Raw genomic sequence first — 57,671 nt, forward strand, 5'->3', positions numbered from 1 at the left:
TCGCTATTTCGGTGGTTGTTAAGGTCTCGGCAGCCTGTGATTGCCACTGTGTGGCTAGTGCCAAGTCTTCAATAACCTGTTGTGGATGATCAATCAAAATTGCACCTTCGCGTATGAGTTGATGGCAACCTTGATGCGACTCACTATAAATATGGCCTGGAATGGCAAAAATAGATTTGCCTTGTTCGGCAGCGCGTTGAGCCGTGATCAGTGAACCACTTTTTAATGCCGCTTCCGCCACGATGACACCAAGGCTGAGCCCACTGACGATACGATTTCGATGTGGAAAATGGTGTTGCAATGGGGGAGTGTGCGGTAGAAACTCACTGATTACGGTTCCTCCATGTTGGATGATCTCTTGTCTTAAACTCTGATGTGCGGTCGGATAAGTTTGATCTAAACCTGTGCCCATCACGGCAATGGTTCTGTGGTGTTGTATGGCAGCGCGATGTGCCGCTTCATCAATTCCTTGTGCTAAACCGCTATTGATATAAAACCCTTGCTCACTCAGATAATAAGCAAAATCATAGGCAATTTGTCGACCTTGGGGACTAGGTTTGCGGCTACCCACAATCGCAATTTGGGGTTGCATCAAGGCTTGGGCATTACCTTGCCCAAATAGAATCGGCGGCTTGTCGCTATAAGGTAAAAGCTGTTGTGGATAGTTTAGGTCTTCAGGAATCAGTACAAAGTCACTGTATTGTTCAATATCCTTAAGACATTTTTCAAAGCTAAGCTGTCCACTTGGGCTATGAAATTCCTCAAAGCGCTTTAAATGATTTTTATGCAGTCCTAATTTTTGCCATGTGGTGATTTGATTAGGCTTAAGGGCGTAGTGTAGGGCAGGATAGTGCTGCTGAATTTTATAGAAACTATGAAGTGAGTGTTGCACCACAAACCACAGGCGAATGTAATCTAAATGCAAGTCAGTTAATGAGTTGAGCATAATGAGACCTTTGAATATGTCTTCTTTTTATGGTTTAAAATTATCAGTGATATCGTTGTTGGATAATAAAAAATGAGGCTGAATACAGCCTCATTTTTTATGGATTTGGTCTTAGTCATCCATCAGTGGTGGCTGAATCGTTGCACCCACTTTGATTGGTAATTCGCTCTCAAGTACATAAGCATAGCTTAAGTTATCAAACGTTTTGAATACCATGATGTTGCCAATACGTTGTCCTGGAAGTTGAACACGTTCTTTGGTTTTCGGATCAGTCACGATTTCACCTTTTTGGTTCACGCTAAAGACTTGACCAGATTGAACGCCTTGCAAGCTACCACGGTCGATCGTCACCACACTGTGAACCGCTGCAGTACCAATCGAGCCCATGACACGAACAATACTACCGCCAGCAGTGACATTTTCAGCATTGGTTGGATAGAACAGCGTTGGCAGCATTGGGTCATATTCAGGAAGAACACGATCGCCACGACGAACTTCGGCATTATAAGTATCGGTCAGTTCTAAAGTGGTAATGTCATTTTCACCACGAACGGCAACACCTGAAGCGACTTGAGTCAGTTCTAAACCTGCGTTGTATTTTTTGCCGTTTGCATCGGTAAAGATGTACGGTTCGCCTTCACGGTAAACAGCATAACGTTGACCGACTTGCATACCTTGGCCGCGTGCATAAACTGTTTGGCCTTTGGCAGCTAATACACGTTGATCAGCTGTACCTAAAATGTAAGGTGTGCCTTCAACAGAATCAGCGGCAACAATCATGCTGCGCTCAAGCCATTGCTTAATATATTCTAATGGGATAACCGGAATCGCACTGTTGAGGGATTCAACACGAACTTGTGGTTGAAGTTTAGTGCCACCTGTATAGCGACGAATAATACCTTCACAGCCATCACCTTCATCCTTACCGATGATTGGGCGGCCATTGTAGGTACACATTAATAGGCGGTCACCTGGGAAAATCCAGTGCGGATTTTTCACGTGTTTATTGCTCGCCCAGATTTCAGGCCAGCGCACAGGATTTTTTAAGAAACGCTTGGAAATATCCCACAACGTATCGCCTTTTTTCACCACATAAACTTGAGGCGCACCTGCCTTCAATGACGGTGGATTGACGTTACGAGCAGGGGCAGCTTCTGCAACACTGACCATTCCCATCCCCACACTTACACAGACTGTAAGTGCCAATAATTGTTTTTTAAACCCCAAGGCACTAAAAGTTGGCATGCCCTTCAAAACCTTTTTCATTATCATAATTCCTAAAATTATGTATGTAACTGCGTTATAATAACGATATTACACACAATTTTTTGATGAAGCATTCCTTCATTTTGTTTTTTGATCAATGGCATAAGTGAGGACGTCGTATGGCCTTATTACCTATTTTAAGTTTCCCCGATCCCCGTCTTCGTACCATTGCAAAACCAGTCGAAGAAGTTACTGATGAAATTCGTCAGTTAGCAGCCGACATGTTTGAAACTATGTATGAAGCACCGGGAATTGGCCTGGCAGCAACACAGGTAGATCACCATATTCAGCTGATAGTCATGGATTTATCTGAAGAAAAAGATCAACCCATGGTGTTTATTAACCCCAAAATTACGCCATTGACGCAAGAGACGCAGCCCTATGAAGAAGGCTGTTTATCAGTGCCTCAAATATACGATAAAGTTGAGCGCCCGTCACGTGTAAAAATTCAGGCAATTAACCTTGAAGGTCAATCATTTGAAGTGGAAGCGGACGGACTTCTCGCAGTTTGTATCCAACATGAAATGGATCACTTAAATGGTAAGTTATTCGTCGACTATCTATCGCCTTTGAAACGTCAACGTGCACGTGACAAAGTGGAAAAATTGGTTCGCCAACGTCAAAAAGATAAAGTCGCAGTTAAACGTTAATTGATCGCGGTTAAAAAATACCTGAGACAAGCCCAATTTCGATTGGGCTTTGTTATACTTGGGTCAGACAAATGTTAGGGTTTGCCTGTATTGTTTCGTAGTGGAGTGCTGCTGTCCTTTGCAGCGGTTTTTTTGCAGATTGCTGTTTTTTTACAGCCATTGTTGCCCAAGCAATATCAAGTTGCTCCGGTCTGCGAAACCATTACGCGTGCACTTTTACTTCCCAATGTTCATGCTGAACATACCGCACATTCACACCATTCATCTTCCGCTCACGCTGAGAAAGTTCAAGTCGATCATACTGCCCATGAACATGATACCAGTCATCAATGTCAGTATTGTACGGTCTATGGCAATTTGGTTTTGCCCCCTGAACTTGATGTGAAAGAAGTGCTTGATCGAATTCAAGTTCGTTTAATTGCTTTTCAAAAAGCTTTCAAGCATGTCTGGTTTGTTCTTCAACAACTCTTTTTACTTCCGCAAGGTCGAGCCCCGCCACTCGCTGCATAAATCCGACGTTTTTTAAACTTGGGTCTTTGAGGACTCAGGTACGCCTTTATTTATGTATTTTGTGAGATAAACATGGCTCAGCCTAAATTTTTTCTACAGCCTCTTGCGGCTGCAATTTGTGTTGCCTGCTATTCAACTTCTGTGATGGCTGACGAGATGTCCGTAGAGATGACGGAAACCAATGCGGTACAGACTTTGGCACCGATTGTGGTGACATCACATCAGGGGAATGATGCCAATGGCCTGATTGTTCGTGCCAATCCCAAACAGCCGATTCAACCGATACCTGCCAGTGATGGGGCTGATTATTTAAAAAGTATTGTGGGGTTTAGTGCTATTAAAAATGGGGGAACCAATGCAGACCCAACCTTCCGTGGCATGTTTGGTTCACGCATTAAAATTTTGACCGATGGTACTGAAAATTTAGGGGCGTGTCCGAGTCGTATGGATGCACCGACGTCTTATATTTCCCCTGAAAGTTATGACCGAATTTCAGTGATTAAAGGGCCTCAAACGGTTCAATATGCCAATACCGGTTCTGCTGCAACAGTCTTGTTTGAACGCAAACCTGAACAGTTCGATGCTGATAAAAACTACCGTGGTCAAGCCAGTGTGATGATCGGTTCTTATGGTCGTTTAGATCATAATGTTGAAGCGGCGGTGGGGGATGAACATAAATATGTCCGCCTAAATGCCAGCCGTTCTGTTGCAGATAGCTACCAAGACGGAGATGGTAATACTGTGCCGTCAGACTGGGAGCGCTGGAATACAGATTTGGCACTCGGTTGGACGCCAAACCAAGATACATGGGTAGAACTTACTGGAGGTAAAGCCGATGGTGAGGCGGTATACGCAGGCCGTTCAATGGATGGTTCGCAATTTGCCCGTGAAAGCTTAGGCCTTCGTGTCGAGAAAAAGAATGTCACAGAGGTGATTAAAAAAATCGAAGCACAGGTCAACTATAGTTATAACGACCATATCATGGACAACTTTAGTTTGCGTGAGCCACCTTTAGCTGAAATGACCCATCATGGTATGACTATGCTGATGCCGAATCCAATGGCGATGCAGGTTACACGCCGTACATTAAATGCACGTATGGCGGTAACCCATGAATGGGATAAGCTGCAGTTCATTACTGGACTGGATACGCAGAATAATAAACATGCCGGCAGCATGACGTCGAAAATGATGCCTTCGATGAATAAGCCCTTAACGCAAGATATGGCATTTCAGTCCTATGGCGGTTTTGGAGAAGTCAGTTATCAATTGAGTGACAACAATAAGTTGGTTTCAGGACTTCGTCTCGATCAAGTGCAAGTGAAAGATGAGCGTGCCGCTTCGAAAGCGAGTGGCTATAACACGGAGCTGAATGAAACATTGCCAAGTGCGTTTATTCGTTTTGAAAATAAACACCCTGAACATGACAATGGTAAAACCTATATCGGTCTAGGCTATGTGGAACGCATGCCAGATTATTGGGAATTATTTAGCCCTAAACATGGCAATGCGGGCACAACAAACACCTTTAATGGCGTCGAAACTGAAAAAACCTTGCAGTTAGATGTGGGCTATCAACATGAACATGGCGCATTCAGTTCATGGGCATCTGCCTATGCGGGGCTGATTCAGGACTTTATTTTGATGAGTTATCATGACCATCCAAATACAGGTGAGCATGATCATGGTTCAACCTTTAGCGCGGGTGCGAAAAATGTCGATGCCACCATTGCGGGAGCTGAAGCGGGGATTGGCTATCAATTTAGCGATCATATTCAAGCCGATGTTAGCGCAATGTATGCGTGGGGTAAAAACACCACAGATGGCAAGCCATTACCACAAATCTCACCTTTAGAAGCGCGTATCAACTTACGTTATATCCAAGATAATTATACTTTGGGAGCATTTTGGCGTGTGGTTGATGGGCAAAATCGTATCAGTGCGTACCAAGGCAATATCGTGGGTTATGACCTGAAAGAAAGTGCAGGTTTTGGCACACTGTCATTAAATGGTACTTATCATATTGATGAGGGTGTAGATGTATCTGTGGGTGTGGATAATCTCCTGAATAAAACCTATACCGAGCATCTGAATAAATTGGGTGATACAGGGACAGGTTTAGCGACCGATCAACAGTTTAATAATATTGGTCGCAATTATTGGGCACGCATATCGATGAAATTCTAAGTCCTGACATTTGTCATCCAAAAAGCAGAGCGATCGCTCTGCTTTTTTATTGGTGCATACTGGCCAGTTGTTTGGCCTTACTTTGATATAGTGCTAAACCGAGTTTTTGAATCGCACGGCCTTTTTGCTGTAATTTTTGATTTAAACTTGGGACATGCTTAGCACCTGAATACAGGACAAGATTTCTAGCCAATAAATAATAAGCAAACCATGCCGCAGACTGGGGTTTGAGCCCTAATTTATGCATACGTTTTTTGCCAATAAAAAATTGTGTCAGCTCCAGATGTTGTCGATAAGCCAGTTTTTGCTGAAGTGGTCGAAGGTATTTGTATTGCCTTTCAAACGGTTCCTTAGAGAGACTGGCACCGAGAGCCATACTGCTTGCATCGGATTGGGGGTGTACAAATTGCATCCAATACAGCAGTTTCCAACCGTCAGATTCTTTTTCAATTAACCATTTTTCATCAATACCCATCAACCAGCCGACATAGCGCCAAAAATGCAAAAAGCTTTCAGTTTCTTGTTTTGATGGGAAACTCCCTAAAGCGCGAATGCCCAAAAGCACCACACTGCTAAAGGCAAGATTGGTCATCGCCAAGTCAAATTGATTGATCGGCACCCCCCACGTTGCAAAATCCCAGTCTTTACCTTTTTGGAGTTGATGGCGTACCAAAGCATGAATAAAACGCACATAAATCGTCGATGTAAATCCCGCATGCAAACGCTCGAGTCCGCATTCTTCAGTGATATCTACCCACCATTTTGTGGTCTCAGCCAGACGTGTACCGGCTTGTTTATTTAAAGCACCGGTCAGCATGAGCGGCTGATTGAAACCGGGGAAGAGATAACCCACCATGAGTGAAAGATCTCGCAAAATAAAGCCATTGTTAATCCCGAGTCGATGGGTGAATTCAAGGGCTTGCTGGATTTTTTCTGGTTTTAACCACGGCGGTATTTGTTCAACATGCTTAAAAAAATGTTCGAGTTCGGGAATAGAAAAGGGAAGTTGCTCTACACCTTTAAATAAAGCAATTTCAAAATATTCACGATGCTGTTTAGGGTTCTGCATCATCCACGTGAGCACTTTTTCCATCTGTGGATCACCACATTGCAGGGCTTTATTGAGGGCAAGATATTGAGGGTAATTCGGCTGTGCAGCTTGACCCGTCAAATGAGACAGCAGAAAACTCAGCAGATTAGATTGCTGCGTGGCCTGAAATGAAGACAGCCGGTATTGAAGTGAGTGGTCATGTTTTGATCTTCAATGTTATTGTTTCATACCACACTAATATGAATATTTATTCGCATTCAATTCGCATAACACTATCGCATTGGAGAGCAATAGAATGAGAAAAAGACCACAACAACAACGCGCGAAAATGATCGTGGAAAACATTTTGCAAGCTGCGCAGTTGTGTATTGCAGAACAAGGTTTACTGGAGCTGACGACGCCCAAAATTGCGGAAAAATCTGGCGTGAGCGTTGGGTCAATTTATCAATATACTGAAAATAAAGAACAAATCGTAGAAGAGTTGCTGCTCAGAAAATCAGAACAATTGGGGTTGGCACTAAAAAATATAGTCGTGGAGCAAGAGCAGCACAGTATTTATGAGGTGATCCCACTTTGTATTCAGTTTGGCTTTGATATGTTGAAAGCTGATCGTGGCTTCTTTATTGAGATCTTAAAACATTGGCATCAATACAGTCATTCAGATGCCTCTCAGGTTTTGGAAAAGCATTTTTTTGAAGTCGGGATGTATTTATTTAATCGCTATTATTCACATTGGAACTTTGAAACGCTGAAACATCGCTCTTTTGTGATCATTAATAGTACCTTATTTACCATGATGCGCTATGTGAGCAATAATAGTTTTTTAATTACAGAACAACGACTTAAAGTAGAATTATCAAAGATGATTTTGGCGTATTTAGATAGTGAATAACACTGAAAAAATTAAGTTTGTCTATCAAATAATCTATTTAATTCAGATCCAAGATATGTGAAGATGGATCAAAAATAAATCAATAACTTAATATAATAAATCAGGAACATCATGATGGTTTCTTTGAGCTTGCAGCAACTGTCCAAATCTTTTGCGGGAAAATGTATATTTTCAAATTTAAATTTAGAGTTAAGCGAATTCGGAATTGTCGCTGTTGTTGCTGAGAATGGAGTAGGGAAGTCCACCTTACTTGCGATGATTGCTGGGATGTTGGATTTTGATGCAGGCAATATTTTGATTAATGATCAACAATATGCCCCTCATAACAATGAATACAAGAAACTTGTGGCCTATGTGCCAGATAAAAGCCCTATTTATGATTTTTTACAAGGGCAGGAGTTTCTGAATTTAATGTGTGATATTCGAGGGATAGCGCATGAGCAGTATCAAATCTTCATTGAAAAATTTAAATTAGAACACTATTTAGCCACGCCGTTTGCTGACATGTCTTTTGGTACAACCAAAAAGTTTTTATTGGTTGCAGCCTTAATGACTTCGGCACCTTTACTGATTTTAGATGAACCGAGTAATGGCTTAGATCAAAACGCCTTGGCTGAATTAACAAGCATACTTTTACAGCAGAGCCAATCAAAATTGATTCTATTGTCTTGCCATGATCCTGTATTTAGAGACAGTCTTGCAGCAAAAATCATCGAGCTAGATCGGTTAAAGTCCAATGAGCAGGCGGCATGATTAGACAAAGACATGTTGGGCAGCGAACAATCATAAAAACGCTTTTGAAATATCGATGGACATACTATGTCAAGACCACAGCAGACGCAGTTGCACGGCAAAAGCATTTACTTATTTTAATCACATTAATTCTCGGGCCAATGCTATTCGGACTGCTCTTATCTTTAGTGCAGCCCATTATTGATTTGGTTTATTGCAAATCATTAATCACGAATCTGTTTCTTTGGACAGGCTTTCTTGCCTTAAATGTATTTTGGTGTGCGATACAGCGTAAAGCTTTGAGCGGTGGAGAAGGGTATCGCTATCTAGCGCTATTGCCCATCACGCTCAAAAGTCGCTTTGCAGTGGAAATCAAATTTTTAGGCAGTTTAAGCTTTTTGATGTTATTGCCATTTGTTTTGGCGCTTCTATATGTTTGGGTTGAGTATGAACTCTTAGCTTCCATTGGCATCAGTGTATTGATGCTACTTTGGATCTTTAATTTATTAATCATACAAATGCTGCTTTTACAACAGAATCAATATTGGGTTTTAGTCTGTCTTTTGACATATTTGCCCATTTTGAGTCTAGCGATATTGGACGCTCAACTCGTTGCGGTGTTGTTATCTACTTTCATCTGTATAGCGGCAATAAAATTTTGGCTGGTCGGCAGAAAATTAAAACCAATAAAGCTGCAAGTACCTAGCGTATTTCTGATACAGAAATATAGCCCACTCTGGCTCAATCAAAATAAACTAATTATTCGTCAGGCATTTCATAAAAGATTTCTTACCCATCGTATTGTCAGTATCGGTATTTCGGTTACTGCGGTCGTGATTTTGTATTGGTTCGCCACACAGGTGGATACTTGGAACATCATGAGCCTTGATTTCACTGCTTCACAATTATTCCAATTAATGTGTGCCGTCTATATTGCACTGAGTTTATTCAATCTAGGCGTGATCAAAATGGACTTAAAATCAAATTTTGAATATGCAGAGCGATTCTGGATCATTCAAGGGTTCACACGATGGCAGCTCAGAAAATACGAATACTGTGTTTTATTGATAATTGGCTTGTTGATGAGTGTACCAGTATTGCTGTGGCTACTGCTGAAAGGTGGATTTGTAGATGTGCTATTGATGGCGACATTATTTGGTATCGCCATTCCATTTATTCAGTGGTTGTATAGAAAGCCTGAAGAAGTGCACGGTGTTATGCCAATTTTAATGTTTATCTTATGGGTGCCTGTGGCGTATTGCATGCTTTCTGTACGCTAAAAACACTTTTTTAAGTAAAAAACACGGATTTAGTAGAATAAATAAACAAACGTAATGAAAAACTAAAAATAAATGGAAAAGGGTGTTGCGTTGGATCAGAAATGCTGTAGAATGCACATCCATCGGCGGTGATGAAGATTAAAACTTCTGATAAAACAATGACTTGGTTGAATTGATTAAGTTGGGTTTTAGAAAGAAAGTTTAAAAATAATTTGAATTACTGGTTGACTCTTTAGAAATAAAGAGTAATATAGCCGACCTAGCTTGCTGGTGACGAACCAACAAGAAGATCATTAAGAGATTATGAAGAACAACTTGTGTGGATTTTTACTGATTGATCGATCGAAATTATTTTCATTGATTGATGGTAGAAATTACTCGAAGTTTATTTGAGCAAATTTTTGTCAGTAATTGATGAGCCAAGATTGGTACACTATATGTACTATTGATTTTAAACTGAAGAGTTTGATCATGGCTCAGATTGAACGCTGGCGGCAGGCTTAACACATGCAAGTCGAGCGGGAATAGGTAGCTTTCTACCGATTTCTAGCGGCGGACGGGTGAGTAATGCTTAGGAATCTGCCTATTAGTGGGGGACAACATTTCGAAAGGGATGCTAATACCGCATACGTCCTACGGGAGAAAGCAGGGGATCTTCGGACCTTGCGCTAATAGATGAGCCTAAGTCGGATTAGCTAGTTGGTGGGGTAAAGGCCTACCAAGGCGACGATCTGTAGCGGGTCTGAGAGGATGATCCGCCACACTGGGACTGAGACACGGCCCAGACTCCTACGGGAGGCAGCAGTGGGGAATATTGGACAATGGGGGGAACCCTGATCCAGCCATGCCGCGTGTGTGAAGAAGGCCTTTTGGTTGTAAAGCACTTTAAGCGAGGAGGAGGCTACTTTGGTTAATACCCAGAGATAGTGGACGTTACTCGCAGAATAAGCACCGGCTAACTCTGTGCCAGCAGCCGCGGTAATACAGAGGGTGCGAGCGTTAATCGGATTTACTGGGCGTAAAGCGTGCGTAGGCGGCTTTTTAAGTCGGATGTGAAATCCCCGAGCTTAACTTGGGAATTGCATTCGATACTGGGAAGCTAGAGTATGGGAGAGGATGGTAGAATTCCAGGTGTAGCGGTGAAATGCGTAGAGATCTGGAGGAATACCGATGGCGAAGGCAGCCATCTGGCCTAATACTGACGCTGAGGCACGAAAGCATGGGGAGCAAACAGGATTAGATACCCTGGTAGTCCATGCCGTAAACGATGTCTACTAGCCGTTGGGGCCTTTGAGGCTTTAGTGGCGCAGCTAACGCGATAAGTAGACCGCCTGGGGAGTACGGTCGCAAGACTAAAACTCAAATGAATTGACGGGGGCCCGCACAAGCGGTGGAGCATGTGGTTTAATTCGATGCAACGCGAAGAACCTTACCTGGTCTTGACATAGTAAGAACTTTCCAGAGATGGATTGGTGCCTTCGGGAACTTACATACAGGTGCTGCATGGCTGTCGTCAGCTCGTGTCGTGAGATGTTGGGTTAAGTCCCGCAACGAGCGCAACCCTTTTCCTTATTTGCCAGCGGGTTAAGCCGGGAACTTTAAGGATACTGCCAGTGACAAACTGGAGGAAGGCGGGGACGACGTCAAGTCATCATGGCCCTTACGACCAGGGCTACACACGTGCTACAATGGTCGGTACAAAGGGTTGCTACTCCGCGAGGAGATGCTAATCTCAAAAAGCCGATCGTAGTCCGGATTGGAGTCTGCAACTCGACTCCATGAAGTCGGAATCGCTAGTAATCGCGGATCAGAATGCCGCGGTGAATACGTTCCCGGGCCTTGTACACACCGCCCGTCACACCATGGGAGTTTGTTGCACCAGAAGTAGGTAGTCTAACCGTAAGGAGGACGCTTACCACGGTGTGGCCGATGACTGGGGTGAAGTCGTAACAAGGTAGCCGTAGGGGAACCTGCGGCTGGATCACCTCCTTAACGAAAGATTGATGATTGGTAAGAATCCACAACAAGTTGTTCTTCATGACGATGTATCTGAGGGTCTGTAGCTCAGTTGGTTAGAGCACACGCTTGATAAGCGTGGGGTCACAAGTTCAAGTCTTGTCAGACCCACCATTCTGACTAACGAAGTATTTGAATAAAATACGGAAGCAAACAGAGAATCAGAAACATTGACTTATTGATAAGCTGGGGACTTAGCTTAGTTGGTAGAGCGCCTGCTTTGCACGCAGGAGGTCAGGAGTTCGACTCTCCTAGTCTCCACCATACATTCCTTCGGAATGTATAAAGAACGAAGCTAAAATAAACAATCAAATGATTGTTAGCTTAGTCCTTAAGCGATCAAGTGTTTAGGTTATAGAGCTTAGCAACAAAGTAGCGTATGATTCGCTTCATTGTTATTAAGCTCTGTGATTTATCACAGTTTCCTGACCTGACGAAGGCTGGAAAAATCATTAACAGAATATATTTGAGTTGAAATAATTTGTTCATACTCGTTTGATTTAACCTAACAAGCAATTGTGAAAGTTGAATGAAATGAGTTACTAGCGAAATTAACTGAATCAAGCGTTTTGGTATATGAATCTAATTGAAGCTGTACAGTGATTAAATTCACGAAGCTCTAAACTGTAATGTTGGTTGATCTACTTGTAGGATCAAACGACTGTTTGGGGTTGTATAGTCAAGTAATTAAGTGCATGTGGTGGATGCCTTGGCAGTCAGAGGCGATGAAAGACGTAATAGCCTGCGATAAGCTCCGGGGAGGCGGCAAATATCCTGTGATCCGGAGATTTCTGAATGGGGAAACCCACCCGCTATAAGGCGGGTATCATAAACTGAATACATAGGTTTATGAGGCGAACGAGGGGAAGTGAAACATCTCAGTACCCTTAGGAAAAGAAATCAATTGAGATTCCCTCAGTAGCGGCGAGCGAACGGGGAAAAGCCCATTAAGTTATCTAAGCTTTAGTGGAACGCTCTGGGAAGTGCGACCATAGTAGGTGATAGTCCTGTACACGAAAGGGCTTAGATAATGATGTCGAGTAGGGCGAGGCACGTGAAACCTTGTCTGAATATGGGGGGACCATCCTCCAAGGCTAAATACTCCTGACTGACCGATAGTGAACCAGTACCGTGAGGGAAAGGCGAAAAGAACCCCTGTGAGGGGAGTGAAATAGATCCTGAAACCGCATGCATACAAGCAGTGGGAGCCAACTTGTTTGGTGACTGCGTACCTTTTGTATAATGGGTCAGCGACTTACATTCAGTAGCAAGGTTAACCGATTAGGGGAGCCGTAGAGAAATCGAGTCTTAATAGGGCGTTTAGTTGCTGGGTGTAGACCCGAAACCGGGTGATCTATCCATGAGCAGGTTGAAGGTTGGGTAACACTAACTGGAGGACCGAACCCACTGTCGTTGAAAAGCCAGGGGATGACTTGTGGATAGGGGTGAAAGGCTAATCAAACTCGGTGATAGCTGGTTCTCCCCGAAAGCTATTTAGGTAGCGCCTCGGACGAATACCATTGGGGGTAGAGCACTGTTTCGGCTAGGGGGTCATCCCGACTTACCAAACCGATGCAAACTCCGAATACCAATGAGTACTATCCGGGAGACAGACTGCGGGTGCTAACGTCCGTAGTCAAGAGGAAAACAATCCAGACCGCCAGCTAAGGCCCCAAAATTATAGTTAAGTGGGAAACGATGTGGGAAGGCATAGACAGCTAGGAGGTTGGCTTAGAAGCAGCCACCCTTTAAAGAAAGCGTAATAGCTCACTAGTCGAGTCGGCCTGCGCGGAAGATGTAACGGGGCTAAAACTATATGCCGAAGCTGCGGATTTACACATAAGTGTAAGTGGTAGGGGAGCGTTCTGTAAGCCGATGAAGGTGGATTGAGAAGTCTGCTGGAGGTATCAGAAGTGCGAATGCTGACGTGAGTAACGACAAAACGGGTGAAAAACCCGTTCGCTGAAAGACCAAGGGTTCCAGTCCAACGTTAATCGGGGCTGGGTGAGTCGACCCCTAAGGCGAGGCCGAGAGGCGTAGTCGATGGGAAATTGGTTAATATTCCAATACTTCAGTGTAATGCGATGAGAGGACGGAGAAGGTTAAGTCAGCCTGGCGTTGGTTGTCCAGGTGAAAGGAAGTAGGCATGTATCTTAGGCAAATCCGGGGTACTCTATGCTGAGATCTGACAGCAAGCTGTACTTGTACAGTGAAGTGGCTGATACCATACTTCCAGGAAAAGTCTCTAAGCTTCAGTTACACTGGAATCGTACCCGAAACCGACACAGGTGGTCAGGTCGAGTAGACCAAAGCGCTTGAGAGAACTCTGCTGAAGGAACTAGGCAAAATGGTACCGTAACTTCGGGAGAAGGTACGCTGCTTTTGGTGATGGAACTTGCTTCCTGAGCTGAGAGCAGCCACAGAAACCAGGCCCCTGCAACTGTTTATTAAAAACATAGCACTCTGCAAACACGAAAGTGGACGTATAGGGTGTGATGCCTGCCCGGTGCTGGAAGGTTAATTGATGGGGTTAGCGTAAGCGAAGCTCTTGATCGAAGCCCCAGTAAACGGCGGCCGTAACTATAACGGTCCTAAGGTAGCGAAATTCCTTGTCGGGTAAGTTCCGACCTGCACGAATGGCATAATGATGGGGGCGCTGTCTCCAGCAGAGGCTCAGTGAAATCGAAATCGCCGTGAAGATGCGGTGTACCCGCGGCTAGACGGAAAGACCCCGTGAACCTTTACTGCAGCTTGACATTGAACTTTGATCTTACTTGTGTAGGATAGGTGGGAGGCTTTGAAACCGAGACGCTAGTTTCGGTGGAGCCAATCTTGAAATACCACCCTGGTAATATTGAGGTTCTAACTCTGCTCCATAATCTGGAGCGAGGACCATGTCTGGTGGGTAGTTTGACTGGGGCGGTCTCCTCCTAAAGAGTAACGGAGGAGTACGAAGGTGCGCTCAGCGTGGTCGGAAATCACGCGTAGAGTATAAAGGCAAAAGCGCGCTTAACTGCGAGACCCACAAGTCGAGCAGGTACGAAAGTAGGTCTTAGTGATCCGGTGGTTCTGTATGGAAGGGCCATCGCTCAACGGATAAAAGGTACTCTGGGGATAACAGGCTGATACCGCCCAAGAGTTCATATCGACGGCGGTGTTTGGCACCTCGATGTCGGCTCATCTCATCCTGGGGCTGAAGCAGGTCCCAAGGGTATGGCTGTTCGCCATTTAAAGAGGTACGCGAGCTGGGTTTAGAACGTCGTGAGACAGTTCGGTCCCTATCTACCGTGGGCGCTGGAAATTTGAGAGGATCTGCTCCTAGTACGAGAGGACCAGAGTGGACGAACCTCTGGTGTACCGGTTGTGACGCCAGTCGCATCGCCGGGTAGCTATGTTCGGAAGGGATAACCGCTGAAAGCATCTAAGCGGGAAGCCTACCTCAAGATAAGATTTCCCTTGGACTTTATGTCCACTAAAGAGCCGTTGAAGACTACGACGTTGATAGGTTGGATGTGGAAGTGCGGTGACGCATGAAGCTGACCAATACTAATTGCTCGTGAGGCTTGACTATACAACACCCAAACAGTTGTATGTAAAGCATCAATTGATTCACATATAATCAATCAAACTTGATTTAGTTGAAAAGCTAGATAAAATGAACACCTTAAATTAACTCAAGTACTTCTGTTAATAACTCATTTGGTAGAAAACTTAGCACGAAGAGCACTGCTCTGAGATTAGACTAAGCAAGTATCCATAACAGTTGTGCTGGCGACAATAGCAAGAGTGAACCACCTGATCCCTTCCCGAACTCAGAAGTGAAACCTCTTAGCGCTGATGGTAGTGTGGGGTTACCCATGTGAGAGTAAGTCATCGCCAGCTCATTATTCGAAACACCCCCTTCAAAGCGAAGGGGGTGTTTTTTTATGCAGGGGGAAAAGGGGCGAAGAAAACAAAGAATTCTTCATTCATTTTTATGTGATTTTTAAATTAAAGGCTGAAAGGCGTATACTATCCGTGTCATTGATGGAAAGCTCATGTCTGATTTAGCTTCAAACGCTCATTATATTGAATACGGCACACGACCATTTCTTGCCATTTTATTTTCTTTATTTTTAGCAGGCTTCGCAATTTTTTCATCGTTGTATTGTGTACAACCGATGATGCCAATTTTTGCGGATTTCTTTCATGTCAGTCCGACACATAGCAGTTTCCCTTTATCTTTTTCTACTATTGCTTTAGCAATAGGACTACTTTTCACCGGTTTGATTTCAGATCGATTCGGCCGTAAGCCTGTAATGGTCACCGCTTTATTTTTGGCGGCGTCACTTTCAATTATCAGTTCCATATTTCCACTTTGGGAAATATTTTTATTGAATCGCGTGCTGATCGGATTAAGTGTTAGCGGTGTAGCTGCTGTTGCAATGACTTATATTGGAGAGGAAATTGCGCAAAAAGATATAGGCTTTGCAATGGGCCTGTATATTTCAGGGACCGCAATTGGCGGAATGGGGGGGCGTCTCATTGCTGGGGTATTGATTGATTATATTAGTTGGCAAAATGCCATGATGATTATCGGTATCATTAACCTATGTATAGCCACAGCATTCTTTTTATTACTTCCAGCATCTCAACATTTTCAAGCTTATCCCATTCGTTTCAACCGATTTTATGAATCCTTCGTTAAAAATTTAGTAGATCCTAAGCTGAGAATCTTATTCCTTCAAGGTTTTATCCTCATGGGATGTTTTGTCTCTATATTTAATTATATGAGCTACCACCTATTAGAAGAACCTTATCAACTTTCTCAAACTTGGATTGGGCTAATTTCCATAGCTTATTTGGCAGGAATATATAGTTCACCTCGGGCTGCAAGTTGGGGGAAACGCTTTGGGCGTGAAAAAGTTTTACCTGCAATGCTGATCATGATGTTGTTGGGGCTGTTGATTATACTCATTCCGGCATTTTGGTCAGTCATTTTGGGGCTGATTGTATTCACTTTCGCTTTTTTTGCAGCGCATTCCACTGCGAGTAGTTGGGTTTCGGTTCAATCCCTGCAGTACCGTGCCGTAGGTTCATCGCTGTATTTATTTTGCTACTATTTAGGTTCTAGTATCTTGGGTAGTAGTAGTGGTTTGGTTTGGGAAATGTCTGGTTGGATGGGGTTGACGAGCTTTATTGCTGTTATTTTGATGATCGGTTTATTTTTAACAATAAAATTGAATAAATTAAAATAGAAATATGTGAATAAGCTATTATTTAATATTCGTTTTACATCTATTTTTTAATATAAATAACACTGTAAAAATGGCGGAATTTACTATTTTTATGATTATACAACTTTGGTCTAATATTTTTTTTAAAAGGTTCCTCATAATAATGAAACGCATCACAATATAATAAATAAAATATTTTTGGTTATCATTTTTAAAATTTCATATATTTTTAAATAATTGATATTAAATGTTTATTTGTATTTTTTGAATGTTTTTGCATTTAATTTTGGTTAGAATTATATATAGATCATCATTGGTTTTAAACTGAAGGTGATTATGAAAAATATAACTATTTTAATGATGGCTTTGGTTTTTATCTTAATCTCAGCTTGTACAAGTACCACGAATTTAGGGACAGCAGGCGCAGAGCGAAAACAGTTTTTTATCGTTCCTCAAAAGTTATTAACTAAACAGGCGAATAGAACCTATCAACAATTTATTCATCAAGCGAAAGACAAGCAACTTTTGATCATAGATCCGAAATTGGATCAAGTTTTAAATAAACTCAAGCAAAATGCGGAGTTTTACCGTCATGGTTCGAGTCAATGGGATTGGCAAGTCAGTGGGAATCTCAATAAAGATTTAAATGCACATGGTTTTCCAAGTGGGAAAATTGTCATTAACACGGGTTTGTATTGGAGTTTAAAGCTGACTGAAGATGAATTGGCATTTGTGATGGCGCATGAAATGGCACATGCATTGCGTGATCATCATCGTGAGAAGATTTCCCTGCTGTTTGCAAGTCAGGTGGCGATGATTTCTTCAACTGCGGGTATCGGTGCGCTTGCAACGGCTGCCAGTAGTGTGAGTGGGCAAGCGGTTTTTCTGCCTAAAGTTTCAAAATTTGAACTAGAAGCTGATGTCCTTGCACTTGATCTGATGTCGAAAGCGGGCTTTGATCCAAATGCAGCATTGAGTTTTTGGCAAAAATATCAGCAGGAAACGACACGCCGTCAAATGCTTGATGTAAAACCATTGATGACTCAAGACAGTATAGATAAGCGTAAGATTTATATTGAAAAATATTTACCTGAAATGCACATTCAATTTCAACAGGCGCAGGCTTTAATGTTGAATAAAATGCGATAACTCATGGCACATTCTAGGTTGATTTAAACTAAAGCAAAGTTACAAGTGATTTATTTAAATCTTGTTTTATAGTCGTGCTACAGCACGATTACATCTGATGTCTATATAAAACAATTCAATGATTCTGTAGCTATTGTATAAATTATAATCAAGCATGATGAATGGAATTCATGGTAAAATGATCGGCTTTCATCTTCTTTGATCTTTTTTCAGATCATTCCATCTGCCAGCCGAGAATTGCTAGCCATGTCTACTGCTTATACTATGCAGACTGCGCCAAAAGCGTTGTTTGATTACGACAAATATTGGGCGTCTTGTTTTGACCCTGCGCCATTTTTGCCGATGTCACGCGAAGAAATGGATCAACTCGGTTGGGACAGCTGCGACTTTATTTTGGTTTGTGGCGATGCGTATATCGATCATCCATCATTCTGTTCAGGGATCATCGGCCGTACCCTTGAAGCGCAAGGCTTCCGTGTCGGGATTATTGCTCAGCCAGACTGGACCAATGTAGAAGCGTTCCGTGTATTGGGTAAACCGAATATTGCTTGGGGCGTGACTGCCGGCAACATGGATTCGATGATCAACCGTTATACAGCTGACCGTAAAATCCGTTCAGATGATGCCTATTCTCCGGATAATCAACCGAATAAACGTCCAGACCGTGCAGCAACGGTATATTGCCAACGTGTGCGTGAAGCTTATCCAGATGTGCCTGTATTATTGGGCGGTATTGAAGCCTCGCTGCGCCGTATTGCACATTATGATTATTGGTCAGACAAAGTCCGCCGTTCAGTATTGATGGACTCGAAAGCCGACCTGTTGATGTATGGTAATGGTGAACGTTCAATCACGGAAATCATGCATCGTTTGGCCCGCGGTGAAAAAATCCAAGAGATTACGGATGTTCGCGGTACTGCATTTATTGTGAATAAAAATAACCGAGCTTCAAAAGCGAAGTTTGTTGAAATCGCATCGAATGATGTCGATGCGATTGGCCGTGTCGATCCGATCATTAACCCGTACGTGATGACTGAAGACCTTGAAGGCTGTGAAATCGAAAAAGGCAAAGACAGTGTTACGCAATATCAAGGCTTCCAAAAAGAAGCGGTAGCAAATCCGATTGTTCGTGAAGGTGATAACTTAGACGCCGATACGCAAATCGTGCAGCTGCAGCCTGCATCAAAAGCCATTAAGCATAAATTGCCGCCGCGTGAATTGGCTGTGATTCGTTTACCTGCCTATGAGGATGTGGCGAATGATCCCGTATTGTATGCACATGCCAACCGTATTTTGCATTTGGAAACCAATCCGGGCAATGCGCGCGCGATGGTGCAAAAGCATGGTGAACGTGATGTTTGGCTGAATGCGCCGCCGATTCCCTTGACTACAGAAGAAATGGATTATGTGTTTGACTTGCCGTATGCACGTCTGCCACATCCTGCGTATGGTGAAGCGCGTTTTCCTGCCTTTGACATGATTAAGTTCTCTGTGAACATTATGCGCGGCTGTTTTGGCGGCTGTACCTTCTGCTCAATCACAGAGCATGAAGGGCGTATCATCCAAAACCGTTCTGAAGAATCGATTTTACGTGAAGTTGAAAAAATTCGTGATACCGCACCGGGCTTTACTGGAATTATCTCGGATTTAGGTGGTCCAACGGCCAATATGTACCGTTTGGCATGTAAAGATCCTGAGATTGAAAAGAACTGTCGTAAGCCTTCGTGTGTATTCCCGGGTGTATGTCAAAACTTACATACCGATCATGCGCCTTTAACCCAGTTATACCGTAAAGCGCGTTCATTGCCGGGGATTAAAAAGATTCTCATCGGTTCTGGTTTACGCTATGACCTTGCGGTGTTAAACCCAGAATATGTCAAAGAATTGGTGACACATCACGTCGGCGGTTACTTGAAGATTGCGCCTGAACATACCGAAAAAGGTCCATTATCGAAGATGATGAAACCGGGGATCGGGACCTATGACCGTTTCAAACAAATGTTTGATCGTTTCAGTAAGGAAGCAGGGAAAGAGCAGTATCTCATTCCTTACTTTATTGCAGCGCATCCGGGTACGACGGACTATGACATGATGAACTTGGCGATTTGGCTGAAGAAGAATGGTTTCCGTGCCGATCAGGTGCAAACCTTCTATCCATCACCAATGGCGACTGCAACCACCATGTATTACACCGGTAAAAACCCGCTGGCTAAAGTGGCGCGTTATACCGAAAATGTCGATATCGTGAAAGGTGAAAAACGCCGCCGTTTACATAAAGCCTTCTTGCGCTACCATGATCCAAACAACTGGCCATTGCTGCGTGAAGCGCTCAAAGAAATGGGCCGTCAGGATCTGATTGGCAACTCAAAACAGCATTTGATTCCGACGTATCAACCGGCTGGCAGTGCTGAGGGTCAATACCAATCTGCACGTAAAAAGAACTCAAGCATTGCGGGTGATTCACAAAAACGTACAGGCGAACAAGGTAATCGGACTAAGGCTGCTCAATCGCGTCCTTCAAATACCAAGAAGCGTCCTGAGCGCGGTCAAATCTTGACGCAGCATACTGGTCTGCCGCCGCGTGAAACGGGTGATGCGAAAAAACCTTTTGGCGGTCCGAAACCCAAAGGAAAATCGAAGTCTAAATCACGCGCTTAAAATGGATAGATAAAAAAAGACACTTCGGTGTCTTTTTTTATGGGTGTTATGCTCGGCAGCATAAGACAATTTGCATTTTTATATGCTGTTACAAGCTCAATGCCATATGTGTGTCGGTTATCTCACTGAAATACGAGCAAAATTTGACAGCTTATCGGAATAGTCTGACAGTGAGAGGAAATGCACTTGCTGTCGTTTTAGCGAATGATCTAAAGTATCTGTATATAGCAATGGATGCTATTACTCTGAACGAAGTGGCATGTGATGTTTGACGCTTTAAGTTTGCAACTTTTTGTCAGTTTAAATACGTATTGTGTGAAAGTTAGAGTTATTTTTTTTAATAGGAAATTAAAAAAATAATACTGGTTGTATACTTCGTCTTCAAAAGAAGTATGTCAAAAACCAAAAATATAAGAAATATAAAGGATTATGAGATGACTATATACATAGTAATAGGGAGTATTTTACTCTTCTGTGTGCTCATAATGGCTTGGAAAAGTTTAGAAGGTGATTCTAAGCAACAAGATAGCGCATTGAAACAACGTGCTATTTTCAACATTAATGAGCAATTAACCTACACGCGTTTAAAAGAAATTTTGCCTAAGCATACGATCCTTGCGCACGTGTCTTTTGATGCACTGTTGACCACGAAATACTATCGTACGCGGAATAAGTATCGAAATATGGTGGCGGACTTTGTCGTCCTAGATGGACAGCATCAGATCTTGGCGATCGTCGCTTTAGATGATCCAATGGTGCTAAAACGGATGCAGCAGTCGCAATATCAAGATGCTTTGCTCGCTTTGGCAGGCTATCGGGTCATTCGTTATGATGATGTGCCTGAGTACGTTCAATTACGCGAAGATTTCTTGAATGAGCAGCGTGTACAAGCGCCATTTGTGCCGGTTAATGATCTGAAAAAATATCATTTATATTCAGATTTGGAACGTAAAAAGATCAAAATTATTGGATCTTAGGGATTCAAAGAGCAAAATCTTTTACAAAAAAAAGCATGTCTTTAGACATGCTTTTTTTGTAATTCAGGCTTAATGGTTATTCAGGCTTAATGGCTACGACCGTTAATTCTACCCGTACACGCGGGTCGTATAATTTGGCTTCAACACAAGTTCTGGGTAATGCTTCAATGTCTGACACCCACGCATCCCATACCTCATTGAATGCGGCATAATCCTGTTCAATATCTTTAAGATAAATGGTCACTGACATAATGTGGCTTTTATTTGTACCGGCATCTGCAAGAAATTGATCAATGATCTCAAATGTTTGCTGTGTTTGTCCTTTAATGTCTAAATCAAGGTCTGTTGCCAATTGACCTGCCAAATGAACCAATTGACCAGAAATAGCGATTTCGGAAAAGCGTTTTGAAACATGCAGGCGTTGGATGGTCATGCGGAATATCCTGAAAGCAAAAAGAGCACTTAATCTTGAGTTTTAGGCATCGTAGCTGCAACTAAGGCCGTCAATAAACAGCCGACAGCAAGGTAGATTGCCACATAATGCCATGAACCATCACCCCAAATCACCAAAGCTGCTGCAATCATTGGGGTAAAGCCACCACCGATAATACTGGCCACTTGATAGCCGACACCTGCGCCACTGTAGCGATAGGCGGTACCAAACAAGGAGGTAAAAATCGGTTGGTGTACACTCACCACCATATCATGGGCAATATTGGCAAGGAAAATTGCACCGACAATAATCAGCCAAGTATTTTGAGCATCAAGGGCCATGAAGAAGGGAAAGGCCGATAGCGCACCAATTAAGCCACCCAATACACACATCTTACGATGATCAAATCGATCTGCTAACCACGCAAAGAAGGGAATGCTGAAGCAGCTAATTGCACCAACCATTAAAGTGATATTCAGGAAGAACTGTTTGTCCATGCCCAATTGAGCGGTGGAATAATTCAGTGCAAAGTTCGTCACCAAATACATGGTGAGTAACTCGGTCAGGCGCAGCGCAATAATGTAGAAAAAGGCTTTTGGGTGTTGGCTAATCGCTTGCAGAATCGGTAATTTTTGCGGCGTTTGTCGAGCTTTGACCACATGGTCGACGAATTCTTGAGATTCGTCTTGATCACGTCGAATCCACATCGCGATAGCCAGCAACACAATACTGGCAATAAAGGGAATTCGCCATGCCCAATCAGCAAAAGCATCTTCACCCAAAGTGGCAATAATCAACGACACAGCGCCTGTTGCAAGAACAAGTCCGACGCCATAGCCAATTTGTACACCACTGCTGTAAAAGGCTTTTTTGCCTTTCGGGGCATTTTCTACAGCCATCAGGGCAGCGCCGCCCCATTCTCCACCGACCGCAAAACCTTGTATTGCCCGAAGTGTCACGAGCAGGATCGGGGCCCACCAACCGATGGCCGCAAAATTGGGTAATAAACCAATGCCGACCGTCGAAATCCCCATCAGGATGACGGTGAGCACCAACATTTTCTTACGACCCAGCTTGTCACCAAAATGTCCAAACACAATGCCGCCTAAGGGGCGGAACAAGAAGCCAACGCCAAAGGTCGCTAAAGCAGCAAGTGTGCCCATATTGTTGCCAATACTGGGGAAAAACTGATCTTTGAAAATGAGTGCGGCAACAATGCCATAAAGTAAAAAGTCGTACCAATCGACTACGGCACCAATGAAGCTACTTAATGCGGCTTTACGCGCGCGTTGTTCTTGATTTTGTGAAATATTTTGAGGATTTGGAGCGGATTTTGCAGAAGGCATACAGCGGCGTATTCCATGATTGACAACAGAGTTGCCCTGTAATATTCGGATTTGATCGTCACGCCAATCACAGGACAGCATGCTGAAAGTAAAGGTGATTTTCAGCATCTCAGCGCATACACGGATAATGTAGTGCGCTGATAGAGTACTCTAATTTTAGGCTTTGTGAATAGCAAATTGCTTTAATTTTGTTCTTCTGCCTAAATCTTAAGCAAATACGATCTTCTTGAAGTTTTTAGAGCAGCGAAAGTTGTGTTTCTTGGTTTTGCGCACTTAATTGATAGACCCCTACGCCAATCAGACGAAATCGATCGTCCTCAGAAATATGCATTTCATGCAGTAATTGCTGCAACACTTGCGCAAGGTCTTCACGATGATTCAGTGACGTTTTAAAACTTTTACTGTGCTGTAGCACTTGGAAATTCTTCAGTTTTAATTTGGCCGATACACCGCGCGCGCTTAACTGCTTTTTTTCTAAACTAGACCAAACTTGGTCAATCAGTTTGGGCCAATAGGGCTGACATTGGTTCAGGGTGAGATCATCATCAAAAGTGGTTTCTTTGGAAATCTGCTGACGCTCGCGGCTAGATTGGACCGGTCGTTCATCAATCCCTTGTGCATACAGATAGAGTTGTCGGCCATATTTACCGAAATGATGAATCAGAACGGCTTCTTCAATTTGTTGTAAATCACCCAATGTATTGAGTTGCATGGCTTTTAATTTTTCTTGAGTCACTTTTCCCACACCGGGTATTTTTTTCAGTGCCAAGTCATGGATGAAATGCAAAACTTGAGACGGTTTGATAATACAAATGCCATTGGGTTTGTTCCAATCAGAAGCAACTTTAGCCAAAAATTTATTGGGCGCGACACCTGCGGAGGCAGTTAAACCAGTGCTTTGTAAAATCTCTGCCTGAATTCGCATAGCGACTTCAGTGGCACTCGGAATATGTTGTAAATTTTCTGTGACGTCCAAATAAGCTTCGTCTAAAGATAGCGGCTCAATCAGAGATGTATAGCGTTGAAAAATGGCATGAATTTGCGCCGAAACAGCACGATATTTTTCAAAATTAGGTTCGATCACCACGACCTGTGGGCAGAGTTTACGGGCCTGTGCCATCGACATTGCTGAGCGTAAACCAAACTCACGTGCAGGATAGGATGCGGCACAGATGACTGCACGGGGGTGATGTGAAGACACAACAACAGGAAGCTGCTTGAGTTCTGGACGTTCCCGCAGCTCTACTGATGCAAAGAATGCATCCATGTCGATATGTATGATTTTCCTCATGCCTAATTAGATCAGTGCCTGAAAATTGAATGTCAGTATCGCACAGTCAATCCAACGCTTTCCTGAATTTTTTAACTCGAACGACACAGGTTGACTGATTAAAACCACCTTGGTGTTTTGAGCTGCTGCCGACTGTATCAATAGATTTAGACTTTGAGGGGTGTCATCGGCAAAACGGGGCAAAAATTCGAGCTCTGGATTCAGTGGTTTGAAAAAATTATCCCAATGAATTGGAATCACGGTGCTGGGTTGAAGGGTCGCTAAGGTTTCTTTGAAATATTGCTGTTGAAACGCTGCCGTTTGCTTGGAAAGTTGGGCGATGCCTAGAAATAAAGTATCGACTTTTAGTTTTTGCAATTGTTTGGGCACAGCACCTGTACTGGCTTTGACTAAACTGTAATGCGGCCCATGTTGGATGAGATAGTCATATGATCCACCTTCTTTAAACTGACTAAAATGTGCAGGGAGTTGCAGTGGCTGCGAAATTTCTTCCCCCAAATCATCATTCACGGCCGTTGGCGGAGTATGTTGCGAGGGGATGGCAGTAATGGTGAATTTACCGATTTGCATCGGTTGCCAAGCTTGAACTTCGTGTAGTTGTGATTCAGCGACTGGCATCGCCCGTGCAATATTTAAGGTGCTTTTAGATCCTACAATCATGGTCTTGGGGAGCTGGTGGGCCAACATTGGAATATCGAGCGCATGATCATAATGTGAATGAGTCACGAAAATAGCACGTGTGCGTTTTAAGTCGTATTGGTCGATATAGCTGTGTAATAAAGGCTGATCACTTTGGATTTGAGTGAATATGGTCTGACTGAGCGAAGGTCGACTAAAGAAGCCATCGATGAGGATTTGCTCTTGGCCATCGTCAAACAGTAAAGTCGAAACACCAAAGAACTTCACGTGATAGGGCGCCGCTGAGTGAGTATCTGTAGTGCTTTGTGCGGGATGTTGATAATGCCACGTTTTAAACGCTGCCAAGGTCCCTGAAGGTTGGATCAAATATTCCAATATCCCGATGGCGAGGACTATAAAGACTGAAAATATAATAAGAAAAATTTTTAAAATACGCATCCTGCGACTCAGTTTTCATGGATTATTTTCTTCGATGTTGTCCTGAGTCGGTGAATAAATCAACGGGGTTTGATCGGGGAAACGCCATTTTTGTCTAAAAAATCAGTCCATGCATTGGCATCACCTGAAAATACATTTAAATCGACGCTGGTCGAGATGCCTTGAATTTTTCCTTGATTAGTATGTTGCCAAATCAGCCATTTCGGATTGTTTTTTAGATCGGGTGGGCCTTTATATTCGCGGACCCACAGCGGCGTCTGTTTAAACTCGCCAGCTAAGACAATATTATAAAAAGACTTCGAAGTATAAAAAATCGGTTGTTTGCCATAATGGCGGTGCAAGCGATCATGCATATAGCTGATTTCTTTGAGTAACTGCTCTTTGCTGTAGGTGTTAATGCAGTTGGTGTCATATTCCAAATCAATCACGGGAGGAAGGGCATCGGCTTTTTTCGGCACGGAAGCAATAAAATTTTCCGCCTGAATCTTGCCATCACGGCACAGACGGTAAAAATGATAGGCCCCAACTAAAAAGCCGTTTTCCCGTGCTTGTAACCAGTTGTCTTGAAATTTTCGATCTTTAAAATCGCCACCTTCTGTGGCTTTGAGATAAACGAATTGGTATTTTTTAGGTGAAATTTTTGACCATTGAATATCTTTTTGATGATGGGAAACATCAAAGCCTTTGACAGAATATTCTTCTGCAGATGCAGGGCGATGCGGCATCACGGCTAAATAACCTAGTCCTGCCACTACCATGACGCCGCTGATAGCGCTAAGTGCAATAATCGGGCTGTATTTTTTGAGTGAACTTTTTGTGGTACGTGATTTGGCTTTTTTAGGCATGAAAATGTATCCAAGTATCCCTTTTATCATAACCCTTTAAAGGTTGATCTGTCATAGATTTGCCCGATGACACAGGTTTAGACATCCACATGTTTAGGAATCTGCCAAAAAATCGCTGCGGTAATCAGGTTAATGCAGCCGAGTAAAATCAAGGTGCTATGGAATGCTGTTTCGATTTGTGCAGGACCATAATAGGCCGTAAACACGTTGACTAAAGTCCCTGCCAAAGCCACACCGATACTCATCGAAACCATCATAATCATCGACAAGAAACTGTTGCCACTGCTGGCATCTTGTTGGGGTAAATCTTTGAGGGTTAAGGTATTCATCGAAACGAATTGCAGCGAGTTTAAAATACCAAAAATAAAAAAGTGTAAGGCACGTAACCAAGTGGGGGTTTCAGCCGTAGAGAGTGCAAAACTGCAAATACAGGCACCGACCAAGAAAGTATTTACCAATAACACTTTACGATAGCCAAAGCGTTGAATAATTTGACGAATAATCGGTTTTGATGCCAATGAACCGAGTACTGTCGGTATCATCAATAACCCTGTGATAAAAGGCTCAAAGCCAAAAGCCACTTGCAGCATTAAGGGAATCAAAAATGGCATGGCATTGCCGGCAAGGCGGGCAAAGAAGTTGCCGATAATGCCAATGGCATAGATCCGATTTTGAAATAATTTACTGCGAAACAGCGCATTGGCATGGGTATGTGCATGAAAGGCATAGATTAAACTGGCGATAATCCCCGCAGCGACCAAAAGTAGGCTCCACCATAGCGGCAGATGCGGGCTGGCAAAGTTTTCAATGCCTAATGATAAACCCACCATGGCGACGACCAATAAGAAAAAACCCATCAAGTCGAAGCGTTGTACGCTCGGTTCGGTCACATTGGGCATGGCTTTAAAGGTAATAAGTACCCCTAGCAGTCCCATTGGAATGTTTATTAAAAAGATCCAATGCCATGTTGCGACTTCCACCATCCAACCGCCAAGGGTAGGACCAATTAAGGGCCCCATTAAACCAGCAAGGCTCATCAGACTCATGGCCGATAAAAACTGTGTCCGAGGAATCACTTTGAGCATCGCCAAACGCCCAACAGGTAGCAGTAATGCGCCACCTATGCCTTGAATTACACGATAAACCAATAGCTCATTCAGGCTATTGGCCATACCGCAGCCTAGTGATGCTAATGTAAAAATAATAATGGCTGTGAAATAGGTATTTCGTACACCAAAACGATCGGCCAACCAACCACTTAAGGGAATACACGCTGCGACAGACAAGACATAGGCCACGACCACACTATGCATTTGAAGCGGGTCTTCGCCCAAACTTCTTGCCATCGCTGGGATTGCTGTATTGACGATGGTCGTATCCAGGCCTTGCATAAAAAAGCCAATAGAGATCAATAGCACTAGAAGTCTAAATTCGGGTTGTAAAGCCTGATGCGTTGGCGTGCTATTCATAAGTCAATAAAGCTGAGATTTTTAAACAGTTTAAATGAATATTGCCATTTGGATGTAGTAAAAGCTTTGCATAATTGAGCCAAAAAATTGCAAGAAAAATGCAATGAAAGTTTAATCTCTATGCAAACTAATGTTTATAACTTGGTCATATTTAAATAAAAGACGAATGAAAACATGAAACTACAAGTTTCGGCACTGATGTGATTAAACAAGGCGATGTGGGACCTGAAGGTCTGATTTTTATTGCGGCCAAAGATTCACCCAATGCTCAACCTTTGTTGGTGGTTGGAAATGAAGTGAGCGGTAGCACGGCGGTTTATCAGATTAAATTGAAATAATTAAAGTTTAAAGCATTTGTTTTATTTGAGGTTTTTGTTTTAGTGTCGAGAAAAGCACGGCACAAAATTGTATGAACGCCAGATAAACTGTCATAATGCGCTCAAGTCCTTCATTTATTGGAGGGCTTTTTCTTTATGGCAAAGGTGTTTTGTTTTCATGACAATCGAAATTCTGATGGTCATAGGCTTCTGTCTCGCGGCCTATTCTATTGTCGGTAATGATGTGCCACAGACATTGGGAACCTTTATTTCATCCAATGCGCATCGCCCTTGGTGGCTGTTGTGGATCTATGTCAGCAGTATTCTAGCCATTGTATTGGTTTATGGTTGGTACAGTTCTGGCGTGGGGGATGCATCTTATGGTCGTTTAGAAACGATTCCATTTCCCGCAGAAGGGGTCACGTGGCTCTATATTGTGCCACCGATCTTACTGATCATTTTGACTCGCTACGGAATCCCAGTCAGCACCACATTCTTAGTGTTAACAATTTTCTCTCCGAGTAGTCTCGGCTCGATGTTAACCAAGTCCATGATGGGTTATGCGGTAGCTTTTGTTGTCGCGATTATTGTTTATCGTTTTGTGATTAAAGGCATCTCGGTTTATTTCAGTAAAACACGTGATGAAACCCCCTCGAATATTTGGGTGGGACTACAGTGGGTTTCGACTGCATTTCTATGGAGTCAGTGGCTGATTCAGGATTTGGCCAATATTTTTGTCTACGTCCCTCGTCAGGTGCCGCTGGAGTTCCTGATTTTTGCAATTGTGGTGTTTATCGTACTACTTGGGATCATTTTGTACCAACGTGGCGGGGCGATTCAGGGCATTATCGACACCAAAACGGGTGTGGCTGATATCCGCTCGGCAACCATTATCGACTTTATGTATGCTTTGATTTTATTGGTGTTCAAAGAGTGGAGTAATATTCCAATGAGTACCACTTGGGTATTCTTGGGCTTACTTGCAGGACGTGAATTTGCTATGTCCATGCATTTACATGAAGTGAATAAATATCGAACTTCACGAAATGTCAGCAAAGATGCGATGAAATTGATGCTTGGTTTATTGATGAGTATTTTCTTAGCAACAACCTTGCCATGGTTCTATCGTGTGGTGTCCGGTTAAGTCGACACGATCTTGATTTGAAGTAACATCGAGCAATAAAAAAAAGGGGAATACTTTATTCCCCTTTTTGACATCTAAAATACAGTTAGACCACGAAATTTTTCGGGCAATCTAAATTTTTCAGTGCGCTAAAGATCTGCTTCGAAGAATTACATACGATCAGTTTGGCACGATGCTGCGGCGGCAAGAAACCTTCAGCGACCGCATGGTCTAATTGTGCAATTAGTGCATCATAGAAGCCATTGACGTTATAAAGCATCATCGGTTTTTGGTGTTGATTCAACTGTCCCCAAGTGGCGATTTCTAAAATTTCTTCGAATGTACCGAGACCACCGGGCAGAGCAACAAAGGCACTTGCACGTTCTGCCATCATGGCTTTACGCTCATGCATACTGCGTACGACGTGTAATTCAGTCAAATGATTATGTGCAATTTCATAATCCAACATAAACTCAGGAATCACACCCACAGCTTCGCCGCCATGATCGACCACAGCGTCAGCAACTTGACCCATCAGGCCAATACTGGCGCCACCATAGACCAGACCAAAACCATGTTCAGCCAAGCCTTGCGCTAATGCGATGGCTTTTTCTTGATAAATTGGATTGTTACCAGAGCGGGAGCCGCAATACAGTGCGATTAAAGGTTGTGTTGTAGCAGGAGAAGGATTACCACGTTTTTCTGTCATTTTTAATCCGCTATTCATTACGTTTTAATTTTACCTTAGCATGTTATTTTTTATGACACTACATTGGCAGCTAAATATGACAATTTAATGTCATCATTGGGTTCAAATTCTTCCATACTGAGATTGTACTTTGGTAAAAAAGGGTGAATTTTTACCTTAACTTGCTATACTTAAAACTTCATTTCAAGCTAAAGAACCGTCATGGGTAGTGGTTGTTGTCACTCAGCACACATCAAAATATTAGAAAGAACGCCATTAAAAGCGTTTGCGCATGTCCAATGCATTTCATCTTCAAATCAGCATGATCCACGTGTGAATAACATTCAGGAGATACAATTATGATCTTTGAATGGATGTCCGACCCATCTGCATGGGTGGGTTTATTGACACTGGTGGTGCTTGAGATTGTTTTAGGTATCGATAACCTGGTTTTTATTGCGATTCTTGCGGAAAAATTACCGCCAGAACAGCGTAATACTGCACGGATTGTCGGCTTATTGCTTGCACTGTGTATGCGATTGGTCTTACTGGCCTCGATTGCATGGGTGGTGACTCTAACCAACCCACTGTTCCATATTTTCGACCATCCATTTTCCGGTCGAGATCTAATTTTACTGTTTGGTGGGGTGTTCTTACTGTTTAAAGGCACCATGGAACTGCGTGAACGTCTTGAAAACAAGCCCATGCTAAAGGAAGAAAATCCTGTGCATGCGACGTTTTGGATGGTGATTGTGCAGATTGTGGTGCTCGATGCCGTGTTCTCGCTCGATAGCGTGATTACCGCTGTCGGGATGGTGAAACACCTTTCTGTCATGATGATTGCGGTCATTATTGCTGTCGGCATTATGCTGTGGGCATCTAAACCACTGATGAACTTCGTGAACCGTCACCCAACGGTGGTGATTCTGTGCCTGTGCTTCTTAATGATGATCGGTTTCTCGCTCTTGGTTGAAGGCTTTGGTTTCCATATTCCAAAAGGTTACTTATACGCGGCCATTGGTTTCTCTGTCATGATTGAGTTCTTGAACCAAACCATGCGTCATAATCAGGAAAAAATGGTGACAACCACAGACTTACGTTATCGCACAGCCTCAGCAGTGATGCGTATGCTCGGTGGGAAAAATGTTGCAGACAATCAAAATGAAAATGAAGATGTGCTTGCAACACGTGCTTTTGCTGATGAAGTCTTTGATGAAGACAATGGGGTTTACCACAGTGTCATGGTACAAGGGGTACTGGGTTTATCTGAGCGTCCAGTAAAGTCAGTGATGACACCTCGTCCTGAACTGGAATGGATTGATTTAGATGAAGAACCTGAGGCGATTCGTGCTCAATTACTCAGTACCACGCATTCACGTTTAATTGTGGCACATGGTGAGCTTGACAATATTGCGGGTGCGGTACTGACTCATAAAGTCATGAATGACTATATTGAAACGGGCGTACTCGATTTCGAAAAACATCTCCGTGAGCCAGTGGTGGTGCATGAAAATGCACAAGTCTTGATGGTGATGGAACAACTGCGTCAAGCACCGTTGCAAATGGCTTTGGTGTTAAACGAATACGGTTCAATTGAAGGGATTGCAACACCGATCGATGTCTTAGAAGCGATTGCTGGTGAGTTCCCTGATGAAGATGAACCAGAGACGGCAGCAGAAAGTCTCGATGATGGTTCATTGTTACTCGATGGCTCAACCGACATTCGTCATGTATCTTTATTGTTAGGTCGTGACTTGGTGGATGATGCTGAACAGTATTCGACATTGTCCGGATATATCTTATTTCATTTGGGCCGTTTACCAGCCAATGGTGAAAAATTCAAAGCGGATGAACACATCTTTGAAGTGGTCACAATGGATGGCCATAAGATCGAAAAAGTGCATGTCATTCCCATCCCAACTGAAGATTAAGCTGAGGCCAAGAGAACATTCAGCTTAATCTATATAGATCAATATTGATTCACATACTGCTGATGAAAATTGTGTGGAAAGATCCGTTAAAATAGCCTGCATTGTCAGGCTATTTTTTTTTATGGAAACAAACATGTCACAAGTCCAATGTCCATGTGGCAAAGGTGAGTATGGTAGCTGTTGTCAGCCCTTACATACGGGGCGTGAAAATGCACAGAGCGCAGAGCAGTTGATGCGATCACGTTATAGTGCATTTGCACAACATGAGATTGATTATATTGTACAAACAACTGCAATTGGACAGCAGCAAGCCTTGGATGTGAGTGCCATTGCAGCGTGGAGTCAGGCCAATCAATGGTTAAAGCTCGAGGTGGTACAAGCCCAAGAAAAGCTCGATAAAAACCATGCTCAAGTTGAATTTAAAGCGCATTATCACGATGGGCAGCAAGCGCAAGTACATCATGAAATTTCACACTTTGTGAAGTTCGAGCAGCGCTGGTATTTCCTTGATCCGACCACAGAGATGAAAATCACCATGAAGCAGCCGTGTATTTGTGGTTCTGGACGAAAATTTAAACAATGTTGTGCGCAATTTTTATAACATTTGAGCAGATTTAGCTTAGAATAGCGCGCATCTCAACCCTCAGTGGAAGAAGGGCGATGTTACTTACCGTTATTTATATTATCGCAATCACGGCAGAAGCAATGACAGGTGCATTGTCTGCGGGTCGGCGGAGTATGGACTGGTTTGGGGTAACATTGATTGCCTGTGTCACGGCACTGGGGGGCGGTTCGGTTCGTGATGTGCTGCTTGGGCACTATCCACTGACTTGGGTTAAGCATCCAGAATATCTCATGCTGACCTGCTTTGCTGCATTTGTCACCATCCTGATTGCAAAGTGGATGCGTCATCTTCGTAATATCTTCTTGGTTCTCGATGCCCTTGGTCTCATTGGTTTTACCATTATTGGCTGTCAAATCGCTTTAGAAATGGGACATGGTTTTGTCGTTTCTGCGGTAGCAGGGGTGTTAACTGGGGTCTCTGGCGGTATTTTACGAGACATCCTGTGTAACGATGTCCCACTGGTGTTCCGCCGTGAACTTTATGCCAGTATTTCTTTTGTGTCCGTGATTTGTTATTGGCTCTGCATTGAGATTGGCTTATCGCTAGAATTGACCGTCATTGCGACGCTCATTTTCGGTTTCACCTTACGTCTGATCGCCATTTACTTTGGCTTAGAAATGCCTAAATTCATTTATAAAGATGATGATGATCAGTCGGTATCTTCAAAAGATTTGTCGTAACCGCGTTGCTATAACATCACATTAAAATGCTAAAAAGACGGATCAATGGTCGGTCTTTTGCATGGATCTATACTAAAAAACGCAAAATCATACATCCTGTTGGGAAAGCAGTGTTCATCCTTCCACCAGTTCAGAGATCTTGTTATGGACTTAGTCTCACGTATACAACGCTTACCCATCGGTAAGTTTCACTACACTTTACTTTGGGTTATTGGCCTTGGCTGGATGTTTGATGCCATGGATACGGGACTCATTTCCTTTATCTTAGCGAAAATGGCTGAAGATTGGGCCATGACGCCAAATGATAAAAGTTGGGTGGTCTCGATTGGTTTTGTTGGGATGGCGATTGGCGCGGTGTTTTCTGGAGGACTGGCAGATCGCTTCGGCCGAAAAACAGTGTTTGCATGGACATTGGTGATTTATAGCTTAGCCACTGCTGCATGTGCGTTTGCACCTAATCTAACTTGGTTGTTGGTATTTCGTTTTATTGTCGGCTTAGGTTTAGGTGGACAACTCCCAGTCGCGGTGACTTTGGTCAGTGAATATATTCCGGCTCATGTACGTGGACGTTTTATTGTCTTACTAGAAAGTTTTTGGGGACTGGGCTGGTTGGTTGCAGCGTTGGTCTCACGCTTTATTATTCCGGATTTTGGTTGGCATGCAGCATTCCTGATTGGCGGTATTCCTGCGTTATATGCAATCGTGATTTGGAAAATGGTGCCCGAATCGGTGCCTTATTTAATCAACCGTGGACGTTTTAATGAAGCACATGCATTGGTGAAAAAGATTGAAGCCAAATGTGGTGTAGAAGTTGTTGAAATTTTTGAGGTCAAACCGGTTGCAGAAAAGCACAATATCAGTTTTTCACAGTTGTGGTCAGGGATTTTTGCACGTCGTACTTTAATGCTGTGGCTCATTTGGTTCGGTATCGTCTTTTCTTATTACGGTATTTTTACATGGTTACCAAGCTTATTGGTCAAAGAAGGCTACACCATTGTTCAATCCTTTGAATATGTTTTGGTCATGATTTTGGCACAATTACCGGGTTATATTGCAGCTGCATGGTTGGTCGAAAAATTAGGTCGTAAAGCTACGTTGGCGGGCTTCATTGGGATGTGTGCCATTTCGGCATATTTCTTCGGTCAGTCTGGCAGTGTGACAGAGATTGTGATTTGGGGCTGTTTAATGTCCTTCTTTAATCTCGGTGCTTGGGGCGTACTTTATACCTATACACCAGAACAATACCCGGCCAATATTCGTGCCTTTGGTTCGGGCTGGGCGGGTGCCATTGGTCGGATCGGGGGCATTGCCGCGCCTTTTGCTGTGACACATATGATGGATATGGATCATGGTTTTAGCTATGTCTTTATGATGTTTACAGCAGTCTTAATTGCAGTTGCCGTGGTGATTTTGGTTTTAGGTGAGGAAACCAAAGGCAAAACTTTAGAATCCATTGGTCTATAGAGACTGTTGAATTTTTAGTTGATCATGGTGAATAAAATGGATATTTTTACGCCATAAGACACAATTTGTCGCAGAGTGTTAGATCATCCCCTTGTATAGGGGACACCTGCGACATAGCATAAGAACCCAATAAAGAACGAACAATTTAGGATTACAGGTTGTTATGACAAGCCTTGCGCATCATGCGACAGAAAACCGTTCCGTAGCAGAATTTACCGAACAAGCATATCTCAACTACGCCATGTACGTGATTATGGATCGTGCATTGCCACATATCAGTGATGGTTTAAAACCCGTTCAGCGTCGTATCGTCTATGCGATGAGCGAACTCGGGCTAAAACCAACGGGTAAGCCAAAAAAATCTGCACGTACGGTTGGTGATGTACTGGGTAAATACCATCCTCACGGTGACTCAGCTTGTTATGAAGCTATGGTACTCATGGCGCAGCCGTTTAGTTATCGCTATCCATTTATTGAAGGTCAGGGAAACTGGGGCTCACCAGATGATCCGAAATCCTTCGCAGCGATGCGATATACCGAAGCAAAACTGTCTGCTTATAGTGATTTATTATTGTCTGAGTTAGGACAAGGGACTTGTGATTGGCAGGATAACTTTGATGGTTCGATGAAAGAGCCGGTGAATTTACCGGCACGTGTTCCAAATATTTTACTCAACGGCACAACGGGTATTGCTGTGGGTATGGCAACCGATATTCCACCGCACAACTTACGTGAAGTGGTGAAGGGTACCATCGCCTTAATTCGCAATCCTAATTTAACCGATGAAAAAGTCGCAGAATATATTCCTGCACCTGATTTGCCTACACGTGCGGAAATTATTACTTCTCCAGAAGAATTACTCAAAATTCAAACCACGGGTCGCGGTAGTTATCGAACTCGTGCGGTGTACAGTATTGAGAAAAATGAAATCGTGATTACGGAGCTGCCGTATCAGGTTTCAGGTTCGAAAGTGATCACGCAGATTGCAGATCAAATGCAGGCGAAGAAGTTGCCATTGGTCACGGACTTACGTGATGAGTCAGATCATAAAAACCCAACACGTTTAGTGATCGTCCTGCGCTCGAATCGTATTGATGCTGAATCGGTGATGAGTCACCTATTTGCAACCACCGACTTAGAGTCGAGCTATCGTGTCAATATGAACATGATTGGCGCTGACGGTCGTCCGCAAGTGAAATCGATCCGACGTATTTTGTTGGAATGGATTGAAATCCGTAAAAATACCGTAACACGTCGTTTGACTTATCATCTGAATAAAATTGAAAAACGATTACATATACTTGCAGGCTTGATCATTGCTTATCTGAATATTGATGAAGTGATTCGTATTATTCGTGAAGAAGATCAGCCTAAACCGGTGTTAATGACGCATTTTAATATCGATGAAATTCAAGCAGAAGCGATTTTAGAACTCAAGTTACGTCATTTGGCAAAACTTGAAGAAATGGAAATGCGCCGCGAACAAGAAGAATTGGAAGCCAAAGCTGCCATTATTCGTGAACAATTGGCGAATCCTGAATCATTAAAAGCATTGATCATTAATGAACTTAAAGAAGATGCGAAGAAATTTGGTGATGACCGCCGTTCTCCAATTGTGAAACGTGCAGAAGCCCATGCGATTAATGAACAAGATATGCTTCCTGCAGATCCTGTAACTGTGGTGTTGTCTGAAGCGGGTTGGATTCGCTCGGCGAAAGGTCATGAAGTCGATGCTGAGAACTTAAATTTCCGTGCAGGTGACCAATATCTCAGCCATGCGCAAGGTAAATCGAATCAACGTGTGTATGTATTAGATGATGCCGGTCGAAGCTATGCTTTGGGCATCAATACCTTGCCATCCGCGCGTGGTTTAGGTGAGCCTCTGAGTTCTAAACTTGCACCTGCAAGTGGTGTCGGCTTTAAACAAGTGTTTATTGCCGAAGATGAAACAGAAGTCTTGGCGATGAGTAGTAAAGGCTATGGCTTTAAAACCCAAGCCAAAAACCTCGATACCAATGCAAAAGCGGGTAAAGCCTTCCTTAGTTTATCTGAAGGAGCGGCGGTCATGAATTTAACGGCGATTGAGAATGCAACACATCTTGCACTCCTCAGTTCTGCGGGTCGTTTGCTGTTGGTTGAACTTGATGAATTACCAGTATTGAATAAGGGTAAAGGTAATAAATTGATACAACTTGAAGCAAAAGATCAAATTGTATCCATGACAACTTTGAATTTAGATGAAATAATTCAAGTGCTTGCAGGAAATCAACAATTAAAGCTTAAAGGCGACGATCTGCAAAAATATGTGGGTAAACGTGCATCGAAAGGCGTGTTGTTACCACGTGGATATCAAAAAGCAAATAAACTGTTCATTCAAAGATAATACTAGCATCCATGGAACGAAATACGTTATATATGCTGTTATTCGTGAAATGGATGCAATATTAAGCACAAACAAGTTAAATAATGACCGCTTAATATTGAAAAAAAACAGTTGGATTATTAAGGATTACGACAGGAGAATTGGGCGTTATGGAAAAGATTTGGTTCGCTGAATACCAAAAGACAGGGATTCCAGAAACTGTAGAATTACCCGCAGAAAATACCTCATTGGTCGATATTTTTGAGCGTAATTTTCAGAAGTTTGGCTCAAGAGATGCCTTTATCTTCATGGATAAAGTCTTAACTTTTAAAGAACTTGATGAAGCAAGCCGTAAATTTGCAACTTATTTGCAAAGCTTAGGTTTGGCTAAAGGTTCACGCGTTGCAGTTATGATGCCTAACGTTCTTCAATATCCTGTTGTTGCATTAGGTGTATTCCGTGCTGGACTGGTATTGGTCAACGTGAACCCATTGTATACCTCTCGTGAGCTTGAACATCAATTAAATGACTCTGGTTCAGAGGCATTGGTTATCATTGAAAACTTTGCATCTGTTTACCAAGCGATTATTGGTAAAACCCCAGTAAAACACGTGATCGTGGCATCTGTGGGTGACATGCTTGGTACGCTGAAAGGTACATTGGTTAACTTTGTATTACGTTCAGTACGTAAACAAATTCCAGCTTGGAACATTCCAGGTCATATTCGCTTTAATGCAGCAATGTCTAAAGTGAGTGCAAACAATTACAAACGTCCAAACTTAACTTTAAGTGATACTGCAGTGCTTCAGTATACCGGTGGCACAACTGGCGTATCTAAAGGCGCAGAATTGACCCATCGTAACCTTGTGTCAAACATGTTGCAGTGTGATGGTATTTTCCAAAGTAAATTTGGTCAGCAAGATGGTCAGCCAGATGATCGTATCTTCTGTGCATTACCGCTGTATCACATCTTTGCATTTATGGTGTGTGCACTTTACGGTATGTACAAAGGTCAGGCGAACGTATTGATTCCTAACCCGCGCGATTTACCTGCGGTAATGAAAGAATTACGTAAATACCAACCTTCATTCTTCCCAGCAGTGAACACTTTGTTTAATGCTTTGGTGAACAATGAAGAGTTCAAGCAACTTGACCACAGCAAGCTAAAAATGGCGATGGGTGGTGGTATGGCAGTACTTCCTTCGACTGCAGAAGCGTGGAAGAAAGTTACCGGTACCAATATCATCGAAGGTTATGGTTTATCAGAAACTTCACCTGTTGCAACAGCAAACCCTCCAGCATCAATGGAATTTAGCGGTACGATTGGTATTCCATTGCCACTGACTGAAGTTGCTATTTTAGATGATGATGGCAATGAAGTTGCTCAAGGTGAGCAAGGTGAAATTTCGATTCGTGGTCCTCAAGTCATGAAAGGCTATTGGAACCGTCCAGATGAAACTGCCAAAGTAATGACGGCGGACGGTTTCTTCCGTACAGGTGACATTGGTGTCATGGATCCACGCGGTTATGTGAAGATTGTAGACCGTAAAAAAGACATGATTTTGGTGTCTGGCTTCAACGTTTATCCTTCTGAAATTGAAGAAGTTGTTGCAAAACATCCAAAAGTACTAGAAGTTGCTGCGATTGGTGTTCCTGATGAAAAATCAGGTGAAGTACCTAAATTATTCGTTGTGAAAAAAGATCCATCTTTAACGACTGAAGAAGTTTTGGCATTCGCAAAAGAAAACTTAACTGGCTATAAACGCCCACGTTATGTTGAATTTATGGATGAATTACCAAAATCGAATGTTGGTAAGATTCTACGTAAAGATTTGCGTAAAACAGCATAATATGATGCATAAAAAAAGCGCCTTCGGGCGCTTTTTTTATCGCTTTTAATTTAGATCATTAAAGATTACCTTTATTCATCGACCAGCGATCAAAGTAGCGACGTCCTACTCCAAAAACACCTAAGAAGATAAACATCGCGCCGAACTGACGACTAAAGCCAGATTGGTTATAGCTGCCATAGGTTAAAATATTGTCGACTAAACAATATAGTGCAATGACAATGACCCAATGCCAAAGGGGAAGTTGCTTGATGGAAACTGCATAGAATGCAATCCACATTATGACAAAGCTGAAAACAGTCGACCATACATTTAAGTTGGCACAGATCACAGCAAGTAAAAATGCAGTCACAGGAATGACAATTTTTAAAACACGATCGACGCGAAGCTGATGGCGTTTTTGCTCTTCAAGAACTTCAAATAATTGATCTTGATCAGAAGTACTCATAGAGGATCCTTTCATCTGCCGATTATAAAAACACTATATTTAACAAAAATTATTCACGAAATGCCATGGTATTATAGCAGCCATAAAAATCTTCCTGAGAAAAAACACATGCACAGCATCAGTGGGATCATCTATCTCATTTTGGCCGCTTGTTTACTGCCATATGTATTTACATTTATTGCGAAGCGAGCTGCAGGTTTTAAGTCGAGTGATAATCAAAATCCACGTGAAGTTTTAGCGCGTTCTACAGGATTGGCGAGCCGCGCACATGCAGTGCAGCAAAATAGTTTTGAAAGTTTACCTTTATTTATTGCGGCTATTCTAATGGCCGAATACATGGTGATTCATCAACAATACATCATGACCTTTGGGATTGCCTATCTCGTTTTACGCGTTATTTATGGGCTATGTTATTTAGCCAATTGGGCAACTTTACGTTCAATCATTTGGACTTTGTCGATGTTATGCCCAATTTGCCTGATGTTATTGGTCATTAAATTAAGCTAAATGTTCTGCTTGATGATTAAATTATCAGCATGATCGCTAAAATCACAAAAAAAGCGATAAAACCGTTATAATTGTGCCGGATTAAAAGATTTAACTTTGTTTAAAGAGTGATGCTATGAGCTACAGCAATATCCCAGCGGGTAAAGATGCACCAAACGACATCTATGTCATTATTGAAATTCCTGCAAATGCAGCACCAATCAAATACGAAATCGATAAAGATTCTGATGCGTTATTTGTAGACCGTTTCATGGGTACTGCAATGTTCTACCCAGCGAACTATGGTTATGTTCCAAATACATTATCTTTGGATGGTGACCCACTAGACGTACTTGTGGTAACTCCACATCCAGTAGAGCCAGGTTCTGTAATTCGTTGCCGTCCTGTTGGTAAATTGAACATGGAAGATGACGGTGGTGTTGACGCAAAACTCGTTGCTGTTCCACACGACAAATTGACTCCGCTTTATAAAGATGTTCAAGAATATACAGATCTTCCTGCATTATTGATCAATCAAATTGAACATTTCTTCCAACACTACAAAGACTTAGAGCCTGGTAAATGGGTTAAGTTAAGTGGTTGGGAAGGTGCTGATGTTGCGAAACAAGAAGTACTTAGCTCAATTGAAGCTTACAAAGCTGCGAACAAATAATATTGTTTTAAGCTGAGCATCGTTTTTATATGAAAACGATGCTCATAAAAAAAACCTGCACAGTGTGCAGGTTTTTTTTCGCTATCTTAGAGTAGCTGCGAAATTAAAATAATTTCACAGGGATGTCTAAGAATAAACGCCATTCGTTTGTATCACCGATATAGTTACCAGCTTGGTAGTTATCACTTGCGCGGTAGTAAGAATGACGTACACGTAAGCTTGCGTCCTTAGCAAAACCAGATTGAACAGTATATTTCACTTGGTTAAAGAATTCGCGCTCTTGACCTTCTTTTGCTGAATTGTTGACTTTAATATCCCAGCCATAAACGAATGCAGAAGTCCAGTTCAAGCCTGGCACACCATAATCAGTAAAGTTTAAGTTATATTGAACTTGTGCCGATTTTTCATGGTTCCCCACAAAGTCAGATAAGTATGAGTTAGCTACATAGATTGACTGTGCGCCATCAGCATTTTCGCCATAGTCATAACCAGTGTTGCCTGTATTTTGTTGGTAAGCCAGCATGACTGAGTGAGCGCCTTGGTTTAATGTACCTGCAAGAGACCAGATGCTATTGCTGCGGCCGTCAACATTTTTATTACCAATTGTTGAAGAATAAGTTCCAGCTTGCTCGTCCCATTCAGTATGGTAGCCATTGAAGTCTACATTTAATGAGCGTTTTTCAGCTAAAGGCAATGTGTAGTTTGCATTGATGTAGTGACGTTCAAGCGCATCTTCACTGTCTAAGCCATAGTAAGATGCATTAAGCTGATCGTTAAATTTGTACTTTGCACCCCAAACGATTGCATTATCTAGATGACGGCCATCAGTATTGATTTGATCTGAATATTGATTCTCTGTGAATTTACCAGCAACCAATTCTAGATTTTCAATTTCACGGCTTTTCGCAAGAACACCAGTGAAATATTCTGGAACCATACGTGCGGTATTAGACGCAAGTACAGGAAGATCTAGAACTTGGGTACCGTATTCAACAGTTGTATTTGATACTCGTGCTTTAACGCTAGCTCCGCCACGCGCCCAATGGTCATAGGCGTCTACATCACCATTTGCATCTTTAGCTCCGCCGTTATGAAGCGGAATCATGCCATTGCCAGCATTATCATTGCTGCCTAATTTGAATGAAGCATCGCCAGTAACATTTACACCAAAACCGATAATACCTTTTGTAAAACCAGATTCAAGTTTTACAATCGCAGACTGAGCAGCTGAGCTGGTATCTGTTACTCGTTTTACTGCACTAGTATCATTGTCAATGTAATTGGTTTTGTCACGGTTGATGTAACCTGTACGGAACAATACAGAGCCTTCGGCATCTTCCACAAAGCCTTTAGATTCACTTTGTTCGCTAGCAAAAGCAGTAGAAATAAGAGCAGCGTTTACTAATACTGCAAGTGTTAGTTGTTGAGCTTTAAGCATTGGGAGAGAGCCTCATGCAAATTTGGTTAATATGTAGTGCGATTGTATATTTTTTCTTAAAAAAATCACTATTTTTAATGCGCTTATTACACTAAAGTTAGAAAACATTCAGATCATCGGTCAATCTGTAATAAGCAAATGTTTCGTATGTTATTGTTGTTTAACAAATAGTTTATTTAAATTGAATATATATCAATCTAAAGAGAAGTTTATTCATTACTTATCATAAAAAAATATAAAAAATGGTAAAAACTTTCATTTAACTTGCTGATTTATTATCATTCTTATCGCACATTTTGTGCTGAATACAAAGTTGGCTTTTGATCGAAAATTATAAAAATAGTTGAGGGGGACGATTTCTATGTCCAGTCAAAGCAAGCAATCTTGGCTTGTTTTTCAAAAATAGATCGTGAACATGGCTCTGTAATAAGTAATATCTTCCATAAAAATACAATTAAAAAAAAGGTGATATAAACCGTGATAAATACATATGAATGAAGGAATTAAATTATTTTTAAATACTCGAATTGGATAAAAGATATTTTATGAATCAACACCTTAGTTTTTACTGTTTTATATAATCTCACCTTTGTTTTTAAATGATTTAATTTATCAAAATAAGAAAAAAGGGCTATACAGTGCCGTAAAATCGATTAAAATCGGCGCTAAATTTTACTCAACCCAATCCACAATCGATCCGATGTGGGGACTAAACATGATTCAATTTTATAAAAAAGCAATTTTAAGTATTTTAGTGACCCTAGGTACAGTCCCTGCATTTGCAGAACAAACTGAACAAGCCACAACTGCACAAGGGAATTGGTCTGGAAGTCTGGGCGTGGTAAACAAATATGTGTACCGTGCGAGTGAAGAAAATGATCAAGCGGCATTACAAGCCGGACTTGAATATGCACACAACAGTGGGCTGTTCGCGGGCTATTGGGGTTCTACACTCAACTATGATCCTACGGACGACAGTCAATCGCATGGTTTTGAACATGATTTCTATGTCGGATATGGACGTGAACTGAATGAAGATTGGAGATATAAATCACAAGTGATGGCTTATGTCTATCAAGGTGGAGGTTCTGTTTATAACGACGACCGATCTGAAAAGCGTCGCACGACAGGCGTCGAATTTATTCAGGACATTAGTTATAAAGATTTAACTGCAAGCATGGCTGTATTGTTGTCTGATGTTAATTATGGCAACGCAGGTGATGTATATCTGAATGCTGCTTATAGCTATGCATTACCTTATGATGTTTCATTAAATTCATCGCTCGGCGTTTCTGTTTTTAATGACAGTCGTGATGACAGCCTATTAACAACCACAGAAGATGTGGTGTTCACTGAAGCACGTTTGGGCTTGAGTAAACCGATTGCAGATACTGGATTTGAAATTGCTGCTGACTATGTATGGGGCGGTAAAGATCGTGAAGGTGAGCAATTAGACGATAACGTTGTGGTTGGATTGACCTATTCTTTCTAACATTAACCAGTTGATCGTATTCGGTCATATTCTTGAAAGTGCATAATGGTGATTGTGCACTTTTTTTATGCATTTTTGAGATCGGTGTTGAAAAAATATACTCAAAAAAGCGCATTTTAAAAATCCTGTTACAACTATCAACCTGAAGATTTAAATAATCTAAATAGATGAAAATCTGCATTCTAAAATAAATTAAAGAGAAAAAAGGCTAAATAGGATAATTAAAAAATAATAAATAAAAACAGTAATATATTGGTTTTTCATAAACCAAAATGGTGACTTTTATAAAAAAAATATGCGCTTATTTTTAAACATGGCACAGCGCTTGCTAATACCTCATTGAGTTCAACGAAATAACCAAAAAATACGTCGTCGCACGATGTGGGGGAACAAACCATGAAATTTGCACTTAAAGCTTTATCAATCGCTGTACTAGGAGCAGCATCGATGTTTACTTTTGCTGAAGCACCTGCTTCTGAGCATTCTGTATCCGGAAATATCGGCGTACTGTCTAGCTATAATTTACGTGGTATTACCAATGTGCCTGAAAATAGCGGCGCAACTATTCAAGGTGGTTTGGACTATAGCCATGCGTCAGGCTTCTATGCAGGTTACTGGGGTTCAACCTTAGATTATGCACTTGGTGAAGAAGGTCGTGATTCTTTTGAACATGACTTTTATGCAGGTTATAACGGCAAAATTACTGAAGATTTAGGTTATACCGTCGGTGGTACGTATTATTACTACTATGAATCGGATGTTGATTCAGATGGTTTCGAAACACTTTTAGGATTGAACTACAAAGACTTTAGCATAACTGCTCAAACCTTAACGCAAAATACGACTTGGGGTAACAAGGGCGATACGTATATCTTAGGTAGCTACAGCTATGCATTGCCAAAAGATTTCACGCTAAATACTTCATTGGGTCTATATGCATATGGTGATGATGACGAATTTGTAGAAACCACTGAAGACTTTGGCTTCCGTCATTTTACAGCAGGTTTAAGTCATCCATTGGGTGACACTGGTGCGAGCGTAAATATGGATTATATTGTGGGTGGTTATGACCGTCTGGATGAAAAACAAAAGAATAAAGTCGTATTTGGCTTGAAATATGAATTCTAATTTTAAAAAGCATTAAAAATGGCGACCTAGGGTCGCCATTTGTTTAAGCATTGAGTTGGCTTCGATAGGACAGTGCTTCAGAAACGTGTTGAGCTTGAATGTGTTCACTTTGAGCCAAGTCGGCAATGGTTCTAGCCACACGTAATACGCGATGATAGGCGCGCGCAGATAAATTCATTCGTTGCTGGGCTAACTGTAAAATATTCTGTGCAGTAGCATCCAAAACTGCTTGTTGCTCCAATTGCGTAGGCGTGAGCGCCATATTGGATTTTTGCTGACGTTCTATTTGTAACGCATAAGCTTGTATAACACGATGCCTAACCGCACTTGAACTTTCAACCTCTTGCGAACTTTGTAATTCATGCGCTGCCAGTGGCGGGACATCTATATGTAAGTCAATTCGATCTAATAATGGACCTGAAATACGGTTTTGATAGCGTTTAATACTTTCAGCACTACATTGACAGCGGCTGTCTTGGTTAAAGGCATAGCCACATGGGCAAGGATTCATCGCCGCAATTAGTTGAAAATTTGCAGGGAAGGTGATTTGACGAGAAGCCCGTGAAATCACAATTTCTTTGGATTCGAGTGGTTGCCGTAACACCTCCAACACCTTTCGATCAAATTCAGGCAGCTCATCTAAAAATAAAACTCCTAAATGTGCCAAGGTGATTTCACCCGGTTTAGGATTTGATCCTCCACCGACGAGGGCAATCGCAGATGCGGTATGGTGTGGCGCACGAAATGGACGCTGCCCAAAATGATGATTTGCACCTGCAATGGAATAAATACTCGCGACTTGCAAATTTTCTTGCATATCTAAGGGGGGCAGAATACTGGGCAAACGCGAGGCGAGTAGAGTTTTGCCTGTGCCCGGTGGACCCCGAAATAGTAGAGAATGACCGCCAGCCGCTGCAATTTCTAAAGCACGACGTGGTCTGAGTTGACCTTTCACATCAGATAAATCAAAAGGGTAACTGAGTTGATTGGTTGACGATGTCGAGGGATGGCTACTGATTAAGGCCGAACGACTCAAATGTTCACATACATCCTTAAGATGCTGTGCAGGAAAAACATGGAACTCCGGCAGTTGCGCCGCTTCATCGGCATTGAGTGCCGGTAGAATCAGATGATGCCCGATATGCTGACAGGCAATGGCTATACTTAAGATGCCACTGACAGGTCGTAAATAACCATCAAGTGCCAATTCTCCAATAAATTCAAAGCCATCTGCTGCATTTTCAGGAAGTTGTCCCGACGCGATCAGAATCCCTAAAGCAATGGCGAGATCTAAACGTGAACCATCTTTGGGTAAATCTGCGGGTGCTAGATTAATGGTCAGACGTTTGGTCGGAAACTGAAAGCCGCTATTAATAATCGCAGAGCGGACACGGTCTTTACTTTCACGGACAGCGGCCTCAGGTAGGCCCACAATGGTCAATGAAGGTAGGCCTTGGCTGACATGAACTTCAACTTCAATTTGGGGTGCATTTAAGCCGAGCAAACCCCGAGTATAGATTTTGGCAAAAGACATATTATTGTTCCGTTATGGTGCATTATTTTTAATCGTTATGCGTCTTTTGTTGCACTAAAAAGGTGCTTATTTTTTGTTCTGAATTTTTTGTTCGAGTTCTTCGACGTGTTTCAACAATTCATTTAAACGTAAATTGGCATTATTCAGTGCAGTACGTTGGCGTTCGATTTCTTCTTTCGACACGAGATCCATTTTGCTCACAGCTTCATTGAGTAAGCTGCGAAGATTATGTTCGACGTCTTTTTTCGGCTGATCGATTTGTTCTAATATCGCTTGTAATAAGGTTTCAATCATTGTTTAGACCATCCTCAGTGATTTGGTGGCAGCAGTTTAACATCGCCACATTCATGACCATAGTGCTTTCATTTAAATATGCGTTTAATCGATCAGTAAAATCGTAATTCTTCTAGTAAAAACGTCTATTTTTATAAGCATACGCAAGATTATCCGTATAAAATAGGTTATAAAGAAATCTCATGCTGGGCTGACTATTTTCCCCCGACTGTAGTCATATTGGCATGAAAATTGAACATAAAACCTTACAGGTGAAATAAGCCGAAGGAAAACAAAACATGAAGCTCGTAACTGCAATTGTAAAACCTTTTAAATTAGATGACGTGCGTGAAGCACTCTCTGAAAATGGTGTTCAAGGGATCACTGTCACTGAAGTTAAAGGCTTCGGTCGCCAGAAAGGTCACACTGAACTTTATCGTGGTGCTGAATATGTGGTTGATTTCTTACCAAAAGTAAAAATCGAAATCGCAATCAGTGATGAAATGGTCGATACCGTAATTGAATCAATTACTCGTGTTGCAAGCACAGGAAAAATTGGCGACGGTAAAATTTTTGTAAGCAATCTGGAACAAGTCATCCGTATCCGTACTGGTGAAACAGGTGCAGATGCCGTTTAAAAAATTGGCATGAAGTTTGCTGAGTAGCTAATAACTCAGAAAATCAGGTCGGGGGATACGAATGAAAAAGATGCTAATTGCACTCGGCTTGTCCAGTGCACTTTTAGGTGGTTCTGTTGCGTGGGCTGAAGAAAGCGCAACAGCACCTACAGAAGAAGTCACAGTAGTTGATACTGCAAATACAACAACGCTAAATACAACAGAAGCTGCAGTTCCAGTTGAAGCAGCGCCAGCACCTGCAGAAGAAGAGCCTAAGCTCGATACAGGTGATACAGCATGGATTTTAGTGTCCACTGCACTTGTTTTACTCATGACAATTCCCGGTTTAGCATTATTTTACGGCGGTATGGTCCGTAAGAAAAATGTACTCAGCACCATGGCACACAGTTTTGTTGCGGCAGGTGTCGTGAGCTTAACGTGGGTGATTGTGGGTTATACCTTAGCATTTGGTGAAGGTAATGCCTTTATCGGTAGCTTAGACAAATTTATGTTGTCGGGTATCACCACAGAAGCCTTGTCAGGTACGATTCCAGAGATTCTTTTTGTTATTTTCCAAATGACATTTGCCATCATTACCGTTGCCATTATTAGCGGTTCGATTGCAGAACGTATGAAATTCGGTGCTTTCGTTGCCTTCATCGCAATTTGGAGTGTCGTGGTTTATGCACCAATTACCCACTGGGTATGGGGCGGTGGTTGGTTAGGTAACGACGGTGCGCTTGATTTTGCGGGTGGTACGGTTGTTCACATCAACTCAGGTGTTGCGGGTCTTGTTGCAGCGTACATGCTTGGTAAACGTATGGGGCTTGGCCGTGAATCAATGGCGCCACATAACCTAACTTTAACCGTCATCGGTGCAAGCCTTGTATGGGTAGGTTGGTTCGGTTTCAACGGTGGTTCTGCACTGGGTGCAAATGGTTCCGCTGGTTATGCATTGGTGGTAACACAAGTTGCAGCAGCGGCAGCAGCAGTGGCATGGTTAATTACTGAAAAAGTGGTTCGTGGTAAAGCGTCTGTCTTGGGCGGTGCTTCTGGTGCGGTAGCAGGTCTTGTGGTGATTACACCTGCGGCAGGTTTCGTAACCGTTGGCGGCGCTTTAGCGATGGGTCTGATCGGTGGTGTGGTTTGCTTCTGGGGGATTACTGCGCTGAAACGTGCGTTGAAAGCGGATGACTCTTTGGATGCGTTTGGTCTACATGGTGTCGGTGGTATCGTGGGTGCGATCCTTACAGCATTCTTTGCTAGCGAATTCATCATGGGTGATAAAGCACCGAGCAACTTAATGCATCAATTATGGGTTCAAGTCGAAGGTGTACTAGCGACAATTGCTTACTCAGCTGTGATGACATTCATTATCTTGAAAGTGATTGATCTAGTGATTGGCATCCGTGTTGAAGCTGATGACGAACGTATGGGTCTAGACTTAAGTCAACATGGCGAACGTGTAGAATAATAAGATCACAGTAAATCAATATATTGTGTAAAACAGCCCGAAAGGGCTGTTTTTTTTCCATATCTAGCGTAAAGCTCTACAAATTTCAAAATTTTTGCTACACTCTAAATCCATTCGGATTTGTTCAATTTAACCGCTATGCATTGTCCATTTTGCAACGCTGAAGACAGTAAAGTGATTGACTCACGTCTTGCTGCTGAAGGCTGTCAGATACGCCGCCGCCGTGAATGTATTAGTTGCGGTGAACGTTTTACCACTTTTGAAAGCTATGAAGTGGTGATGCCGCGTGTCATCAAGTCGGATTCAAAGAGTGAACCGTTTGATGAAGCCAAGCTCCGCCGCTCGCTCATGCATGCCTTGCAAAAGCGTCCAGTAACGCAAGAGCAAATTGAAACAGTACTCAGTGATATTCAATTGCAAATTCGCCGTTTGGGTGAACGTGATGTGAAATCACGCACCATTGGTGAAATTGTCATGCAGTCATTGTTTGCTTTAGATCATGTGGCTTATGTACGTTTTGCTTCTGTGTATCAAGACTTCCAAGATGTAGAAGCTTTTCGTCGTCAAATTGAACAAATGCAGCAGCGTGAGCACTAATGCACATCAGCTTCAATTTTTATCATGAGTGATTACATGTCTGAGTTAGATCAAGTGACGTTGCAGCAGCATCAACAGTGGATGCGGCGTGCAATTGCATTGGCACAGCAGGGGCAATACAGCACTCGTCCCAATCCCAACGTGGGCTGTGTGATTGTCAAAGACGGTCAATTGGTTGGTGAAGGCTTTCATCCAAAAGCGGGTCAGCCACATGCAGAAGTCTTTGCAATGCGTGATGCAGGTGAGGCCGCTCGTGGCGCAACCGCTTATGTGACTTTGGAGCCTTGTGCACACTATGGACGTACGCCACCTTGTGCCAAAGGCTTGGTAGAAGCAGGTGTCGCTCAAGTCGTTGTGGCATGTCCCGATCCCAACCCATTGGTTGCGGGTAAAGGTGTACAAATCCTACGTGATGCTGGCATTGAAGTGATTACGGGTATTTGTCAAGCAGAAGCACATCAATTGAATTTGGGCTTTTTAAAAGCCATGGCGACGGGCATGCCTTATGTTCGGCTCAAAGTCGCATCGAGCCTAGATGGGCGTACTGCCATGGCCTCGGGTGAATCTAAATGGATTACGGGTGCAATGGCGCGACAAGATGTACAGCATTGGCGTGCAATCTCCGGTGCCGTAATCACTGGGATTGAAACGGTATTAGCCGATGATTGCTTACTCAACGTACGTCAACTCGATGATGCTGTTGATATGCAAAGCGTGGTTCAGCCGAAACGTATCGTGCTAGATCGTCAAGGCCGCTTGCCATTAAGCGCAAAAATATTGCAGCAACCTGAAACCGTGATGGTCATGGGGCCATATCGTCAGGAACTTGCTGACTTGGGCGTGGTACAATTTGAAATTCAGCCTTTGGCCGATCTGTTAGCAGCATGCGTTCAACAGTTCCAAATTTATGATGTACTTGTGGAAGCCGGTGCGACACTTTCGACCGCTTTCTTACAAGAACATTTGATCGATGAAATGATCAGTTATGTTGCACCGACCTTGTTGGGTCAGTCAGCACGTGCGATGTTTAATGCGGAATTTGACCGCATGGCAGAGCAGCTTCGATTTAAGCTGAAAGATGTCACTCAATTGGGTGATGACATCCGCTTAAGGTTAATCCCTTCTCAAGAGACGCTATGAATTCAGAGTCTACGGTTTATCACAAACGTCGTCATGCGGCTCGTACCACAGACGAATATCTTTTCCATCAGTTGGTTCCTTATTTGGGAAACAAACGCCGTCTATTACATCTGATTTTAGAAGCACTTGAGCAAACGGGAACCTTAAAACGCGAAGATGGTCGTGCGCCGATATTTGCTGACTTTTTTGCAGGTTCGGGTGTAGTGTCACGGTTGGCACGTCAAAACGGCTATCGTGTTATTGCCAATGACTGGGAACCCTACAGCCATGCCTTGAACAGCGCGATTCTCTCTTGTGTTGAAGCACCAGCGTTTAAAGAGTTGGGTGGCTATCAAAAAGCCATCGATTATCTGAACCGTTTGCCAGAAGTGAAAGGTTGGGTGACCCATAACTTGTGTCCACGTAATGATGAAATCTACGATCCTGCACGTGACCGTTTATTCTTTAAACGCCGTAACGGTATGCGTATCGATGCGATTCGTCAGCAAATTGCAACTTGGCAAGCTCAAGGCGCGATTGATGATGTGGAAATGAGTGCTTTGTTAGCGCCGTTATTGTATTCAGCAAGTTTTGTCAGCAATACCAGCGGTGTATTTAAAAGTTTCCATCATGGTTGGGGCGGTAAAACCCAAGCAGCCTTAGATCGTATCGGTTCATTGTTATGGCTGACCCCAAGTCGTTTTTGTGAAATTGGTGATCCGAAAAAACCCGCCGCTGAAATGTGGTGTGTCGACGCACAGCATTTGGCCAATCAAATGAGCGGCTTTGAAGTAGATGTGGCTTATCTCGATCCACCATATAACCAACATGCTTATAGCAGTAACTACCATGTGTTGAATGCCTTAACGTTATGGGATCAGGTGGATTTACCAACACCAGACACCAAAGGCTTTAAGAGCGGAATCGACCGTGCATGGCGTAAAGAACGTCCAAGTCCGTATAATTCTTCCAAGCATGCGAAAGAAGCTTATGAAAAATTATTAGAAACCATCAATGCACGTTACATCCTGACGAGCTATTCAACCGATGGTAATATCAGCGCCACAGATTTGTTACAAGCCAATTTAAAACGTGGCCGAGTAAGCTTATTGACGCAAGATGTACCACGTTACCGCGTGAGTAAGCAGCGTCAGTCTGAACGTGCACGCGTACTAGAGTTTATTGTCATCACGGATACGCATGCCAAATCAGGTCCACCAATCCGTCAGTTGTTGAGTCAATTGCACCATTTTGCAGAATTAGGTGGTGTCGATACCTCTGGCGTGAGCACGCAACTTGATTTGTGGTAAAAATCATCGCCCCATATTTTTCAGGGATTGAACATGTTTACAGGCATTATTGAAAGTCTAGGTAAAGTTGAAAGCATTCAAAACGTGGGTGGCGATGTCCGCTTGCGTATCCAGACAGATTTAGACATGTCGGATGTGCATTTGGGGGACTCGATTGCCACCAATGGCATTTGCTTAACCGTGATTGACTTTGGTAGCAATTGGTATGCAGCTGATGTATCACGTGAAAGTTTAAATCGGACCACTTTGGAACACTGGAAAGCAGGGCAGGCAGTAAATGTGGAAAAAGCCATGTTGCCGACCACGCGTTTTGGTGGACATATTGTCAGTGGTCATGTCGATGCAGTGGGTGAAATCACTCAAGTTCGTTCAGATGCACGTTCAATTTATTTTGAAGTTACCGCACCGAAAGAAATTGCACGCTATTTAGCGGAAAAAGGCTCTGTGACCGTGGATGGTATTAGCCTGACAATTAACCATTTACGTGGCAATGTGCTGAGCTTAAATTTAATTCCGCACACGGCTGAACGAACCAATATCGGTACGTGGAAAGCTGGGGCGAAAGTGAACTTGGAAGTGGATGTTTTAGCACGTTATATTGAGCGTTTATTGCTCGGCGATAAAGCCGCTGAGACCACAGCGCAATCTAAAATTAGCTTAGATTTTCTCGCTGAAAATGGCTTCTTGAAATAAGTTGATACCGAAGAAAACCAAACAGTCTGATTGAAAAATTAGACTGTTTTTTTATTTTTGGTGATAATGCGTCGCGGTATGACATATATGATGAATAATCAGACAGGTGATAATGATTGATTTCTTACTGAATCTGGAACAGTGGTTACCCATGTTATTGGAAAATTATGGTGTGTGGATTTATGCCATTTTATTTCTGGTGATATTTTCAGAAACGGGTTCAGTATTTATGTTCTTCCTGCCAGGAGACAGCCTGTTGCTTGCCATCGGCGCATTATGCTCAACAACGGAAGTGGTGCATTTACACACCATGGGGCTGATGTTATTTGTCGCATCAGTCTTGGGCTACTGCGTCAATTACTACACGGGCAGCGTGCTAGGCATTAAGTACTTTAATAAGCACACACGTTACTTTAAGCCCGAATATATGGTCAAAACCAATAAATATTTTATGAAGCATGGTGGTAAAACGATTTTAGTCGCACGCTTTGTACCCTTTGTACGTTCTTTTGCGCCTTTTGCTGCTGGATCTGCACGCATGAACCTTGGCACATTTATGTTCTATAACGTGCTAGGTGGTTTCATCTGGATTGGATTATTACTCGGTATCGGTTATTTCCTAGGACATACCGTTTCTGCAGTTGCAGATTTGGTCTAAGCCAAACTTAGACATAAAAAAAGCCCACAGTTGTGGGCTTTTTTTATGGAGTAGATGACCACTTAGTGTTTTGTAACGGTCACTACATCAAGGGTTTGAAAAATCGAGCTGTGGGGCAGTTGCTGAATGCTAAAACCACCTTTTTCTGATTCCCGGCTGAGATAAACCGAAATACTGTGAAAGTCTGAATGACTCAGCCAAAGATCTTTGGCACGAATGTCCCATTGTTCTCCAGCAGATAGAGAGGATATTTTCTGGGTAATCTGGTGAATGATGTCCATATTGAATTCCCATCTGGATGCATGATTATATTTTTAGGATGACTGAAGCATTGTATTTTGAGGGACAATGCTTCAGCCATATGAACATCATGTTGCAAATACATGTCAGTTTAATGACAGTGACCAGATTTCGATCGACAGCTTAAGATGCTTGGGACGATGTAGATTCTGTCGAAAAATTAGAGTTTTCTAAGATATAGTAAATTTCTTCTTGTGCGGCTGCTTTCAATTTTGCACGGAAATCACTGACGGCCATCTCGATTTGCGTTTCTGCTTCAAGTTCCAAACGCACGCGTACACTTTCGAGTTCTGACAACATCTGTCCTTCGCTGACCGATAAGCTTTGACTTAATCCCGCTAAACTGGTTTCAGGGTTTTTATGATAGCGAGCGGCATAGTGTTGTACTTCACGATCAAGATTATGCTGCATCATGGTGAGCGCTTGCGTTTGTGCATCAAAGCGTAACTCTTCGTCGCGTCTCAGCTGTTCTGCATAGGCTTGTTCAGCTTCACGTTTTTCTTCTAAGGCTTTTTCTAAAGCCAATTGTTTGCGAATACGAGCATCTTCAATCAGCTGTGCTTTCAAATCTTCATAAGCAGACTCAATTTTGTCAAAAGACACTTGCTGTTGCTGTTGGTCATTGACCAGCCATTGTTGAATGTCTGTACTGGGATTGAGTACATCGCAAACGCGGCCAAGGTCATCAATAAAGGTCTGACGAATAGCTTCAGGTACTTTTAACCAGCGCTGTTTAAAGTCTGGACCGACATTCAATGCCATGGTGCATCTCCTTGCAAATAGGGTAAAACCAATATCACGTTAAAGTTTATGGGTCTGTGGTTGAACGCCCAAACGTCGATATTGTTTATATTTTTCACGCCCGATAATTTTAGCGGGTTCGTTATTTTCAATAATTTCGATAATGTGACTAAAACTCGCGAACTGTTCAAGTGCTTGATCGTTAAAATTAAACACAATCCAGTCGGCTTGCTCAGGCAATTGGGCAGAAATACAGACCGTTGCCTCGGCTTGATCGATACCATGGGGAATGAAACCTGTGTGATCGAAACTCCACAGGCGTTCATCAAGTTGTTGCTGTAAGTCTGGGTCAGCACAATGTAGCCAAATACGTACAGGCTGACGCAGGATCTTACGGCATAAACGACAAGTGCTTTCGACTTGTCGTTCAGGACTTTTTTCAAATAAATAAAAGCTAACTTTAGCCATTCGCTTGAGCACGATTCGCTAAGAATTGCATTAATAATGGCACAGGACGACCTGTTGCGCCTTTATTTGCACCTGAGTTCCATGCAGTACCAGCAATGTCTAAATGCGCCCAACGATATTCACGCGTAAAGCGTTGAAGGAAACATGCAGCGGTTACAGAACCTGCTTTTGGACCACCAATGTTGGCAATATCTGCAAATGGAGAATCAAGTTGTTCTTGATAATCTTCAATTACGGGCATGCGCCATACGCGGTCAAAGCTATGTTGACCTGCAGCAGTCAATTCAGCCGCAAGTTCATCATCAGGAGTGAACATACCAGTAAGGACTGAACCCAATGCCACAACACATGCACCAGTGAGGGTTGCAATATCAATCACCAGTGCAGGGTTAAAGCGTTTTACATAGGTCAAGGTATCGCACAGAACCAAACGACCTTCGGCATCGGTATTTAGAATTTCAACGGTTTGACCGCTCATGGTTGTCACGATGTCACCCGGGCGAGTGGCATGACCAGACGGCATGTTTTCTGCAGCAGCAATTGCGCCGACAACATGAATTGGTAATTTCGCTTCACACAGCGCACGGATGGTACCCAAAACTGATGCAGAACCGCACATGTCGAATTTCATTTCGTCCATGCCTGCACCCGGTTTAAGTGAGATACCACCAGTATCAAAAGTCACACCTTTACCAACAAGCACCACAGGTGCTTCTTCACGGTTTGAAAGGTATTCGATGGTAATAATACGGCCTGGACGGTCAGAACCTTTGCTCACAGCAAGGAATGCACCCATACCGAGATCAGCCATTTGCTGTTCATCGAGTACAGTCACTTTGAGTTGATCTGGGAATTCAGCTGCAAGTGCTTGAGCTTGTTCGGCTAAATATTCAGGGAAACAGATATTGCCCGGACGGTTACCTAAGTCACGAGTAAAACTTTGACCTGATTGCACTGCAGAAATTAATTCAAGCTGTGCAGTGGTTAATGGACTTTCAGTAGCGATTAAATGGATCTGCTCCAAAACAAATTCATTTTTCTTAGACTTGTATTCATCAAATGCATAAGCCGCTTGCGTCAGGCTAAGTGCAAATAAATAATGTTGTTCTTGTGGTAGAGCAGAGATATCGACACTGATCTGTTTGAATTTTTTTTGTGACGCTTTAATAATGGTTTGTGCAATTTTTGCAAATTTATTGACCTGTAATTCAGCAACTTTGCCGAGGCCTAAAAGTGCGCTATTGCGACAAGTGGCAATGTTCGCCACCAAAGGCAGGCTTTCATTGAGTGCTGCTTTAAATTGAGTCGCGTCAATTAAATTATCTAAATCATTGATTTGATATGAAGTAGCTGCATTTTTAACGTGCTCAGAATCTACTAATATCAACAAATATTGGCTGGACGCATTCGCTTGGAATGACGTATTAATAGAAAGTTTCATGTGCGGTATTTATGCCTTTTTAAATTTATAAACCATTAAACCATTGAAACATTTATATGAATAGAGTTTCAATGAGCAACAAGGGTATAGGTTTTATATTTTCTACATTCGGGTAAACTAACGCTAGTTTTTATTGGCCCTATTTTTGGAAGAATTAATTTGATTATTCGGCGTTATCTGGTCAAGCAAGTGGTGTCGACATCACTGGTTGTGATTGCCTTATTGACCTTGATCATGATGGGTGGTCGTTTGATCAAGTACTTTGGTGTGGCGGCGCAGGGTCGTTTAGATGCAAGTATTTTATTTAGCATCATTGGCTACCGTTTGCCTGAGTTTTTAACCTTAATTCTTCCGCTCGGTTTCTTTATTGGTCTGATGTTGGTCTTTGGTCGTCTGTATGTCGATCATGAAATGGCTGTGCTCAATGGTAGCGGCGTCAGTCGAAATCAATTGTCACGCTTATTGGTGCCGATGACTGTGGTCTTTATGGCTGTTCAAGCATTTTTGATGCTGTGGGCGTCGCCTTGGGGCATCCGTCAGTTTGAAGCCTTAACGACTTCACAAGCAGTACGAACAGGCTTTGACTTGGTTCGCCCGAAAGAGTTTATTTCCTCTGGGCCCTATACCATTTATGCAGGGGACTTGTCAGAAGACCGTAAAAACTTAAAAGATATTTTCTTCTATCAGCGCGCAGAAAAAGAGGGTAAGCCTGATGTCATTATTTTGGCAAAAGAAGCGACCCGCGTCGAAGTGCCCGATGACAATGCCAATGTTGTTGACTTAGTTGAAGGCCGCCGTTACGAAATCTATCCAGAGCAACCGCGTTATTCTCAAGCTGAATTCCAAAGTTATCGTTTACGTTTAGAAAATGATAAAGAAGCAAAATTTGAAAGTACCGAAGTAGAAGCTTTGCCAACCTCGAAGTTATGGGATAACCGTCATGATCCTGTGGTTGCCAGTGAACTCGGTTGGCGAATTTTTGTGCCGTTCGCTATTTTGGCGGCGTTATTGCTTGCCACCGCTTTGTCTGAGGTCAGTCCTCGTCAAGGGCGTTACCTAAAACTGTTCCCAGCCTTACTTATTTTTGCCAGTTTAATCGTGGCTTTAATGGCGATCAAAACGCGGATCAGTAAAGATGAAATGGGGATTTGGGCTTATCCACTGGTCTTAGTGATTTACGGTATTGCAGCAGCATTGTTCTCGCGTAAACAAAAATTAGCGCCCAAAATTAAGAAACAAATTCAGCGAGTGAGGTCTTAAAATGTTGGCACGTCGTATAGTTGCAAAACATGTGACCAAAACTACTGCTTTAGCCATGCTTGGTGCGACAGCGGTATTGGCTGGCTTACAAGTGCTTTTTACTTATTTAGGTGAATTGGGCTCGCTGAAAGAAGGCTATAACGCATGGAATGCTTTGCAGTATGTGTTATGGAGTTCACCGAATTATTTATATGAAATTTTACCGATTTCAGCCTTGATTGGCGCGGTACTGGGTTTAGGGACTCTAGCTTCAAACAGTGAATTGATTGTCATGCGTTCGGTCGGCATCAGCCTTTGGCGGATTGTGGGCTGGGTGATTCGTTCGGCACTCATTTTGGTGGTTTTATCCTTTGCATTAAGCGAATGGGTCATTCCCTATACCAATGAACAAGCCAAAAGCGTCAAAAGTCACCGCACTGCGGCTGAGTTGGGTGAAGTCAAAGGCTATTGGTCGCGTGAAGGTCAGCGCTTTATTTATATTGACTATGCC

Annotated in this window: 48 protein-coding genes, 2 tRNA genes, 3 rRNA genes and 1 pseudogene (2 of these 54 running past the window's edge); 36 read left to right on the forward strand and 18 right to left on the reverse strand. The window is 42.6% G+C overall.

Annotation, left to right across the window (positions count from 1 at the left end):
- On the reverse strand, positions 1 to 946 hold the 5' portion of the coding sequence (gene dprA / locus LXF01_RS00815) for a DNA-processing protein DprA (RefSeq protein ID WP_233944880.1). The gene continues 236 nt to the left of window position 1, outside the view; the window shows 946 of its 1,182 coding nt (coding positions 1–946); it begins with the start codon at positions 944 to 946; its stop codon lies off the left edge, out of view.
- 111 nt (positions 947 to 1,057) lie between these two features.
- The gene (locus LXF01_RS00820) at positions 1,058 to 2,212 is read right to left on the reverse strand and encodes a LysM peptidoglycan-binding domain-containing protein (protein ID WP_078191460.1); all 1,155 of its coding nucleotides are present in this window, start codon (positions 2,210 to 2,212) and stop codon (positions 1,058 to 1,060) included.
- Positions 2,213 to 2,331: 119 nt separating this feature from the next.
- Here LXF01_RS00820 and def point away from each other — a divergent pair, with 119 nt between their 5' ends.
- The 3 genes and pseudogenes from def to LXF01_RS00835 form a co-directional block, all read left to right on the forward strand.
- A complete protein-coding gene (gene def, locus LXF01_RS00825) occupies positions 2,332 to 2,862 on the forward strand; it encodes a peptide deformylase (protein WP_078191459.1) in 531 nt (176 codons plus the stop codon).
- 90 nt (positions 2,863 to 2,952) lie between these two features.
- Positions 2,953 to 3,372, forward strand: a complete 420-nt coding sequence (locus LXF01_RS00830) for a DUF2946 family protein (protein ID WP_180063357.1) — start codon at positions 2,953 to 2,955, stop codon at positions 3,370 to 3,372.
- Between the two features lie 183 nt (positions 3,373 to 3,555).
- Positions 3,556 to 5,559 (forward strand): annotated as a pseudogene (locus tag LXF01_RS00835) (TonB-dependent copper receptor); the annotation flags it as partial.
- Between the two features lie 46 nt (positions 5,560 to 5,605).
- On the opposite strand, the gene LXF01_RS00840 reads toward LXF01_RS00835, so the two are convergent.
- Entirely contained in the window at positions 5,606 to 6,787 is a 1,182-nt protein-coding gene (locus LXF01_RS00840) for an oxygenase MpaB family protein (RefSeq protein WP_442781362.1), read from the reverse strand.
- A 118-nt stretch (positions 6,788 to 6,905) separates the two neighbouring features.
- On the opposite strand from LXF01_RS00840, the gene LXF01_RS00845 reads away from it, so the two are divergent.
- From LXF01_RS00845 to LXF01_RS00900, 12 genes are all read left to right on the forward strand, one after another.
- A complete protein-coding gene (locus tag LXF01_RS00845) occupies positions 6,906 to 7,502 on the forward strand; it encodes a TetR/AcrR family transcriptional regulator (protein ID WP_233944883.1) in 597 nt (198 codons plus the stop codon).
- A 111-nt stretch (positions 7,503 to 7,613) separates the two neighbouring features.
- On the forward strand, positions 7,614 to 8,255 hold the full coding sequence (locus tag LXF01_RS00850; RefSeq protein ID WP_233944884.1) for an ABC transporter ATP-binding protein: 642 nt from the start codon (positions 7,614 to 7,616) through the stop codon (positions 8,253 to 8,255).
- Positions 8,252 to 9,514 (forward strand): hypothetical protein, encoded by a 1,263-nt coding sequence (locus tag LXF01_RS00855; RefSeq protein ID WP_233944886.1) that lies wholly within the window; start codon positions 8,252 to 8,254, stop codon positions 9,512 to 9,514. The genes LXF01_RS00850 and LXF01_RS00855 overlap by 4 nt, the downstream gene beginning before the upstream one ends.
- Positions 9,515 to 9,967: 453 nt before the next feature.
- A 16S ribosomal RNA gene (locus tag LXF01_RS00860) occupies positions 9,968 to 11,506 on the forward strand.
- Between the two features lie 61 nt (positions 11,507 to 11,567).
- A tRNA-Ile gene (locus LXF01_RS00865) sits at positions 11,568 to 11,644 on the forward strand.
- 74 nt (positions 11,645 to 11,718) lie between these two features.
- A tRNA-Ala gene (locus LXF01_RS00870) sits at positions 11,719 to 11,794 on the forward strand.
- Between the two features lie 413 nt (positions 11,795 to 12,207).
- Positions 12,208 to 15,101: ribosomal RNA gene (locus LXF01_RS00875) — 23S ribosomal RNA — on the forward strand.
- Positions 15,102 to 15,297: 196 nt separating this feature from the next.
- A 5S ribosomal RNA gene (gene rrf, locus LXF01_RS00880) occupies positions 15,298 to 15,412 on the forward strand.
- The 16S, 23S and 5S rRNA genes sit together here with 2 tRNA genes alongside, the layout of an rRNA operon.
- A gap of 155 nt (positions 15,413 to 15,567) precedes the next feature.
- Positions 15,568 to 16,767 (forward strand): MFS transporter, encoded by a 1,200-nt coding sequence (locus tag LXF01_RS00885; protein ID WP_233944888.1) that lies wholly within the window; start codon positions 15,568 to 15,570, stop codon positions 16,765 to 16,767.
- Between the two features lie 315 nt (positions 16,768 to 17,082).
- Complete coding sequence (locus tag LXF01_RS00890) at positions 17,083 to 17,895, forward strand: M48 family metallopeptidase (protein WP_233944889.1); 813 nt, start codon at positions 17,083 to 17,085, stop codon at positions 17,893 to 17,895.
- A 246-nt stretch (positions 17,896 to 18,141) separates the two neighbouring features.
- Positions 18,142 to 20,553, forward strand: a complete 2,412-nt coding sequence (locus LXF01_RS00895) for a YgiQ family radical SAM protein (protein WP_180026509.1) — start codon at positions 18,142 to 18,144, stop codon at positions 20,551 to 20,553.
- 434 nt (positions 20,554 to 20,987) lie between these two features.
- Positions 20,988 to 21,530, forward strand: a complete 543-nt coding sequence (locus LXF01_RS00900; RefSeq protein ID WP_233944891.1) for a DUF2726 domain-containing protein — start codon at positions 20,988 to 20,990, stop codon at positions 21,528 to 21,530.
- A 76-nt stretch (positions 21,531 to 21,606) separates the two neighbouring features.
- Here LXF01_RS00900 and LXF01_RS00905 read toward each other — a convergent pair whose 3' ends face one another.
- From LXF01_RS00905 to mdtD, 6 genes are all read right to left on the reverse strand, one after another.
- A complete protein-coding gene (locus tag LXF01_RS00905; protein WP_233944893.1) occupies positions 21,607 to 21,963 on the reverse strand; it encodes a RidA family protein in 357 nt (118 codons plus the stop codon).
- 29 nt (positions 21,964 to 21,992) lie between these two features.
- Positions 21,993 to 23,309, reverse strand: coding sequence for a shikimate transporter (shiA, locus tag LXF01_RS00910; RefSeq protein ID WP_233945404.1), 1,317 nt, complete (start codon positions 23,307 to 23,309; stop codon positions 21,993 to 21,995).
- Positions 23,310 to 23,544: 235 nt separating this feature from the next.
- Positions 23,545 to 24,600: a DNA polymerase IV gene (dinB, locus tag LXF01_RS00915; protein WP_233944894.1), complete on the reverse strand. Its 1,056-nt coding sequence runs from the start codon at positions 24,598 to 24,600 to the stop codon at positions 23,545 to 23,547.
- Between the two features lie 6 nt (positions 24,601 to 24,606).
- Positions 24,607 to 25,677 (reverse strand): MBL fold metallo-hydrolase, encoded by a 1,071-nt coding sequence (locus LXF01_RS00920; RefSeq protein WP_233944896.1) that lies wholly within the window; start codon positions 25,675 to 25,677, stop codon positions 24,607 to 24,609.
- A 59-nt stretch (positions 25,678 to 25,736) separates the two neighbouring features.
- Positions 25,737 to 26,522: a glycoside hydrolase family 25 protein gene (locus LXF01_RS00925; RefSeq protein ID WP_442781347.1), complete on the reverse strand. Its 786-nt coding sequence runs from the start codon at positions 26,520 to 26,522 to the stop codon at positions 25,737 to 25,739.
- Between the two features lie 77 nt (positions 26,523 to 26,599).
- On the reverse strand, positions 26,600 to 27,991 hold the full coding sequence (mdtD, locus tag LXF01_RS00930) for a multidrug transporter subunit MdtD (RefSeq protein ID WP_233944898.1): 1,392 nt from the start codon (positions 27,989 to 27,991) through the stop codon (positions 26,600 to 26,602).
- A 200-nt stretch (positions 27,992 to 28,191) separates the two neighbouring features.
- Between mdtD and LXF01_RS00935 the strand changes: the two genes are divergently transcribed.
- Entirely contained in the window at positions 28,192 to 28,329 is a 138-nt protein-coding gene (locus tag LXF01_RS00935; RefSeq protein WP_233944900.1) for a hypothetical protein, read from the forward strand.
- Between the two features lie 157 nt (positions 28,330 to 28,486).
- Positions 28,487 to 29,452, forward strand: coding sequence for a hypothetical protein (locus tag LXF01_RS00940; RefSeq protein ID WP_078189479.1), 966 nt, complete (start codon positions 28,487 to 28,489; stop codon positions 29,450 to 29,452).
- An 85-nt stretch (positions 29,453 to 29,537) separates the two neighbouring features.
- Here LXF01_RS00940 and LXF01_RS00945 read toward each other — a convergent pair whose 3' ends face one another.
- Entirely contained in the window at positions 29,538 to 30,158 is a 621-nt protein-coding gene (locus LXF01_RS00945) for a TIGR00730 family Rossman fold protein (RefSeq protein ID WP_078192607.1), read from the reverse strand.
- A gap of 320 nt (positions 30,159 to 30,478) precedes the next feature.
- Here LXF01_RS00945 and LXF01_RS00950 point away from each other — a divergent pair, with 320 nt between their 5' ends.
- The 6 genes from LXF01_RS00950 (at position 30,479) to LXF01_RS00975 (ending at position 39,031) form a co-directional block, all read left to right on the forward strand.
- Entirely contained in the window at positions 30,479 to 32,050 is a 1,572-nt protein-coding gene (locus LXF01_RS00950; RefSeq protein WP_233944902.1) for a TerC family protein, read from the forward strand.
- Positions 32,051 to 32,183: 133 nt separating this feature from the next.
- Entirely contained in the window at positions 32,184 to 32,651 is a 468-nt protein-coding gene (locus tag LXF01_RS00955; RefSeq protein WP_233944904.1) for a YchJ family protein, read from the forward strand.
- Between the two features lie 59 nt (positions 32,652 to 32,710).
- Positions 32,711 to 33,355 (forward strand): trimeric intracellular cation channel family protein, encoded by a 645-nt coding sequence (locus tag LXF01_RS00960; protein WP_078189475.1) that lies wholly within the window; start codon positions 32,711 to 32,713, stop codon positions 33,353 to 33,355.
- A 144-nt stretch (positions 33,356 to 33,499) separates the two neighbouring features.
- Positions 33,500 to 34,819 carry a niacin transporter NiaP gene (gene niaP / locus LXF01_RS00965; protein ID WP_180153332.1) on the forward strand — a complete coding sequence of 440 codons (1,320 nt, stop codon included), beginning with the start codon at positions 33,500 to 33,502 and terminating at the stop codon, positions 34,817 to 34,819.
- A gap of 163 nt (positions 34,820 to 34,982) precedes the next feature.
- Positions 34,983 to 37,202 carry a DNA topoisomerase IV subunit A gene (gene parC / locus LXF01_RS00970; RefSeq protein WP_180039910.1) on the forward strand — a complete coding sequence of 740 codons (2,220 nt, stop codon included), beginning with the start codon at positions 34,983 to 34,985 and terminating at the stop codon, positions 37,200 to 37,202.
- A 149-nt stretch (positions 37,203 to 37,351) separates the two neighbouring features.
- Positions 37,352 to 39,031 carry a long-chain-fatty-acid--CoA ligase gene (locus LXF01_RS00975; RefSeq protein ID WP_180024224.1) on the forward strand — a complete coding sequence of 560 codons (1,680 nt, stop codon included), beginning with the start codon at positions 37,352 to 37,354 and terminating at the stop codon, positions 39,029 to 39,031.
- 58 nt (positions 39,032 to 39,089) lie between these two features.
- Here LXF01_RS00975 and LXF01_RS00980 read toward each other — a convergent pair whose 3' ends face one another.
- Positions 39,090 to 39,479 carry a hypothetical protein gene (locus LXF01_RS00980; protein ID WP_180049881.1) on the reverse strand — a complete coding sequence of 130 codons (390 nt, stop codon included), beginning with the start codon at positions 39,477 to 39,479 and terminating at the stop codon, positions 39,090 to 39,092.
- Between the two features lie 108 nt (positions 39,480 to 39,587).
- On the opposite strand from LXF01_RS00980, the gene LXF01_RS00985 reads away from it, so the two are divergent.
- Both LXF01_RS00985 and ppa read left to right on the forward strand, forming a co-directional pair.
- Complete coding sequence (locus tag LXF01_RS00985; RefSeq protein WP_078189470.1) at positions 39,588 to 39,986, forward strand: MAPEG family protein; 399 nt, start codon at positions 39,588 to 39,590, stop codon at positions 39,984 to 39,986.
- 115 nt (positions 39,987 to 40,101) lie between these two features.
- Entirely contained in the window at positions 40,102 to 40,638 is a 537-nt protein-coding gene (ppa, locus tag LXF01_RS00990) for an inorganic diphosphatase (RefSeq protein WP_078189469.1), read from the forward strand.
- 103 nt (positions 40,639 to 40,741) lie between these two features.
- Here the strand turns inward: ppa and LXF01_RS00995 are convergent, their stop codons facing one another.
- On the reverse strand, positions 40,742 to 42,076 hold the full coding sequence (locus tag LXF01_RS00995; protein WP_180039912.1) for an OprD family outer membrane porin: 1,335 nt from the start codon (positions 42,074 to 42,076) through the stop codon (positions 40,742 to 40,744).
- A 715-nt stretch (positions 42,077 to 42,791) separates the two neighbouring features.
- On the opposite strand from LXF01_RS00995, the gene LXF01_RS01000 reads away from it, so the two are divergent.
- Together LXF01_RS01000 and LXF01_RS01005 are read left to right on the forward strand one after the other, a co-directional pair.
- Positions 42,792 to 43,568: a TorF family putative porin gene (locus LXF01_RS01000; protein WP_233944905.1), complete on the forward strand. Its 777-nt coding sequence runs from the start codon at positions 42,792 to 42,794 to the stop codon at positions 43,566 to 43,568.
- A 396-nt stretch (positions 43,569 to 43,964) separates the two neighbouring features.
- Positions 43,965 to 44,696, forward strand: a complete 732-nt coding sequence (locus tag LXF01_RS01005; protein WP_233944907.1) for a TorF family putative porin — start codon at positions 43,965 to 43,967, stop codon at positions 44,694 to 44,696.
- 43 nt (positions 44,697 to 44,739) lie between these two features.
- Here the strand turns inward: LXF01_RS01005 and LXF01_RS01010 are convergent, their stop codons facing one another.
- Positions 44,740 to 46,230, reverse strand: a complete 1,491-nt coding sequence (locus LXF01_RS01010) for a YifB family Mg chelatase-like AAA ATPase (protein ID WP_233944909.1) — start codon at positions 46,228 to 46,230, stop codon at positions 44,740 to 44,742.
- A gap of 66 nt (positions 46,231 to 46,296) precedes the next feature.
- Entirely contained in the window at positions 46,297 to 46,524 is a 228-nt protein-coding gene (locus LXF01_RS01015) for an accessory factor UbiK family protein (protein WP_078189551.1), read from the reverse strand.
- Positions 46,525 to 46,802: 278 nt separating this feature from the next.
- On the opposite strand from LXF01_RS01015, the gene glnK reads away from it, so the two are divergent.
- The 7 genes from glnK (at position 46,803) to LXF01_RS01050 (ending at position 52,971) form a co-directional block, all read left to right on the forward strand.
- Positions 46,803 to 47,141 carry a P-II family nitrogen regulator gene (glnK, locus tag LXF01_RS01020; RefSeq protein ID WP_067763174.1) on the forward strand — a complete coding sequence of 113 codons (339 nt, stop codon included), beginning with the start codon at positions 46,803 to 46,805 and terminating at the stop codon, positions 47,139 to 47,141.
- Between the two features lie 61 nt (positions 47,142 to 47,202).
- Positions 47,203 to 48,594, forward strand: a complete 1,392-nt coding sequence (locus LXF01_RS01025; RefSeq protein WP_078189464.1) for an ammonium transporter — start codon at positions 47,203 to 47,205, stop codon at positions 48,592 to 48,594.
- A gap of 138 nt (positions 48,595 to 48,732) precedes the next feature.
- Positions 48,733 to 49,191, forward strand: coding sequence for a transcriptional regulator NrdR (gene nrdR, locus LXF01_RS01030; RefSeq protein ID WP_067763170.1), 459 nt, complete (start codon positions 48,733 to 48,735; stop codon positions 49,189 to 49,191).
- A gap of 36 nt (positions 49,192 to 49,227) precedes the next feature.
- A complete protein-coding gene (gene ribD, locus LXF01_RS01035; protein WP_233944910.1) occupies positions 49,228 to 50,331 on the forward strand; it encodes a bifunctional diaminohydroxyphosphoribosylaminopyrimidine deaminase/5-amino-6-(5-phosphoribosylamino)uracil reductase RibD in 1,104 nt (367 codons plus the stop codon).
- On the forward strand, positions 50,328 to 51,620 hold the full coding sequence (locus tag LXF01_RS01040) for a DNA adenine methylase (protein WP_078189462.1): 1,293 nt from the start codon (positions 50,328 to 50,330) through the stop codon (positions 51,618 to 51,620). Before ribD ends, LXF01_RS01040 begins: the two co-directional genes overlap by 4 nt.
- A 33-nt stretch (positions 51,621 to 51,653) precedes the next feature.
- A complete protein-coding gene (locus LXF01_RS01045) occupies positions 51,654 to 52,313 on the forward strand; it encodes a riboflavin synthase (protein WP_078192598.1) in 660 nt (219 codons plus the stop codon).
- Between the two features lie 112 nt (positions 52,314 to 52,425).
- Positions 52,426 to 52,971, forward strand: a complete 546-nt coding sequence (locus LXF01_RS01050) for a VTT domain-containing protein (RefSeq protein ID WP_111884846.1) — start codon at positions 52,426 to 52,428, stop codon at positions 52,969 to 52,971.
- Positions 52,972 to 53,033: 62 nt separating this feature from the next.
- Here the strand turns inward: LXF01_RS01050 and LXF01_RS01055 are convergent, their stop codons facing one another.
- The 4 genes from LXF01_RS01055 to LXF01_RS01070 form a co-directional block, all read right to left on the reverse strand.
- Complete coding sequence (locus LXF01_RS01055) at positions 53,034 to 53,252, reverse strand: hypothetical protein (protein ID WP_078189459.1); 219 nt, start codon at positions 53,250 to 53,252, stop codon at positions 53,034 to 53,036.
- Positions 53,253 to 53,394: 142 nt separating this feature from the next.
- A complete protein-coding gene (blhA, locus tag LXF01_RS01060; RefSeq protein ID WP_233944912.1) occupies positions 53,395 to 54,033 on the reverse strand; it encodes a cell division protein BlhA in 639 nt (212 codons plus the stop codon).
- A gap of 39 nt (positions 54,034 to 54,072) precedes the next feature.
- On the reverse strand, positions 54,073 to 54,480 hold the full coding sequence (locus LXF01_RS01065) for a DNA polymerase III subunit chi (protein WP_078189457.1): 408 nt from the start codon (positions 54,478 to 54,480) through the stop codon (positions 54,073 to 54,075).
- Positions 54,473 to 55,921: a leucyl aminopeptidase gene (locus tag LXF01_RS01070; RefSeq protein WP_233944915.1), complete on the reverse strand. Its 1,449-nt coding sequence runs from the start codon at positions 55,919 to 55,921 to the stop codon at positions 54,473 to 54,475. Before LXF01_RS01070 ends, LXF01_RS01065 begins: the two co-directional genes overlap by 8 nt.
- Before the next feature lie 159 nt (positions 55,922 to 56,080).
- Here LXF01_RS01070 and lptF point away from each other — a divergent pair, with 159 nt between their 5' ends.
- Both lptF and lptG read left to right on the forward strand, forming a co-directional pair.
- Positions 56,081 to 57,181 (forward strand): LPS export ABC transporter permease LptF, encoded by a 1,101-nt coding sequence (lptF, locus tag LXF01_RS01075; protein WP_233944916.1) that lies wholly within the window; start codon positions 56,081 to 56,083, stop codon positions 57,179 to 57,181.
- Between the two features lies 1 nt (position 57,182).
- Positions 57,183 to 57,671, forward strand: partial view of an LPS export ABC transporter permease LptG gene (gene lptG / locus LXF01_RS01080; RefSeq protein WP_180129621.1) — the start only. 582 nt of this gene lie beyond the right edge of the window; 489 of the gene's 1,071 nt are visible here — the first part of the coding sequence; the start codon lies at positions 57,183 to 57,185; the stop codon falls past the right edge of the window.

The organism is Acinetobacter sp. SH20PTE14, assembly GCF_021391555.1.
GTDB lineage: Bacteria > Pseudomonadota > Gammaproteobacteria > Pseudomonadales > Moraxellaceae > Acinetobacter > Acinetobacter amyesii.

Bases quoted from the DNA above. Each gene is read 5' to 3' on its own strand.
- dinB (WP_233944894.1), bottom strand. From the start codon at position 24,600: ATGAGGAAAATCATACATATCGACATGGATGCATTCTTTGCATCAGTA.
- LXF01_RS01025 (WP_078189464.1), top strand. From the start codon at position 47,203: ATGAAAAAGATGCTAATTGCACTCGGCTTGTCCAGTGCACTTTTAGGT.
- LXF01_RS01070 (WP_233944915.1), bottom strand. From the start codon at position 55,921: ATGAAACTTTCTATTAATACGTCATTCCAAGCGAATGCGTCCAGCCAA.
- LXF01_RS01015 (WP_078189551.1), bottom strand. From the start codon at position 46,524: ATGATTGAAACCTTATTACAAGCGATATTAGAACAAATCGATCAGCCG.
- LXF01_RS01000 (WP_233944905.1), top strand. From the start codon at position 42,792: ATGATTCAATTTTATAAAAAAGCAATTTTAAGTATTTTAGTGACCCTA.
- LXF01_RS00850 (WP_233944884.1), top strand. From the start codon at position 7,614: ATGATGGTTTCTTTGAGCTTGCAGCAACTGTCCAAATCTTTTGCGGGA.
- LXF01_RS00895 (WP_180026509.1), top strand. From the start codon at position 18,142: ATGTCTACTGCTTATACTATGCAGACTGCGCCAAAAGCGTTGTTTGAT.
- LXF01_RS00955 (WP_233944904.1), top strand. From the start codon at position 32,184: ATGTCACAAGTCCAATGTCCATGTGGCAAAGGTGAGTATGGTAGCTGT.
- LXF01_RS00980 (WP_180049881.1), bottom strand. From the start codon at position 39,479: ATGAGTACTTCTGATCAAGATCAATTATTTGAAGTTCTTGAAGAGCAA.
- LXF01_RS00960 (WP_078189475.1), top strand. From the start codon at position 32,711: ATGTTACTTACCGTTATTTATATTATCGCAATCACGGCAGAAGCAATG.
- LXF01_RS01055 (WP_078189459.1), bottom strand. From the start codon at position 53,252: ATGGACATCATTCACCAGATTACCCAGAAAATATCCTCTCTATCTGCT.
- LXF01_RS00905 (WP_233944893.1), bottom strand. From the start codon at position 21,963: ATGACCATCCAACGCCTGCATGTTTCAAAACGCTTTTCCGAAATCGCT.
- LXF01_RS00900 (WP_233944891.1), top strand. From the start codon at position 20,988: ATGACTATATACATAGTAATAGGGAGTATTTTACTCTTCTGTGTGCTC.
- def (WP_078191459.1), top strand. From the start codon at position 2,332: ATGGCCTTATTACCTATTTTAAGTTTCCCCGATCCCCGTCTTCGTACC.
- LXF01_RS01050 (WP_111884846.1), top strand. From the start codon at position 52,426: ATGATTGATTTCTTACTGAATCTGGAACAGTGGTTACCCATGTTATTG.
- LXF01_RS00920 (WP_233944896.1), bottom strand. From the start codon at position 25,677: ATGCGTATTTTAAAAATTTTTCTTATTATATTTTCAGTCTTTATAGTC.
- LXF01_RS00975 (WP_180024224.1), top strand. From the start codon at position 37,352: ATGGAAAAGATTTGGTTCGCTGAATACCAAAAGACAGGGATTCCAGAA.
- mdtD (WP_233944898.1), bottom strand. From the start codon at position 27,991: ATGAATAGCACGCCAACGCATCAGGCTTTACAACCCGAATTTAGACTT.
- LXF01_RS01005 (WP_233944907.1), top strand. From the start codon at position 43,965: ATGAAATTTGCACTTAAAGCTTTATCAATCGCTGTACTAGGAGCAGCA.
- LXF01_RS00925 (WP_442781347.1), bottom strand. From the start codon at position 26,522: ATGCCTAAAAAAGCCAAATCACGTACCACAAAAAGTTCACTCAAAAAA.
- LXF01_RS00950 (WP_233944902.1), top strand. From the start codon at position 30,479: ATGATCTTTGAATGGATGTCCGACCCATCTGCATGGGTGGGTTTATTG.
- LXF01_RS00855 (WP_233944886.1), top strand. From the start codon at position 8,252: ATGATTAGACAAAGACATGTTGGGCAGCGAACAATCATAAAAACGCTT.
- LXF01_RS00945 (WP_078192607.1), bottom strand. From the start codon at position 30,158: ATGAATAGCGGATTAAAAATGACAGAAAAACGTGGTAATCCTTCTCCT.
- LXF01_RS00940 (WP_078189479.1), top strand. From the start codon at position 28,487: ATGACAATCGAAATTCTGATGGTCATAGGCTTCTGTCTCGCGGCCTAT.
- glnK (WP_067763174.1), top strand. From the start codon at position 46,803: ATGAAGCTCGTAACTGCAATTGTAAAACCTTTTAAATTAGATGACGTG.
- LXF01_RS01040 (WP_078189462.1), top strand. From the start codon at position 50,328: ATGAATTCAGAGTCTACGGTTTATCACAAACGTCGTCATGCGGCTCGT.
- LXF01_RS00890 (WP_233944889.1), top strand. From the start codon at position 17,083: ATGAAAAATATAACTATTTTAATGATGGCTTTGGTTTTTATCTTAATC.
- LXF01_RS00820 (WP_078191460.1), bottom strand. From the start codon at position 2,212: ATGAAAAAGGTTTTGAAGGGCATGCCAACTTTTAGTGCCTTGGGGTTT.
- shiA (WP_233945404.1), bottom strand. From the start codon at position 23,309: ATGCCTTCTGCAAAATCCGCTCCAAATCCTCAAAATATTTCACAAAAT.
- LXF01_RS00985 (WP_078189470.1), top strand. From the start codon at position 39,588: ATGCACAGCATCAGTGGGATCATCTATCTCATTTTGGCCGCTTGTTTA.
- niaP (WP_180153332.1), top strand. From the start codon at position 33,500: ATGGACTTAGTCTCACGTATACAACGCTTACCCATCGGTAAGTTTCAC.
- LXF01_RS00845 (WP_233944883.1), top strand. From the start codon at position 6,906: ATGAGAAAAAGACCACAACAACAACGCGCGAAAATGATCGTGGAAAAC.
- blhA (WP_233944912.1), bottom strand. From the start codon at position 54,033: ATGGCATTGAATGTCGGTCCAGACTTTAAACAGCGCTGGTTAAAAGTA.
- parC (WP_180039910.1), top strand. From the start codon at position 34,983: ATGACAAGCCTTGCGCATCATGCGACAGAAAACCGTTCCGTAGCAGAA.
- LXF01_RS00995 (WP_180039912.1), bottom strand. From the start codon at position 42,076: ATGCTTAAAGCTCAACAACTAACACTTGCAGTATTAGTAAACGCTGCT.
- LXF01_RS01045 (WP_078192598.1), top strand. From the start codon at position 51,654: ATGTTTACAGGCATTATTGAAAGTCTAGGTAAAGTTGAAAGCATTCAA.
- LXF01_RS01065 (WP_078189457.1), bottom strand. From the start codon at position 54,480: ATGGCTAAAGTTAGCTTTTATTTATTTGAAAAAAGTCCTGAACGACAA.
- nrdR (WP_067763170.1), top strand. From the start codon at position 48,733: ATGCATTGTCCATTTTGCAACGCTGAAGACAGTAAAGTGATTGACTCA.
- LXF01_RS00885 (WP_233944888.1), top strand. From the start codon at position 15,568: ATGTCTGATTTAGCTTCAAACGCTCATTATATTGAATACGGCACACGA.
- ribD (WP_233944910.1), top strand. From the start codon at position 49,228: ATGTCTGAGTTAGATCAAGTGACGTTGCAGCAGCATCAACAGTGGATG.
- LXF01_RS01010 (WP_233944909.1), bottom strand. From the start codon at position 46,230: ATGTCTTTTGCCAAAATCTATACTCGGGGTTTGCTCGGCTTAAATGCA.
- ppa (WP_078189469.1), top strand. From the start codon at position 40,102: ATGAGCTACAGCAATATCCCAGCGGGTAAAGATGCACCAAACGACATC.